The 57,291-nt window shown below is 66.6% G+C and carries 49 protein-coding genes and 1 pseudogene (1 of these 50 only partly in view); 22 read left to right on the top strand and 28 right to left on the bottom strand.

What is annotated here, in order from left to right:
• From VFG40_RS03180 to VFG40_RS03220, 9 genes and pseudogenes are all read right to left on the bottom strand, one after another.
• Nucleotides 1-720, bottom strand: a 720-nt coding sequence (locus tag VFG40_RS03180) for an SDR family NAD(P)-dependent oxidoreductase (RefSeq protein WP_324894825.1), incomplete at its 3' end; no start/stop codon positions are given.
• Nucleotides 721-815: 95 nt separating this feature from the next.
• A complete protein-coding gene (locus VFG40_RS03185; RefSeq protein ID WP_324894827.1) occupies nt 816-1,388 on the bottom strand; it encodes a GNAT family N-acetyltransferase in 573 nt (190 codons plus the stop codon).
• Nucleotides 1,385-1,864: a GNAT family N-acetyltransferase gene (locus VFG40_RS03190; RefSeq protein ID WP_324894829.1), complete on the bottom strand. Its 480-nt coding sequence runs from the start codon at nt 1,862-1,864 to the stop codon at nt 1,385-1,387. Before VFG40_RS03190 ends, VFG40_RS03185 begins: the two co-directional genes overlap by 4 nt.
• On the bottom strand, nt 1,861-2,457 hold the full coding sequence (locus VFG40_RS03195; protein WP_324894831.1) for a YdeI/OmpD-associated family protein: 597 nt from the start codon (nt 2,455-2,457) through the stop codon (nt 1,861-1,863). The genes VFG40_RS03190 and VFG40_RS03195 overlap by 4 nt, the downstream gene beginning before the upstream one ends.
• 12 nt (nt 2,458-2,469) lie before the next feature.
• Complete coding sequence (locus VFG40_RS03200) at nt 2,470-2,967, bottom strand: GNAT family N-acetyltransferase (protein WP_324894833.1); 498 nt, start codon at nt 2,965-2,967, stop codon at nt 2,470-2,472.
• A complete protein-coding gene (locus VFG40_RS03205; protein WP_414649237.1) occupies nt 2,964-4,301 on the bottom strand; it encodes a metal-dependent hydrolase family protein in 1,338 nt (445 codons plus the stop codon). The genes VFG40_RS03200 and VFG40_RS03205 overlap by 4 nt, the downstream gene beginning before the upstream one ends.
• 104 nt (nt 4,302-4,405) lie before the next feature.
• The gene (locus VFG40_RS03210; RefSeq protein WP_324894835.1) at nt 4,406-5,305 is read right to left on the bottom strand and encodes a hydroxymethylglutaryl-CoA lyase; all 900 of its coding nucleotides are present in this window, start codon (nt 5,303-5,305) and stop codon (nt 4,406-4,408) included.
• Between the two features lie 129 nt (nt 5,306-5,434).
• A pseudogene (locus VFG40_RS03215) lies at nt 5,435-7,425 on the bottom strand (acetyl/propionyl/methylcrotonyl-CoA carboxylase subunit alpha).
• Between the two features lie 148 nt (nt 7,426-7,573).
• Nucleotides 7,574-8,365 carry an enoyl-CoA hydratase/isomerase family protein gene (locus tag VFG40_RS03220; protein WP_324894837.1) on the bottom strand — a complete coding sequence of 264 codons (792 nt, stop codon included), beginning with the start codon at nt 8,363-8,365 and terminating at the stop codon, nt 7,574-7,576.
• 118 nt (nt 8,366-8,483) lie between these two features.
• Between VFG40_RS03220 and VFG40_RS03225 the strand changes: the two genes are divergently transcribed.
• From VFG40_RS03225 to VFG40_RS03250, 6 genes are all read left to right on the top strand, one after another.
• Nucleotides 8,484-8,729, top strand: coding sequence for a FeoA family protein (locus tag VFG40_RS03225; RefSeq protein WP_324894838.1), 246 nt, complete (start codon nt 8,484-8,486; stop codon nt 8,727-8,729).
• Entirely contained in the window at nt 8,726-10,570 is a 1,845-nt protein-coding gene (gene feoB, locus VFG40_RS03230; RefSeq protein ID WP_324894840.1) for a ferrous iron transporter B, read from the top strand. The genes VFG40_RS03225 and feoB overlap by 4 nt, the downstream gene beginning before the upstream one ends.
• Nucleotides 10,567-10,881, top strand: a complete 315-nt coding sequence (locus tag VFG40_RS03235) for a DUF6587 family protein (protein WP_324894842.1) — start codon at nt 10,567-10,569, stop codon at nt 10,879-10,881. The genes feoB and VFG40_RS03235 overlap by 4 nt, the downstream gene beginning before the upstream one ends.
• Nucleotides 10,882-11,008: 127 nt before the next feature.
• The gene (locus tag VFG40_RS03240; RefSeq protein ID WP_324894844.1) at nt 11,009-11,557 is read left to right on the top strand and encodes a cupredoxin domain-containing protein; all 549 of its coding nucleotides are present in this window, start codon (nt 11,009-11,011) and stop codon (nt 11,555-11,557) included.
• Nucleotides 11,558-11,561: 4 nt separating this feature from the next.
• Nucleotides 11,562-12,425, top strand: coding sequence for an FTR1 family iron permease (locus tag VFG40_RS03245; RefSeq protein ID WP_324894846.1), 864 nt, complete (start codon nt 11,562-11,564; stop codon nt 12,423-12,425).
• 115 nt (nt 12,426-12,540) lie between these two features.
• Nucleotides 12,541-13,308 (top strand): hypothetical protein, encoded by a 768-nt coding sequence (locus VFG40_RS03250; RefSeq protein WP_324894848.1) that lies wholly within the window; start codon nt 12,541-12,543, stop codon nt 13,306-13,308.
• Nucleotides 13,309-13,347: 39 nt separating this feature from the next.
• Here VFG40_RS03250 and VFG40_RS03255 read toward each other — a convergent pair whose 3' ends face one another.
• Complete coding sequence (locus tag VFG40_RS03255) at nt 13,348-14,955, bottom strand: carboxyl transferase domain-containing protein (RefSeq protein ID WP_324894850.1); 1,608 nt, start codon at nt 14,953-14,955, stop codon at nt 13,348-13,350.
• A gap of 257 nt (nt 14,956-15,212) precedes the next feature.
• Here VFG40_RS03255 and VFG40_RS03260 point away from each other — a divergent pair, with 257 nt between their 5' ends.
• Complete coding sequence (locus tag VFG40_RS03260) at nt 15,213-17,237, top strand: tetratricopeptide repeat-containing sulfotransferase family protein (RefSeq protein ID WP_324894852.1); 2,025 nt, start codon at nt 15,213-15,215, stop codon at nt 17,235-17,237.
• A gap of 104 nt (nt 17,238-17,341) precedes the next feature.
• On the top strand, nt 17,342-19,768 hold the full coding sequence (locus VFG40_RS03265) for a TonB-dependent receptor (protein ID WP_324894854.1): 2,427 nt from the start codon (nt 17,342-17,344) through the stop codon (nt 19,766-19,768).
• A 167-nt stretch (nt 19,769-19,935) separates the two neighbouring features.
• Here the strand turns inward: VFG40_RS03265 and VFG40_RS03270 are convergent, their stop codons facing one another.
• A complete protein-coding gene (locus tag VFG40_RS03270; protein ID WP_324894856.1) occupies nt 19,936-20,343 on the bottom strand; it encodes a hypothetical protein in 408 nt (135 codons plus the stop codon).
• A 162-nt stretch (nt 20,344-20,505) separates the two neighbouring features.
• Complete coding sequence (locus VFG40_RS03275) at nt 20,506-21,690, bottom strand: thiolase family protein (RefSeq protein WP_324894858.1); 1,185 nt, start codon at nt 21,688-21,690, stop codon at nt 20,506-20,508.
• A 216-nt stretch (nt 21,691-21,906) separates the two neighbouring features.
• On the opposite strand from VFG40_RS03275, the gene VFG40_RS03280 reads away from it, so the two are divergent.
• Complete coding sequence (locus VFG40_RS03280; RefSeq protein ID WP_324894860.1) at nt 21,907-24,705, top strand: S8 family serine peptidase; 2,799 nt, start codon at nt 21,907-21,909, stop codon at nt 24,703-24,705.
• Between the two features lie 82 nt (nt 24,706-24,787).
• Here the strand turns inward: VFG40_RS03280 and VFG40_RS03285 are convergent, their stop codons facing one another.
• From VFG40_RS03285 to VFG40_RS03305, 5 genes are all read right to left on the bottom strand, one after another.
• Nucleotides 24,788-25,945: an isovaleryl-CoA dehydrogenase gene (locus VFG40_RS03285; RefSeq protein WP_324894862.1), complete on the bottom strand. Its 1,158-nt coding sequence runs from the start codon at nt 25,943-25,945 to the stop codon at nt 24,788-24,790.
• A 94-nt stretch (nt 25,946-26,039) separates the two neighbouring features.
• The gene (gene yccS, locus VFG40_RS03290) at nt 26,040-28,256 is read right to left on the bottom strand and encodes a YccS family putative transporter (RefSeq protein WP_324894864.1); all 2,217 of its coding nucleotides are present in this window, start codon (nt 28,254-28,256) and stop codon (nt 26,040-26,042) included.
• A 94-nt stretch (nt 28,257-28,350) separates the two neighbouring features.
• A complete protein-coding gene (locus tag VFG40_RS03295) occupies nt 28,351-29,454 on the bottom strand; it encodes a Glu/Leu/Phe/Val dehydrogenase dimerization domain-containing protein (RefSeq protein WP_324894866.1) in 1,104 nt (367 codons plus the stop codon).
• Nucleotides 29,455-29,654: 200 nt separating this feature from the next.
• Entirely contained in the window at nt 29,655-29,987 is a 333-nt protein-coding gene (locus VFG40_RS03300) for a hypothetical protein (protein ID WP_324894868.1), read from the bottom strand.
• 139 nt (nt 29,988-30,126) lie between these two features.
• The gene (locus VFG40_RS03305) at nt 30,127-30,924 is read right to left on the bottom strand and encodes a M48 family metallopeptidase (RefSeq protein ID WP_324894871.1); all 798 of its coding nucleotides are present in this window, start codon (nt 30,922-30,924) and stop codon (nt 30,127-30,129) included.
• A 107-nt stretch (nt 30,925-31,031) separates the two neighbouring features.
• On the opposite strand from VFG40_RS03305, the gene VFG40_RS03310 reads away from it, so the two are divergent.
• The 6 genes from VFG40_RS03310 to VFG40_RS03335 all read left to right on the top strand — a co-directional run bounded on the left by VFG40_RS03310 (nt 31,032) and on the right by VFG40_RS03335 (nt 39,931).
• A complete protein-coding gene (locus VFG40_RS03310) occupies nt 31,032-31,634 on the top strand; it encodes a TetR/AcrR family transcriptional regulator (protein WP_324894873.1) in 603 nt (200 codons plus the stop codon).
• A 10-nt stretch (nt 31,635-31,644) separates the two neighbouring features.
• Complete coding sequence (locus VFG40_RS03315) at nt 31,645-32,574, top strand: alpha/beta hydrolase (protein ID WP_324894875.1); 930 nt, start codon at nt 31,645-31,647, stop codon at nt 32,572-32,574.
• A 156-nt stretch (nt 32,575-32,730) separates the two neighbouring features.
• Entirely contained in the window at nt 32,731-36,213 is a 3,483-nt protein-coding gene (locus tag VFG40_RS03320; RefSeq protein WP_324894877.1) for a methylmalonyl-CoA mutase family protein, read from the top strand.
• Between the two features lie 11 nt (nt 36,214-36,224).
• On the top strand, nt 36,225-37,037 hold the full coding sequence (locus VFG40_RS03325) for a hypothetical protein (protein WP_324894879.1): 813 nt from the start codon (nt 36,225-36,227) through the stop codon (nt 37,035-37,037).
• On the top strand, nt 37,034-39,364 hold the full coding sequence (locus VFG40_RS03330) for a UvrD-helicase domain-containing protein (protein WP_324894881.1): 2,331 nt from the start codon (nt 37,034-37,036) through the stop codon (nt 39,362-39,364). Before VFG40_RS03325 ends, VFG40_RS03330 begins: the two co-directional genes overlap by 4 nt.
• A 297-nt stretch (nt 39,365-39,661) precedes the next feature.
• Entirely contained in the window at nt 39,662-39,931 is a 270-nt protein-coding gene (locus VFG40_RS03335; protein WP_324894884.1) for a hypothetical protein, read from the top strand.
• Nucleotides 39,932-39,944: 13 nt separating this feature from the next.
• Here VFG40_RS03335 and VFG40_RS03340 read toward each other — a convergent pair whose 3' ends face one another.
• From VFG40_RS03340 to VFG40_RS03350, 3 genes are all read right to left on the bottom strand, one after another.
• Nucleotides 39,945-40,766 carry a restriction endonuclease gene (locus tag VFG40_RS03340; RefSeq protein WP_324894886.1) on the bottom strand — a complete coding sequence of 274 codons (822 nt, stop codon included), beginning with the start codon at nt 40,764-40,766 and terminating at the stop codon, nt 39,945-39,947.
• A gap of 45 nt (nt 40,767-40,811) precedes the next feature.
• Nucleotides 40,812-41,747: an HNH endonuclease gene (locus tag VFG40_RS03345; protein ID WP_324894888.1), complete on the bottom strand. Its 936-nt coding sequence runs from the start codon at nt 41,745-41,747 to the stop codon at nt 40,812-40,814.
• Between the two features lie 112 nt (nt 41,748-41,859).
• Nucleotides 41,860-42,048 carry a hypothetical protein gene (locus tag VFG40_RS03350; RefSeq protein ID WP_324894890.1) on the bottom strand — a complete coding sequence of 63 codons (189 nt, stop codon included), beginning with the start codon at nt 42,046-42,048 and terminating at the stop codon, nt 41,860-41,862.
• 237 nt (nt 42,049-42,285) lie between these two features.
• On the opposite strand from VFG40_RS03350, the gene VFG40_RS03355 reads away from it, so the two are divergent.
• The 4 genes from VFG40_RS03355 (at nt 42,286) to VFG40_RS03370 (ending at nt 47,784) form a co-directional block, all read left to right on the top strand.
• A complete protein-coding gene (locus VFG40_RS03355) occupies nt 42,286-43,302 on the top strand; it encodes an IS110 family RNA-guided transposase (protein ID WP_324894892.1) in 1,017 nt (338 codons plus the stop codon).
• 490 nt (nt 43,303-43,792) lie between these two features.
• Nucleotides 43,793-44,878 (top strand): M23 family metallopeptidase, encoded by a 1,086-nt coding sequence (locus VFG40_RS03360; RefSeq protein WP_324894894.1) that lies wholly within the window; start codon nt 43,793-43,795, stop codon nt 44,876-44,878.
• 473 nt (nt 44,879-45,351) lie between these two features.
• Nucleotides 45,352-46,296, top strand: coding sequence for a CPBP family intramembrane glutamic endopeptidase (locus VFG40_RS03365; RefSeq protein WP_324894896.1), 945 nt, complete (start codon nt 45,352-45,354; stop codon nt 46,294-46,296).
• Between the two features lie 330 nt (nt 46,297-46,626).
• On the top strand, nt 46,627-47,784 hold the full coding sequence (locus tag VFG40_RS03370; protein WP_324894898.1) for a lactonase family protein: 1,158 nt from the start codon (nt 46,627-46,629) through the stop codon (nt 47,782-47,784).
• 282 nt (nt 47,785-48,066) lie between these two features.
• Here the strand turns inward: VFG40_RS03370 and VFG40_RS03375 are convergent, their stop codons facing one another.
• On the bottom strand, nt 48,067-48,564 hold the full coding sequence (locus tag VFG40_RS03375) for a hypothetical protein (RefSeq protein WP_324894901.1): 498 nt from the start codon (nt 48,562-48,564) through the stop codon (nt 48,067-48,069).
• 427 nt (nt 48,565-48,991) lie between these two features.
• Here VFG40_RS03375 and VFG40_RS03380 point away from each other — a divergent pair, with 427 nt between their 5' ends.
• The gene (locus VFG40_RS03380; RefSeq protein WP_324894903.1) at nt 48,992-49,258 is read left to right on the top strand and encodes a DUF4160 domain-containing protein; all 267 of its coding nucleotides are present in this window, start codon (nt 48,992-48,994) and stop codon (nt 49,256-49,258) included.
• Nucleotides 49,251-49,520: a DUF2442 domain-containing protein gene (locus tag VFG40_RS03385; protein WP_324894905.1), complete on the top strand. Its 270-nt coding sequence runs from the start codon at nt 49,251-49,253 to the stop codon at nt 49,518-49,520. Before VFG40_RS03380 ends, VFG40_RS03385 begins: the two co-directional genes overlap by 8 nt.
• Nucleotides 49,521-49,577: 57 nt before the next feature.
• Here the strand turns inward: VFG40_RS03385 and VFG40_RS03390 are convergent, their stop codons facing one another.
• From VFG40_RS03390 to VFG40_RS03405, 4 genes are all read right to left on the bottom strand, one after another.
• A complete protein-coding gene (locus VFG40_RS03390) occupies nt 49,578-51,125 on the bottom strand; it encodes an XVIPCD domain-containing protein (RefSeq protein WP_324894907.1) in 1,548 nt (515 codons plus the stop codon).
• Nucleotides 51,126-51,155: 30 nt separating this feature from the next.
• Nucleotides 51,156-51,605 (bottom strand): lysozyme inhibitor LprI family protein, encoded by a 450-nt coding sequence (locus tag VFG40_RS03395; protein ID WP_324894909.1) that lies wholly within the window; start codon nt 51,603-51,605, stop codon nt 51,156-51,158.
• Nucleotides 51,606-52,079: 474 nt separating this feature from the next.
• On the bottom strand, nt 52,080-53,099 hold the full coding sequence (locus tag VFG40_RS03400) for a hypothetical protein (protein WP_324894911.1): 1,020 nt from the start codon (nt 53,097-53,099) through the stop codon (nt 52,080-52,082).
• Nucleotides 53,100-53,147: 48 nt separating this feature from the next.
• Complete coding sequence (locus VFG40_RS03405; RefSeq protein WP_324894913.1) at nt 53,148-53,474, bottom strand: hypothetical protein; 327 nt, start codon at nt 53,472-53,474, stop codon at nt 53,148-53,150.
• Between the two features lie 184 nt (nt 53,475-53,658).
• On the opposite strand from VFG40_RS03405, the gene VFG40_RS03410 reads away from it, so the two are divergent.
• Entirely contained in the window at nt 53,659-55,632 is a 1,974-nt protein-coding gene (locus VFG40_RS03410) for a winged helix-turn-helix domain-containing protein (protein ID WP_324894915.1), read from the top strand.
• Between the two features lie 91 nt (nt 55,633-55,723).
• Here VFG40_RS03410 and VFG40_RS03415 read toward each other — a convergent pair whose 3' ends face one another.
• The 3 genes from VFG40_RS03415 to VFG40_RS03425 form a co-directional block, all read right to left on the bottom strand.
• The gene (locus VFG40_RS03415) at nt 55,724-56,131 is read right to left on the bottom strand and encodes a DUF1801 domain-containing protein (RefSeq protein WP_324894917.1); all 408 of its coding nucleotides are present in this window, start codon (nt 56,129-56,131) and stop codon (nt 55,724-55,726) included.
• A gap of 363 nt (nt 56,132-56,494) precedes the next feature.
• Nucleotides 56,495-56,845: a hypothetical protein gene (locus tag VFG40_RS03420; RefSeq protein ID WP_324894919.1), complete on the bottom strand. Its 351-nt coding sequence runs from the start codon at nt 56,843-56,845 to the stop codon at nt 56,495-56,497.
• Between the two features lie 38 nt (nt 56,846-56,883).
• Nucleotides 56,884-57,291: the end of an aspartyl protease family protein gene (locus tag VFG40_RS03425; RefSeq protein ID WP_324894921.1), read on the bottom strand. Its footprint extends 1,359 nt past the window's final position; the window shows 408 of its 1,767 coding nt (coding positions 1,360-1,767); its start codon lies off the right edge, out of view; the stop codon is at nt 56,884-56,886.

Below are 57,291 nucleotides of genomic sequence, written 5' to 3' on the forward strand. Positions count from 1 at the left end.
GTTGATGTAGCGGTTGGTAAGGATGAACGCGGCCGTGGCGGCGAACTCCTCCGGCTTGCCCAGGCGCGAGGGGAACGGGATCGACGCGCCCAGCGATTCCTGCACCGCCGGCGGCATGGAATCCACCATCGGCGTCCAGAAAATGCCCGGGGCGATCGTCGCCACGCGGATGCCGAAGCGCGACAGCTCGCGTGCCATTGGCAGCGTCATGCCGACCACGCCACCCTTGGAGGCGGAGTAGGCGGCCTGGCCGATCTGCCCTTCGTAGGCGGCCACGCTGGCGGTGTTGATGATCACGCCGCGCTCGCCGTCCTCGCCCGCCTCGTTGCCCTGCATCAGCGCGGCGCCGGCCTTGGCCACGTTGAAGCTGCCGACCAGGTTCACCATCACGGTGGTCTGGAACTGCGACAGCGCCATCGGGCCTTCCTTGCCCAGCACGCGGCCGGCGCCGAGGATGCCCGCGCAGTTGATCACCACGTTCAGCCCGCCCATCGCCTCGCGCGCAGCGGCGACGTTGGCGCTCACGCCCTCTTCGGAGGTGACGTCGGTGCGGTAAAAGCGGGCGGCCTGACCGAGGCTGGCAACGGCGGCCTGGCCCTTCTCCTCGTTGACGTCGAACAGTGCCACCGAGGCGCCTTGCGCTACGAGGTGCTGAGCGACGGCGTGGCCGAGTCCGGAGGCGCCGCCGGTGATGACGGCCTTGACCTGAGCAAGCTGCATGGAGAGTTCCCGAAGCGTGGAAAACCGCGATTTTAGCGGACCGCGAACCGGCACGCCCACGCGCGTTGCCGCGGCGTGCGGCGGCAGCGGGATGATCAGTCGTGGTCTTGGAGCCGTGCCCGCCACGCCGGCTGCTGTCGCAGCTGTGCGAAGGGGATCACCGCGGCGGGCGGGTTGGCCGGTTCACTCAGCGTCTTCTGCCACACGCCCACATGCCACCACTGACCGAGCTTGTAGCCCGCCTGGCGCCACACGCCCGCCGGCTCGAAGCCCATTGCCTCGTGCGCGGCCACGCTGATGGGCCCCGGGAGCGTGATGACGCCGACCGCCTGATGCAGCCCCTGCAGACGCAGCGAATCCAGCAGCGTGCCGTAGAGGCGACGCGCGATGCCGCGGCGCTGCGCCTCGGGGCGCACGTAGATCGACGTCTCGGCGATCCAGTCGTACGCGGCGCGTTCGCGGAAGCGGCTCGCGTAGGCGTAGGCCAGCACCTCGCCGGCCTGTTCCCAGACCAGCCAGGGGTACTGCTCCAGCCGGGCCAGCACGCGTTCGCGCATCACCGCCACGCCCGGTGGCACGGTCTCGAAGGTGGCAACCCCTTCCAGCACGTGCGGCAGATAGATGGCGTGGAAGGCCGCGGCGTCATCGGCGGTCGCGACGCGGATCATGCCAGCACCTTTTCCATGCACACGCTGCGCGGGTTGGCATGATGCCCGCCAAACGGCAGGCAGCGGCGGTAACCGGCGCGCTCGTACAGCTCGAGGGCCTCGTTCTGCGCCGTACCCGCTTCCAGCTTCACCAGCCGGCCACCGCGGCTGCGCACGTGTGCTTCCATTGCCTCGAGCAGCTGCTTGCCCAGGCCCAGCCCGCGGCAGGCCGGCAGCACGTACATGCGCTTGATCTCGACGTAGTCGCCCTCGTCGATGCAGGCGCCGCAGGCGACCGGGGCGCCGTCCACGCGGGCGGTGAGCAGGGTGACCTGCGGACGTTGCAGCGCGGCCAGCGATACCGGCTCGATGTTGCCGGTGGGATGCAGTTCGGCGAGATAGCCGTCGGTGGGTTCGATCAGCGCACGCAGCTCGGGCAGTGCGGGATCGTCGACGCGAAATTCGAGGTGGGGCGGGGACTCGGTGGGTTCGATCACGACAGGTATTTCCAGTTGCGTGGCTTGCCTTCGGCCAGCCACTCGAGCGTGCTGGCGAGTCGCTTGCTGCGGGTGGCGGCGGTCTTCGCCTCGGCGATCCACTCGATGTACTCGCGCTGTGCGCTGGCGCTGAAGGCGTTGAAGTGGCGACTGGCCGCGGCGTGCTCGCCGCGCGCAAGGGCGGCGGCGAGATCGTCCGGCATCGCCGGCATTGGCCTGGCACGGGCTGCAGCGCGCGCGCGTGGCGAGGGCGCGCCTGCATCGATTCGCTGCATCGCGGCCTTCACCGCCGCGATCAGCTCGCGGCGTGGCGGCAGCTCGCCCACGGCGGTGAGCTTGCCGTACTGGCCCATGCCGTCGGTCTCACCGGTCTTCGCTTCCGGTTGCCAGAAACCGAAACCGCAGTGCTGCTTGAACGCGGCCATCATGCACAGCGGCCGCCCGCGGTATTCGAAGAACGGCATCCGCCACTTCAGCGTTTCAGTGCACTCGGGGCAGCCAGCGTGCACCACGGCGCGCAGATGCTCCAGCAGCGGGCGCGCGAAGGGCGCCGCGGCAGCGATGTAGTCGTCCACGCGAGGGTCGGTGCTCATGACGCGCCTCCATCACAGGTCCAGCAGGAAAAACCGATCACAACTGAAGTGGCCGGTGCCGCCCATCGGTGCACACAGTGGCTTGAAGCCCGTGCGCAGGTAAAGCGCCTGGGCCTGGTCCATGCCGGTGAGGGTCTCCAGGTAGCAGCGGGCGAAGCCGTGGGCGCGGGCGGCGTCGAGGCAGCGCTGCATCATCGCGGTGCCCGCGCCGATGCCGCGGGCCTCCGGCAGGAAGTACATCTTGCGCAGCTCGCACACGTCCGGCTCGGCGTTCTGCAGCGGGGCCACGCCCGCGCCGCCGACCACGCGGTCGTCCCGCTCCACCACGAAGTAGCTGCAGCGCGGTTGCGCATAGGCTGCGGTCATGTGGTCGACCTCGGAGTCGTGGATCGCGAAGCCGGGGCCGTCGGCGCCGAAGCTCGGCATCACGGTGCGGATGACGCGGGCGACGTCTGCGTCGTCGCGTGCCTCGATGGGGCGGATGGTGAAGGCGGTGGTGCGTTCGGTCATGGCGTGGTCGGGGAGGCGGGAGGGAGGTCGGGGGATCGATAGACGGTGCCGTTTTTCATCACGAATACCGGATGGCGAAGCGCCTGCACGTCGCGGCTGGGGTCGCCGGCGAATGCGGCCAGGTCGGCGAACTGGCCCGGCGCGATGCGGCCGAAATGGTCCTGCTCGCGCAGCACGCGCGCGGCGACGTCGGTGGCTGCATGCAGCGCCTGCACCGGCGTCATGCCGTCGGCGACCATCAGCGCCGGCTCGCGCCAGTTCTCGCCGTGCGCGAACACGCCCACGTCGCTGCCGTTGCCGATGGTCACGCCGACTTTCAGCGCGGTGCGGAAGGCGTGCGCGGCCTCTTTCATTGCGGGCGTCGGTTCGGACTGGCCAGGCACATAGTGCTGGAAGTATTCCGAGGTGGCCTCCACCGCGGTAAGCGTGGGCTCGTAGGCAACGCCCTTCTGCTTCATCAGGCGGAAGGTGGCCTCACTGGTGCCGTAGCCGTGCTCGATGGTGTCCACGCCCGCCTCCACCGCGTTACGCACGCCGGCCTCGCTGGCCGCGTGCGCGGCGACCGGGCGGCCGATCTGGTGGGCGGCGTCGACGATCGCCTTGATCTCGGCCGGCGACAGCGTCGGCATCGTCTCGCCGTGGTCGCCCACGCGGTAGTCGGCGTAGAGCTTGATCCAGTCCGCGCCCCGCGCGGCCTGCTCGCGCACGGCGGCCACGGCGGCGTCCACGCCGGTCACCGGCTGCGCGCCCTGCGGCAGGTCCAGGTCGGGGCGGAAGCCGCGCGGCCCCGGGCCGTAGCTGGCGGTGGCGACGATGGCGCGGGTGGCGACGAACATGCGCGGGCCGGGGATCAGGCCGTTGTCGATGGCGCGCTTGATCGACACATCGGCGAAGCCGGCGCCCTCGGTGCCCAGATCGCGCAGCGCGGTGAAGCCGGCCATCAGGGTGGCCTTCGCGTGCGCGGCGGCTTCCAGCGTGCGGTAGTCCTGCGGTTCGGTGAGCACCTGGTCGTTCCAGAGCGCTTCGTTGTACGGATGCAGGAACAGGTGCGAATGCAGGTCGATCAGGCCGGGCGTGAGCGTGGTGCCGGGCAGGGTGATGCGCTCGGCATCGGCGGGCGCCTTGATGGATGCCGCTGGGCCGACAGCGGCGACCTTGCCCTCGTGCACCAGCACGACCCAGCCGGCGTGCGCGGCGTCGCCGTCGGCGGTCCACACGCGATCGGGCAGGAGCAGGCTGTCGCGGGTCGGCGCGTCCGTCGCCGTGGCGACCATCGGCGCCAGCGCCAGCAGCATGGCCAGGCCCAGCCGGCGTGAGGTGAGTCGTGCGCGCATCGGATTCCCCTGCATCGTGGTCCACGGGAGCGGGCACAGCGCGCGGATCGGCTGGCCGCAAGCCCTCGATTCTAGCGGCGCGGGTCGGCGTGTCGCGATGCGACCTAGGTCGCCGTGCGCGCCCGCGTCACCCGGCTGGCGGTTTCCTTGTGCAGCTGGGCGGCAAGCCAGGCGCCCGTGGCGACCAGCAGGTCGAGATCCACGCCCGTGTGCATGCCCATGCCGTGCAGCATGTAGACCACGTCCTCGCTGGCCACATTCCCCGTCGCGCCCTTCGCGTACGGACAGCCGCCGGTGCCGGAGACGGCGCTGTCGACCACGCGCACGCCTTCCTCCAGACACGCCAGGATGTTGGCGAGCGCCTGGCCGTAGGTGTCGTGGAAATGCACGGCCAGCGCGGCCATCGGCACCTCGGCGGCGACCGCCCGCAGCATGGCGCGCGCCTTCGCCGGCGTGCCGACGCCGATGGTGTCGCCCAGCGACACCTCGTAGCAGCCCGCCGCGTGCAGCTGCTGCGCCACGCGCACCACGTCGGCGACGGGCACCTCGCCCTGGTAGGGGCAGCCGAGCACGGTGGAAACGTAGCCGCGCACCTTCACGCCGTCGGCCTTGGCCCTTTCCAGCACGGGCAGGAAGCGCTCGATCGATTCGTCGATCGAGGCGTTGATGTTCTTGCGGTTGAACGCCTCGCTGGCGGCACTGAACACCGCCACCTCGGTGGCGCCCACGGAGCGGGCGCGCTCGTAGCCCTGCAGGTTCGGCACCAGCACCGGATAGCTCACCCCCGGCACCTTGCGGATGCCGGCGAACACCTCGGCCGCATCGGCCAGCTGCGGCACCCACTTCGGGCTGACGAAGCTGGTCGCCTCGATAGTGTTGAGGCCGGTGGATGACAGCCGGTCGATCAGCGCGATCTTCACCTCGGCCGGCAGCAGGGTCTTCTCGTTCTGCAGGCCGTCGCGGGCGCCGACTTCGACGATGCGGACGTGGTTGGTATCAGTCATGGCGTTCTCCGTGGCAGCTCAGTCCATCACTGTAGGAGCCCGCTCGCGGGCGATGCGTTTCGCTCTGAATCCACGTTTTTTTAAAGCGGAAAGCATCGCCCGCGAGCGGGCTCCTGCAGGGGTGGCGTTTCACTCGGTGGCGAAGCGCACCAGCAGGGCGTCGGCTTCAACGAAATCGCCCTGGGCGGCGCTGAGGCTTTCGATGGTGCCGGCGCGGGGGGCCTTCAAGGCGAGCTCCATCTTCATCGCTTCCATCACGATCAGCTCCTGGCCCTCGGCAACCTCGTCGCCGACGGCGGCTTTCACCAGCACGATGCGGCCCGGCATCGGCGCCGTCAGCTGGTGGCCGCCGGCGGCATCGCTGCTTTCCCAGGCATAAGCTGCGGCGCGGGCGAGGTGGTGGCGCTGGCCGTCGACGTCGTGCAGCAGCACCCGGCTGCCGTCGGCGCGAACCGCCAGGCGCAGCGCGTCGCCGTCGAAGCGGGCGCTCAGGGTTTCGCCGTCGTGGCGGGCGCCGCGAACCTCGCAGTGGTCGTCGCCGTGGCGCATGCGGTAGTGCCCGCCGTGGCCGTAGGCCTCCACTTCGTAGCGGTAGCCGTGGCGTTCCAGCGCCACCAGCCGGCGGCCTTCGTGGCCGATGCGCCAGGCATCGGCCCGGGCCCAGGGCGAGAACGGATCGCTGCTGCCGCGCGTGCCCGCCATCGCAGCGCATTCGTCGTGCAGCAGGGCGGCGGTGGCGGCGGCGAACAGCACGTAGTCCGGCGGCGCCACGTCGCCGACGAGAAACTCGTCCAGGTGACGGTCGAGGTAGCCCGTGTCGATGCGGCCCTCGACCACCACCGGATGGCGCGCAAGCCGCTCGAGGAAGGCGATGTTGGATTTCGGCCCGGCAATCTCGCACTCGGCGAGCGCTTCGCGCAGGCGCAGCAGGGCACGTGGGCGATCGGCGTCGAACACGATGAGCTTGGCGATCATCGGATCGTAGAAGATGGTGACCGTGTCGCCCTCGATCACGCCGCCGTCCAGCCGCACGTGTTCGGACGGCGCAGGCAGGCGCAGGCGCAGCAGCTTGCCCGAGCCGGGCAGGAAGTTCTGGTCGGGGTCTTCGGCGTACAGGCGCACTTCGATGGCGTGGCCGTGTGCGCTGATCTGATCCTGCGCGAGCGGCAGCGGCTCGCCCGCGGCGACGCGCAGCTGCCACTCCACCAGGTCCAGCCCCAGCGTGAGCTCGGTGACCGGGTGCTCCACCTGCAGGCGGGTGTTCATCTCCATGAAGAAGAACTCGCCGCTCTGGGCGACGATGAACTCCACGGTTCCGGCGCCGACGTAGTTCACCGCCTTGGCCGCGGCGACCGCGGCCTCGCCCATGGCCGCGCGGCGCGCCTCGTCGAGGAACGGCGAGGGCGTTTCCTCCAGCACCTTCTGGTAGCGGCGCTGCGCCGAGCACTCGCGCTCGTTGAGGTGGATGACGTGGCCCTGCGTGTCGCCGAACACCTGGAATTCGATGTGCCGCGGGTGTTCGACGTAGCGCTCGAGGATGACCCGCGTATCGCCGAACGAACTGGCCGATTCGCGTTGCGCCGAGGCCAGGGCGTCGGCGAATTCGGCCTCGCTGCGCACGATGCGCATGCCCTTGCCGCCGCCGCCTTGATCATCAGCGGGAAACCGGTGGTGCGGGCCTGCTCGGCGAGGAAGTCGGCATCCTGGTTGTCGCCGTGGTAGCCCGGCACCAGCGGTACCGCATGGCTTTCCATCAGCGCCTTGGCCGCGGCCTTGGAGCCCATGGCGTCGATGCTTTCGGGCTTCGGGCCGATGAAGACGATGCCGGCGTCGGCGCAGGCGCGCGCAAAGGCGGTGTTCTCGGACAGGAAGCCGTAGCCGGGATGGATGGCCTGGGCGCCGGCCTGCTTCGCCACGGCGAGGATGGCGTCGCCGCGCAAGTAGGAGTCGGCCGGTCGCGGGCCGCCGATCGGAAACGCCTCGTCAGCCAGCCGCACGTGCTGGGCGTCGGCATCCGCCTCGGAGTAGACCGCGATGGTGCGGATACCCAGTCGCCGGCAGGTGCGGATCACACGGCAGGCGATCTCGCCGCGGTTGGCAATCAGTACGCGTTCGAACATGCGAAGTCCCTTGATGGCGTGCGCCGCGTTGCAAAGCCCGAAACGGTAACAGAACGACTGTTTTCAGCCGATGCGCAGCGCAGCAAGTGCGCCGCTGCGCGCGCCACGGTGGCGACCGCTGTGGTCGCGGTGAGCGAGGCGTGGCGACTCAGTCGCCGATCCAGGCGGGTGCCCGTTTGGCGAGGAATGCCCCGAGGCCTTCCTGGCCCTCGGCAGATACCCGCAGCCGCGCGATCAGGGCCGCGTTTTTCTCATCCAACTGTTCGGCCCCGGCCTGGTCGAGTCCGGCCGTGTCCAGCGCCAGCGTCTTGGCTTCGGACTGCGCCACCGGACCGGCCTTGGCAAGGAAGCCGAGCACACGCTCCACCGCGGCATCGAGCTGCGCGGCAGGAACGGCTTCGTGCAGCAGGCCGATCCGTGCGGCGGTGGTGGCATCGAAGAACTCGCCGGTGAGAAACAGCCGGCGCGCCTGGCGCAAGCCGATCGCGGCGATCACGTAGGGCGAAATCACGGCCGGCACCAGCCCGAGCTTGACCTCGGTGAGTCCGAATTTGCTGCCGTCCACGCCGATGGCGATGTCGCAACAGGCGATCAGCCCGACCCCACCGCCGAAGGCAGCCCCGTTGACGCGCGCGATGGTCGGCTTGGGGCAGAACTGCAGTCGCCGCATCAGTTGCGCCAGGCGCAGCGAGTCCTCGCGATTTTCCCGCTCGCCGGCCTGCGCCATCGAGCGCATCCAGTGCAGGTCGGCACCGGCGGAAAAGCTCTCGCCTTCGCCGGTGAGCACCACGGCCCGCACCTGTTCGCTGCGGCCGGCTTCATCGATCGCGGAGGTCAGCTCTGCGATCAGCGCGTCATCGAACGCGTTGTGCACCTCGGGACGGTTCAGCGCGATACGACGAACGCGGTCCTGGTCGGTGATCGAGAGGCGGCTCGTCATGGCGAAGTCCCTTGGCAAAGACCCGGGATGATAAACGCCGCGCGTGCCGCACGGGCTTGAATGCGGCCCCGCGGGGAACGATATACAATGCGAACCATTCCTATTTAGGCCCAGCCCCGTGCGCCTGTCCGATTTGCCCAAGGGTTCGCCCGCCGTGGTGGACCGCGTCGATGACGCCCACCTCGATGACGCCATCGCGCAACGCCTGCGCGACCTGGGCTTCGTCGCGGGCGAGCCGGTGCGCCTGGTGGCGCGTGGGCCGCTGGGATCCGATCCGCTGCTGATCCTGATCGGCTCCACCCGGTTTGCCCTTCGCCGCACCGAAGCGGCGCGCATCACCGTGCGCCTGCAGGAGGCTGCGTGAGCGCCAGTACCTTGCGCATCGCCCTGGTCGGCAACCCGAACTGCGGCAAGACGGCTCTGTTCAACCAGCTCACCGGCGGCCGGCAGAAGGTAGCCAACTACGCCGGCGTGACGGTGGAGCGCAAGGAGGGCCGCTTTACCGCGCCGTCCGGACGCGTGCTGCAGGTGCTTGACCTGCCCGGCACCTACAGCCTCGATGCGACCAGCCCCGACGAGCAGATCACCCGCGACGTCTGTGCCGGTGCATACCCCGGCGAGGCCGCCCCGGACCTGATCGTTTGCGTGGCCGACGCCACCAACCTGCGCCTGCACCTGCGCTTCGTGCTGGAGGTGAAGCGGCTGGGGCGGCCCATGGTGCTGGCGCTGAACATGATGGACGCGGCCCGGCGCCGCGGCGTGGTGATCGACGTGGCCGAGCTGTCCCGACGGCTCGGCATGCCGGTGGTGGAAACTGTGGCAGTGCGCCGCGATGGCGTGAAAGCCCTGGTCGAGCGCGTCGACGGTGTCATGCCCGAGCCGGCACCGGTGCAGCCGGACGATCCGGCCAGCCGCGCCGACCTGCACGCCGAAGTGCGCGAACTGCTGACTGCCGCGGTCACCATGCCGCGCGCCACCGATGCGGTGGACGACGCGCTGGACCGCTGGGCGCTGCACCCGGTGTTCGGGCTGGCGATCCTGGCGCTGGTGATGTTCCTGGTGTTCCAGGCGGTTTACTCGGTGGGCAAGCCGATGACCGACGCGATAGCCGACGGCTTCGACTGGATGGGCGCGCACGTGGCGGCGTGGATGCCGGCCGGGCCGCTGCAGAGCCTCGTCACCGACGGCATCTTCGGGGGCATCGGCACGGTGCTCGGCTTCCTGCCCGAGATCCTGGTGCTGTTCGTGTTCATCCTCACGCTGGAGGAGTCCGGCTACTTGCCGCGTGCGGCGTTCCTGCTGGACCGGATGATGGTGTCCGTGGGCCTCACCGGGCGCTCGTTCATCCCGCTGTTGTCGAGTTTCGCCTGCGCCATCCCCGGCATCATGGGCACGCGCTCGATCACCGATCCGCGCGACCGGCTGGCCACGATCCTGGTGGCGCCGCTGATGACCTGCTCGGCGCGGCTGCCGGTGTATGCGCTGCTGATCGGCGCGTTCATTCCCTCGCGCCGCGTGCTGGGCGTGTTCAACCTGCAGGGCATGGTGCTGTTCGCGCTGTATGCCATAGGCATCCTCGGCGCGATGCTGGTGGGCTGGGTGATGAAGCGCATCCGCCGCGACAAGAGCGAGCACGCGCTGCTGATGGAGCTGCCGTCCTACCGCCTGCCCAAGCTGCGCGACGTGTCGATCGGCCTGTGGGAGCGGGGCATGATCTTCATCAAGCGGCTCACCGGGGTGATCCTGGCGCTGACCGTGATCATGTGGTTCATCTCCACGTTTCCCGGCCCGCCGGAGGGCGCGACGCGCCCGGCGATCGAATATTCCATCGCCGGTTACCTCGGCCGCGGCCTGCAGCACATCTTTGCGCCGATCGGCTTCAACTGGCAGATCAGCCTGTCGCTGATCCCCGCGTTTGCCGCGCGCGAAACGGCGGTGGCCGCGCTGGCCACGGTGTACGCGGTGAGCGGCGACGCCGTCGGCGGCGGCGGTCTCGGCCAGGCGCTGGCGGTGAACTTTCCGCTGGCCAGTGCGCTGTCGCTGCTGGTGTGGTTCGCCTTCGCGCCGCAGTGCATGTCCACGCTGGCGGTGATCCGCCGCGAGACCGACTCCTGGCGCAATGTGGCCATCTCGTTCGGCTACATGTTCGCGCTGGCTTATGTGGCCTCGTTCATCACCTACCACGTGGCGGTGTGGCTCTCGTGAGTACCGGCTTGCTCGTGCAGTACGTGGTGATCGGGCTGATCGTGCTGGTCAGCGTGGCCGTGGTGGTGCGCAAGCTGGCGCCCAAGCCGACCGCGCGCTGGCTCGCCGCCGTGGCGCTGCGGCTGGATCGTCCGGATGCCGCGAGCTGGAAGCGCCGGCTCGCCCATGCCATGCAGCCGAAGCAGACCACCGGCAACTGCAGCGACGGCTGCGACACCTGCGGCGCCTGTGGCCCGAAGCCTCCCGCTGCCGCGCATCCGCCCGCGGCAGCGGAGCCGATGCCGCTCAACTTCCGCCCACGCGGGAAGTAGCTCCGCGGTCGCTGCCGCTGCCGATCACGCCGAAGAGGTCCGCGGCTGCGGGAGCCCGCTTCAGCTCGCCCCACAGCGCCTGTTCTGAGTGCCTGTTCTGGGACCGGGTGTTGCCCCGGCCTCACGCATGGTGGTGCAGCTTGCCGCGGTAGTGACACGGGTCCCGCAGCGGCCAGGCCCGGTCAGGCAGGTCAGTTTCGGACCCGTCTGGTGCCTGTGCTTCGCCGAGCGAGCGCTGCGCCCGCGCTGTTTCGCCTCACCCTCAACCAAGGTGGAGGCAGCGGCGGAAATTGCCACTTTAAATAAGAACTATTATCATCCAGCAACTTTCTTCACCTGGAATGACGCCGTGACCCGTCTCGTCGTTACCGCCGCCTTGCTGCTCGCGAGCCTTGCCGCGCAGGCCGCCGATGTCCCCGAATTTCGCCTCGTGATCCAGAATCACACGTTTCAGCCTTCGGAACTGAAGGTGCCCTCGGGTGCCAAGGTCAAATTGCTGGTCGAGAACCGCGATGCCGCTCCGGAAGAGTTCGAGAGCACCGAGCTCGGCCGGGAGAAGATCGTGCTGCCCAACAGCACCGCCAGCGTCTACGTGGGGCCGCTCAAGCCGGGCAGCTACCGGTTTTTCGGCGACTTCCACCAGGACACGGCCCAGGGCCGGCTGATCGCGGAGTGATGCCATGCCCGGCGTAGCGCTGCTGGTTTTTCGCGAGGTGATGGAGGCGGCGCTGATCGTCTCCATCGTCTGTGCCGCCACGCGCGGCGTCGATCGGCGCGGGCTGTACGTGGCCGGCGGCATAGGGCTGGGCCTGTTCGGCGCGGTGCTGGTGGCGCTGGGCGCCGGGGCCATCGCGCAGCTGGCGCGCGGGGTCGGCCAGGAGCTGATGAACGCCGGGGTGCTGCTCGCGGCAGTGGTGATGATCGGCTGGCACGTGGTGTGGATGGCGCGCCATTCACGCGAGCTGGCGCAGCACATGGGCGCGGTGGGGCAGGCGGTGAAGGCCGGCTCCAGCTCGCTCACCCTGCTGCTGGCGGTGGTGGGGCTGGCGGTGCTGCGCGAAGGGTCCGAGGTGGTGCTGTTCGTCTATTCGATGGCGATGGGCGGCATCGGCGTCGCCAGCCTTGCCGGCGGCATCGCGCTGGGCGTGGCCAGCGGCGCGTTGCTCGGCTACGGGCTATACGTGGGCCTGCTGCGCATTCCGATGAAGCATTTCTTCCGCGCCACCAACGTGATGCTGGTGCTGCTCGCGGCGGGGCTGGCTTCCACGGCGGCGCGCTTCCTGGTGCAGGCCAGCTGGCTTCCGGCCTGGGGCGAGCAGCTGTGGGACAGCTCGTGGCTGCTTTCGAACGGCTCGCTGGCCGGCAAGACGCTGAGCGAACTGGTGGGCTACGACGCCTCGCCCGCCGGCATCCAGCTGGTGTTCTACGCGGTCACGGCGATCGCCCTGTTCGCTGGCATGCGTTGGCTGCGCGCACCGCCGGCGCCGACCGGGTCGCGCGCCGCACCGGGCGCTTCAGCCGGCACGCCGCAGCCGCAGCACTGATCGATTTGTTGCCTGACTGTACCGCGCGGCGGGCCCGCGCGGGGGAGGCGCGCGCCCAGATGCGGTCGCGCCCACGAACGTTGTCACCGTCATTCGTCTTCGAGGAAACCCACGCATGTCTCCCCATTTCACCCGCCACCTCCCATCCGGCCACCGGCCGGTCGCATCGCATCGGGCCGCAGCCGTGCTCGCCCTGCTGCTCACCGCCACGGCAGGCGTCGCGCACGCCGACGATTTCATTGTCTACTCGCCGCGGGTGATGGCGACCCAGACCGAGATCGAGCTGCGCGGCTACGGCTACAGCGACGGTCGCTCCGACATCGGTGGCGAGCGCGCGGCCGAGCTGTCGGTGGCACATGCGTTCAACGGCTGGTGGAAGCCGGAGCTCTACCTGGCCGAGTACGAGAAGGAGCCGGGCGCGGGCGGCAAGCTGGTCGGCTACGAATTCGAGAACACCTTCCAGTTCACCGAGACCGGCCGCTACTGGGCAGACGTGGGCCTGCTCGCCTCCTACGGCCATCCCAAGGGCGGTGGCCCGGGCGAACTCGAGGTGGGGCCGCTGATCGAGAAGACCGTCGGCCGCTTCGATCACCGCGTCAACCTGATCTGGGAGCGCGAGGTGGGCGCCGGCGCGTCGTCGAAAACCGAATTCCGCTACAGCTACGCCGGCACCTACACGGTGACCAAGGCGTTCCGTCCCGGCATTGAAGCCTACGGCCGCCCTGACGACGACGCCTACCAGGCTGGCCCGGTGGTCACCGGCGAATGGCACGTGCCCGGCACGCGCGGCAACCTGGAATACCGCGTCGGCGTGGTGCTGGGCATCAACGCCGCCGCGCCGCGACGCACCGTGCTCGCGCAGCTGGAATACGAGTTCTTCTGATCGCGGTGCGCGCGGCCCGCCGAGGCGAGCCGCGCGCCATCACATGCGGAACACGCCGTAGCGCTGCGGCTCGATCGGCGCGTTCATCGATGCGGAGATCGCCAGGCCCAACACGCGGCGGGTGTCGGCCGGATCGATGATGCCGTCGTCCCACAGCCGCGCGCTGGCGTAGTAGGGGTGGCCCTGGCGCTCGTACTGGTCGCGAATCGGCGCCTTGAACGCCTCCTCGTCCTCGGCGCTCCAGTCCTTGCCGGTGGCTTCCAGCCCGTCACGCTTTACTGTCGCCAACACCGATGCCGCCTGCTCGCCGCCCATCACCGAGATGCGCGCGTTCGGCCACATCCACAGGAACCTTGCTCCATAAGCCCTGCCGCACATCGCATAGTTTCCGGCGCCGAAGCTGCCACCGATCACCACGGTGAACTTCGGCACGTGCGAGCAGGCCACGGCGGTCACCATCTTGGCGCCGTCCTTGGCGATGCCGGCCTGCTCGTACTTCTTGCCGACCATGAAGCCGGTGATGTTCTGCAGGAACACCAGCGGCACGTTGCGCTGGTTGCACAGCTCGATGAAGTGCGCGCCCTTGAGCGCGCTCTCGGCGAACAGGATGCCGTTGTTGGCGACGATGCCCACCGGGTAGCCGTGGATGTGCGCGAAGCCGCATACCAGCGTCTTGCCGTAGCGTGCCTTGAACTCGTGGAATTCCGAGCCGTCGACGATGCGCGCGATCACCTCGCGGATGTCGAACGGGCGGCGGGTGTCCTGAGGAATCACGCCGTACAGCTCCTCGGCCGGGTACTTCGGTTCCACCGGCGCACGCAGGGCGAGCGGCATCTCCTTGGTGCGGTTGAGATGGCCCACGATGTCGCGGGCAATGCTCAGCGCGTGCGCATCGTTCTCGGCATAGTGATCGGCCACGCCGGAGATGGACGTATGGACGTCCGCGCCACCCAGCGTCTCGGCGTCCACTACCTCGCCGGTGGCGGCCTTCACCAGCGGCGGGCCGCCGAGGAAGATCGTGCCCTGCTCGCGCACGATGATGGTCTCGTCGCTCATCGCCGGCACATAGGCGCCGCCGGCGGTGCAGCTGCCCATCACCACCGCGATCTGCGGGATGTTGAGCGAGGACATCCGCGCCTGGTTGTAGAAGATCCGGCCGAAGTGCTCCTTGTCCGGAAACACCTCGTCCTGCAGCGGCAGGAAAGCGCCGCCGGAGTCGACCAGGTAGACGCAGGGCAGGCGGTTTTCCAGCGCCACTTCCTGCGCGCGCAGGTGCTTCTTCACCGTCATCGGGAAGTAGGTGCCGCCCTTCACGGTGGCGTCGTTCGCCACCACCACCACCTCGATGCCGTTGACCCGGCCGATGCCGGTGATCAGGCCGGCCGCGGGCGCGGCGTTGTCGTACATGCCGTGTGCGGCCAGCGCGGAGAGCTCCAGGAACGGCGAGCCGGGATCGAGCAGGGCGCGGATGCGCTCGCGCGGCAGCAGCTTGCCGCGTGCGGTGTGCTTGTCCCGGGCCTTCTCGCCACCGCCTTCGGCCGCGCTCGTCAGCTCCCGCTGCAGGTCGTCCACCGCCGTGCGCAGCTGCGCCGCATTGGCCTGGAAGTCGGGCGACCGGGGGTCGATCTGCGAGGCGATCACGCTCATGGATGGGCCTGCCTTGGTTAGGGGAACGGCGATGATAGCGGCCGCCCCGGTGCGGCCCAAACGCACCGCCGCATTGAGCGGCCCCGAGCGCGGCCGATGGTGCCCGGCATGCGTTCCGTCACCCGGTGCCGACGCGGCGCTATGCGGCGGCACAAAAGCTGGTTAGATTTCGGTGAACACGCCGGGATCCCGCCCATGCCCTACCGCACCGCCGCCACGCGCACCGCCCGGCCCTATCGGGCTGCGGAGCGCGTCGCATGAGCGGCACGGCCGTGGCCGGACCCGTCGCGGAGCAGGCGCTGGTGCGCGCCGCGGAGCTGCTGCAGACCGACCCGGCCCAGGCCGAGCAGGTGCTGCATGAGCTGCTGGCGACGGGCCATCCGGAAGCGCGTCGGCTGCAGGCGGCGGCTCGCGCTGCCCGGGGCGATGATGCGGGCGCACTGATGTTGTTGCAGTCGCTGGCGATGTCCCACCCCCAGTGGGGTGCGCTGCACTGCGAGCTGGGGCTGACTCTGGGGCGGCTGCAGCGGCATGGCGAGGCGGTTGCCGCGTTTCGCCGTGCGCTGGCGTTGGCGCCGGCGCTGCCACAAGCCTGGCGGCTGCTGGCGGATGCCTGCCTTGCCGCCGGGGATGCCGACGGCGCGGACGCGGCCTTTGTCGGTCACGTGGCGCACGCGGCCGCCGATCCGGCGCTGCTGGCGGCGGGCAACGCGCTGGCGGCTGGTCGCCTGCCCGAGGCCGAGCGGCTGCTGCGTGCGCGCTTGCGCGAGGCGCCCACCGACGTGGCCGCGATCCGCATGTTCGCCGAGCTGGCGATGCGCTTGGGCCGCAACGACGACGCCCTGAACCTGCTGGCGCGCTGCCTCGACCTGGCCCCCGGCTTTCATGCGGCGAGGCAGAACTACGCGCTGGCGCTGCATCGCGCCAATCAGCCGGCGCTCGCGCTGGCGCAGATCGATCTGCTGCTTGCGGCCGAGCCGGCCCACCCGGCACATCGCAATCTGAAGGCGGTGGTGCTGTGCCGGGTCGGCGACTACGAGCCGGCGATCGCGCTGTACGCCGATCTGCTGGCGGAGTACCCGGACAACGCCCAGGTCTGGATGAGCTACGGCCACGCGCTGAAGACGGCCGGGCACGCGACGCGGGCGATCGAAGCCTACCGGCACGCCGTGGCGCAGGTGCCATCGTTCGGCGAGGTGTGGTGGAGCCTGGCGAACCTGAAGACCTTCCGCTTCGACGACGACGACCTTGCCAGCATGCGCGCGCAGCTGGCACGCGACGACCTGAGCGACGACGACCGCCTGCATCTCGACTTCGCCATCGGCAAGGCGCTGGAGGATCGTGCCGAGTACGCCGGCTCGTTTGCCCACTACGCGTCGGCCAATGCGCGCCGTCGGGCGCAGCTGCGTTATGACCCTGACGAGACGCATGCGCGGGTCGAGCACATCCGGCGCCAATACACCGCGCGTTTCTTCGCCGAGCGGGCCGGCAGCGGCAGCACCGCCCGCGACCCGATCTTCATCGTCGGACTGCCGCGCTCGGGCTCGACGCTGATCGAGCAGATCCTCTCCAGCCACAGCCAGGTGGAGGGCACGATGGAGCTGCCCGAAATCACCTCGATCACCAAGCTGTTGCGCGAGCAGGCCGACGGCGAGGCGGCGATGCCGTACCACGACACGCTGGCTCGGCTCGATGCCGGCGCACTGCGCGACCTGGGCGAGCGCTATCTTGCCCACACGCGGATCCAGCGCAAGACGTCGGCACCGCTGTTCATCGACAAGATGCCGAACAACTTCATGCACATCGGGCTGATCCACCTGATGCTCCCCAACGCGATCATCATCGACGCGCGGCGGCACCCGATGGCGTGCTGTTTTTCGGGGTTCAAGCAGCATTTCGCGCGCGGGCAGAGCTTCAGCTACCGGCTGGAGGACCTGGGGCGCTACTACCGCGACTATGTCGCACTGATGGCGCACTACGACGATGTGCTGCCAGGTCGCGTGTATCGGGTGACTTACGAGCGCATGGTGGATGACACCGAGGGCGAGGTGCGCCGGCTGCTCGAGCACTGCCGGCTGCCGTTCGAGTCGGCATGCCTGCGCTTCTTCGAAAACGCGCGTCCGGTGCGCACCGCCAGCTCCGAGCAGGTGCGACAGCCGATCTTTCGCGACGGAGTCGATCAGTGGCGGCACTACGCGCCCTGGCTCGAGCCGCTGGAACAGAGTCTGGGGGAAGTGCTGCGGGCGTACCCCGCGGTACCGCAAGACGGGGAAGACCGGTAACAGCGAAGTGCACATCACGTTGTCTCTTTGAGGGAGGGGAACCGATGCATCGAAATCGATCCACCAGGGGCGGGGCCGAAGGCGCCCGAAGGCGCCCGTCGCGGATGCCGCTGGCTGGCGCCATCTGCCTGGCCATCGCGGCGCCTGCCGCGTTTGCCCAGGACACCGGCCAGGCATCCACCAGCACGACGCCGGCGAAGGACCAGAAGATCGCCGAGCTCGGCGCCGTCACGGTGACCGCACAGAAGCGCACCGAAAACCTGCAGAAGGTGCCGGTCAGCATCCAGGTGCTGGGCACCGAGCGGTTGCAGGAGCTGCACGTCAAGAGCTTCGACGACTACGTGAAGTACCTTCCGAGCGTCTCCTACCAGACCTTCGGCCCGGGCTTTGCGCAGATCTACATGCGCGGCGTGGCGTCCGGTGGCGACGGCAACCATTCCGGCTCGCTGCCCAGCGTGGGCGTGTACCTGGACGAGGAGCCGGTGACCACCATCCAGGGCCCGCTCGACATCCACATGTACGACATTGCGCGGGTAGAGGCGTTGTCCGGTCCGCAAGGCACGCTCTACGGCGCCAGCGCCGAGGCCGGCGCGTTGCGCATCATCACCAACAAACCCGACCCCAGCGGCTTTGCCGCCAACTACAGCCTGGGCACCAGCACCGTGAAGAACGGCGGGCTTGGTTATACCGGCGAGGGCATGATCAACATCCCGCTGTCCGCCGGCGCAGCGGTGCGCGTGGTGGGGTGGCACGAGCACGACGCCGGTTTCATCGACAACACCCCGGGCTCGCGCACCTTCCCCGTCTCCGGCATCACCGTCAGCAACGACCGCTGCACGTCGACGCCGACACTCGTCTGCACCGGCCGCGCCAAAAACTCCTACAACGACGTGGACACCACCGGCGCGCGCGCCGCGTTGAAGGTCGACCTCAGTGACGAGTGGACGATCAGCCCCACGCTGATGGGCCAGCAGACCAAGTCCAACGGCGCGTTCGCGGTTGATCCGCAGGTTGGCGATCTGGCGGTAACGCACTTCTATCCGGAGCGCGCAAACGATCGCTGGTGGCAGGCGGCGATGACGGTCGAAGGCAAGGTCGGCAACTTCGACATCACCTACGCCTTCGCCCACCTCAAGCGCCACACCGAGGAGGACAGCGACTACAGCGACTACTCGTTCTGGTACGACACCCTGGCCGGCTACGGCGCGTACATCTATGACAACAGCGGCGCCCTGATCAACCCGTCGCAGTACATCCAGGCCCGCGACCGCTACGCCAAGACCAGCCACGAGCTGCGTATCGCCTCGCCCAGCGACGAGCGCCTGCGTCTGGTGGCCGGCGTGTTCTGGCAGCGCCAGACCCACGATATCCAGCAGCGCTACAAGATCGACAATCTGGCCGACTCGCTCGATACCCCGGGCTGGCCCGACACGCTGTGGCTGACTAAACAGACCCGCGTCGACAAGGACGAGGCGGTGTTCGGCGAGCTGTCCTATGACTTTATCCCCGACACGCTCACCGGCACCCTCGGCGGACGTTACTTCCGCGCCGACAACAGCCTGGGCGGCTACTTCGGCTTCAGCTCGGGCTTCTTCCCGGGATCGAGCTACGGCGAGGCCGGCTGCATCTCGCCACAGCCCTACCACGGCGCGCCCTGCCTGGACTTCGACAAGCGCGTGCGCGAGACGGGGTCGCTGAGCAAGGCGAACCTCACCTGGAACATCACGCCGACCAAGATGGTTTACGTCACGCGGTCGGAAGGCTATCGGCCCGGCGGCATCAACCGGCGCGGCACGCTCCCGCCGTACAAGGCCGACTACCTCACCAACTACGAGGCGGGCTGGAAGACAACCTGGTTCAACAACCGCCTCTCGTGGAACGGCTCGGTGTTCCGCCAGACCTGGAAGGATTTCCAGTTCTCGATCCTGGGCGCCAACGGCCTCACCGAGATCAAGAACGCCAACCAGGCGCGCATCGACGGGCTGGAATCCGAACTGAACTGGGCGGCGACCTACAACCTGCAGCTCACCGCGGGCGTGGCGCTGTACGACGCCAAACTCACGGCGAACTATTGCGGGTTCACCGACGCGAACGGCACGCCGGTGACCGACTGTCCCGGCGCGGAAGAAGCGCCCAAGGGCACGCAGTTGCCGATCACGCCGCGCTTCAAGGGCAACCTCGGCGCCCGCTACACCTTCGACGTGGGCGAGAACGAGGGGTTCCTGCAGGCGGCGGTGGTACACGTGGGGGAGCGCACGTCGGACCTCCGGCTGGTCGAGCGGTCGCTGCTGGGCAAGCTGTCGGCGTACAACACGCTGGACCTGTCCGCCGGCTACCGCAGGAACGGCTGGTCGATCGACGTTTACATAAACAACGTGTTCGACAAGCGCGCCGAGATTGCCAAGTACGCCGAATGCGCGGAAGCGGTCTGCGCGGCCCACGACGTGGTGCCGGACTATCCGAACGGCCAGGTATATACGGTCACCAACCAGCCGCGTCTGCTTGGGGTGCGATTTACCCAGGACTTCTAGCAGTTCATGCCTGCATCAGTGTCACAGGAGCCCCGGCGCAAGCCGGGGCTTCTTGTTTGTCCGGGATTTTCAGGCATCGCAGGTTCAGTGACTGGCGGATTTCCACGCACAAAAAAAACCGGCCACCCGAAGGTGGCCGGTTTCGTGCGTCTAAAACGCGTGGACGATTACTTGTCCTTGGCGTCTTCAGCAGCGTCCTTCGCGTTGTCGGCAGCGTCCTTGGCAGCGTCGGCAGCCTTGTCGGCCTGGTCAGCAGCGTTGTCGGCGGCGTCCTGCGCGCGATTGGTCATGGCCGAATCAACCATGCCATCACCGGCGGACGTGGCCTTGGCAGCAGCCTGCTGGGCCTGATCGGCAGCCATGCTGGCCGTGTTTGCCTGCATCTTGGCCTGCTCAGCTGCCTGCTCTGCACCCGTGGTCGGGGCAGTTGCCGCGGCCTGCTGGGCCTTTTCAGAAGCCTGCTGAGCCTGGTCAGCGGACTGCTGGGCATCCTGCGCGGAATCCTGCGCGCCGTTGCTGCAAGCCGCCAGCAGCGCGACGAGCGCGGAGGCGAGTAGGGTACGCGTGAACTTCATAGTGGATCTCCTTTGCCGTGGAATGCCGTTTGGCCGCGTATTAATAGCGCGTTCCCGTTAAAGGCGCTACCGCTTTCGCGAAGTAGTTGAAGCGCTATTAATGCGGCCGTTAAGCGTTTTATCTGAAACGCGTGGGGATTGTTGATCTGCCCGTGTGACGATTCAGTCGACGCGCTCCACCGCAATGGCAGTGGCTTCGCCGCCGCCGATGCACAGTGCCGCCACGCCACGCTTCAGGCCACGCACCTTCAGAGCGTTGAGCAGGGTCACCACCAGCCGCGCGCCACTGGCACCGATCGGATGGCCAAGTGCGCAGGCGCCGCCGTTGACGTTCACCTTGTCGTGCGAGATGCCCAGTTCGCGGATCGGCGCCATGGCCACCACGGCGAACGCCTCATTGATCTCGAACAGGTCCACGTCTTCCACCTTCCAGCCGGCCTTGTCGAGCACCTTCTGGATCGCACCGACCGGCGCGGTGGTGAACCACTCCGGCTCCTGCGAGTGGGTGGCGTGGGCGACGATGCGGGCAAGCGGAGCCAGCCCGCGTGCCTTCGCGTCGTCAGCGGACAGCAGCACCACCGCAGCCGCACCGTCGGAGATGCTCGACGAGCTGGCGGCGGTGATGGTGCCGTTCTCTTTCTTGAACGCCGGGCGCAGCGTGGGGATCTTGCTGGTGTCCGAGCGGCCGGGCTGCTCATCGGTATCCACCACCACGTCGCCCTTGCGGCCGGACACGGTCACCGGCGTGATCTCGCCGGCGAACGCGCCGTTCTTCTGCGCATCCAGCGCGCGGTTCACCGAGGCGGTGGCAAAAGCGTCCTGCTCCTCGCGGGTGAAGTGGTACTTGTCGGCGCACAGTTCGCCGAACACGCCCATGGCCTTGCCGTCGTAGGGATTGGTGAGGCCGTCCCACGCCATGTGGTCGACCAGCTGACCGTCGCCGTAGCGGATGCCGGTGCGGGCGTTGACCATGTGCGGCGCGTTGGTCATCGACTCCATGCCGCCGGCCACCACCACGCCGACCGAACCGGCCTTGATCAGGTCGTGACCGAGCATGATCGCCTTCATGCCCGAGCCGCACACCTTGTTGATGGTGGTGCAGCCGGCCGACAGCGGCAGCCCGGCGCCGATCGATGCCTGCCGCGCCGGGGCCTGGCCGAGGTTGGCCGGCAGCACGCAGCCCATGATGACCTCGCCGACGTCCGCGGCAGCGACGCCGGACTGCTCGATCGCCGCCTTGATGGCGGTAGCGCCGAGCTTGGGCGTGGGCACGCCGGTGAACTGGCCGAGAAAGGAACCGATGGCGGTGCGCTTGGCACCGACGATGACAACACTGACGTCAGACATGGGATTCTCCGGGGAAGCCTGGGCGCGATGGCGCGATAGGCACCGGCCGATTATCGCAGCCCCTCCGGAGGGCGGCAAACCGCGCCATGCGGCGTTCCGGCGCACGAAAATGCAGGCGGAACTGTGCTCCGGGTTGTGCCAATATCGGCGCCGGAGCGCGCAGGGCATGGAGCCGCCGCGGTACTCCCTTTCCAACCGGTTTCAGGGGAAACAAAGATGAGCAAGCAAGGACTGACGCTGATGCAGCGTCGCATGCCGTTGGTGATCGCCGCGGCCCTCGGACTGGCTGGCTGCGGTGGCGGTGGCGGCAATGTCCGTTCGCCTGCTCCGCCCCCCGCGCCGCCGCCGCCCGCGCCCACCGATCAGCCGGCGATCGACGCGCACCTCACCGTGACCAACGCCAATGCAGCGCACGCGGCCGGCTTCACCGGCGCCGGCGTCACCATCGGCATCGTCGACACCGGCATCAACCCGGACCATCCCGCGCTGAAAGGCCGGGTGAAGGCGCTGTTGCTGTACGTCGACCCGGCCAAGAACGACACCACCAAGGGCGACGTCGTCGGACACGGCACCTGGACCAGCCAGATCGCTGCGGGCAAGCCCTTCGGCCAGTGGCCTGGCGGCATCGCGCCCGATGCCGAGCTGGTTTCGGCGCGCATCATCAGCGACACGCCGCCGAAGGACGACGGCAGCGGCCAGGGCAACAAGGTCGAGCCTGCCGATGCGGACTTTTTCGGGCAGTACCTGCTGCCGGACCTGATCAACAACGGCGTGGAGATCATGAACAACTCCTGGGGCGGGCTGTATTTCGACCCGTCCAATGCCGCCCAGGTCGGCACCGCGTTCGGCGACGCGTTCCGCCCGTTCGTGGTCGACCACGACGGCCTGGTGGTGTTCGCTACCGGCAACGAGGGGCAGGCACAGCCGTCCGACACGGCGGCCATCCCCTACTACGCGCCAGATCTCGAGCGCGGCTGGCTGGCGGTGGCGGCCTATGATTCGATCAACCCGGAAAAGCAGCAGCTGGCGTCCTATTCCAACGCCTGCGGCAAGGCCATGAACTACTGCCTGGTGGCACCGGGCGACGTGGTCATCACCGGCGCCGACGATACGGCCGGCAATCCCACCTATTACGTGGTGCAGGGCACCTCGTTCTCCACTCCCGCGGTGGCCGGTGCGGCGGCGGACGTGTGGCAGGCATTCCCGTACTTCAACAACGATCTGGTGCGGCAGACCCTGCTGGGCACCGCCAAGGATCTGGGCACCCCCGGCGTCGACGCGACCTTCGGCTACGGCTTGCTCGACGTGGGCAAGGCGGTCAAGGGGCCGGCGCAGTTCAACTGGGGCAACGTCACCGTCAACTTCACCGGCGAGTCGAGCTGGGACAACCCGATTTCCGGTGCCGGCAGCCTGATCAAGCAGGGCACCGGCACGCTGTCGCTCAGTCAGCCATCCAGCTACACCGGCACCACCCAGGTGCAGGGCGGTGGCCTGATCGCGGATTCGCTCGCCGGCAGCGTCACCATTGCCGCCAACGCGGGTTTTGGTGCCAACCACGTGGGCGGCAACATCACCAACGCGGGCACGCTGGACCTGGGCAATGCAGGCGGTACCACGCTCGACGGCAAGTACGTGCAGCAGGTGGGCGGCCGGCTGGCGCTGTCGCTGGGCTCGATCCTCACCGTGTCCGGCAAGGCCACGATCAACGGTGGCGACCTCTACGTCTATGACAAGAACAGCAACTACACCGTCAACTCGCACACCGACGTGCTGGACGCTGCCGGCGGCCTGACCGGCACCTTCAGCGCGCTCACCACGCCGACCAACGTGCTGCTCACCGCAACACTCAACTACGACGCCACCAGCGCCTGGCTGAACGTTCAGCAGGTCAACGTCACCCAGGTTTCCGGCACCAGTTACACGGCGGCATCGTTCGGCGCGGCGCAGCGCGTGCAGGGAGCGTTCGAGCAGCTCAACAGCGCGCTGGGTTCGGGCGCAGCGCCAAGTGGCCAGTTCCTGGCCGGTGCGGCGAGCCTGCAGCATGTGGCCAGCACGGAGGCACTGCAGCAGTCGCTGCAGAGCCTGTCGGGCCAGCTGCACGCCGCCAGCGCAGCGATGACCTTCGAAGCGATCGACGCGGGCACCCGCGCGCTGTCCGATCACGTCGACCAGCTGCTCGACGCGCCGCAGCCCAGCGCGTGGAGCCAGAACCTCGGCTATCACGGCTCGATGTCGCGCGCCGGCTACGGCAACGTGGGCGTGGATCTCAGCGGCTGGATGACCGGCGCCGATCGCCGCCTTGGTGCCAACGGCTTTGCCGGCTACGCGATCAGCCAGGCCGACGGCCTGGGCCGCCTCGCCGAGTCCGCCGATCAGGGCCGCAGCCACGCGATGGAGGCGATGCTCTACGGCGGCGTGGTGAAGAACGCGTGGTACGCGGTGGGCCGTTTCGGCGCGGGCCACTACCGCGAGACGATGCGCCGCGCGGTGCAGCTGGGCAGCTTCGGCAGCGGCGTGGCCAGCAACACCAACGGCCGCTACGGCGTGGCCTACGGCGAGAGCGGTTACCGCTTCGGCGTCGGCGGCATGCATCTCACGCCGTACGCGAACCTGCAGTACGCGCAGATCCGCCGCGACGCCTTCAGCGAAACCGGTGGCAGCGGCTTCGGCCTGAAGACGCCCTCGCAGACCATCGCGCGCTGGCAGGCCGGCGTGGGCCTGCGCGCCAGCCAGGGCTGGACCCTGGGCAACGGCTCGCGCCTGGAGTGGACCGGCCACCTGCAGTGGCAGCGCGCGTTCGGCCTGCGCGGCGACGTGTTCGAAGCCAGCTTCACCGGGGTGGACCAGTGGGCGCCGGTGGGCGGTATCGGCGTGGCGCGCTACGGCGGCGTGGTCGGTACCGGGCTGGACTGGACGCTCTCCGAGCGCAGCAGCCTGGCGCTCGGAGTGGACCAGTACCTCGGCCAGCGCGATCGCGCGCGCATGGCCACGGCGAGTTACCGGCTCGCGTTCTAGGTCGGCAGTCGGCACGTCGTGGTAACGAAAACGGCCCGCATTGCGCGGGCCGTTTTCATTCGAGCATCGGTGGCGAAGCGGATCAGCTCTTGCCGTGAAACAGCTCGCGTCCGATCAGCATGCGGCGGATCTCGTTGGTGCCGGCACCGATCTCGTACAGCTTGGCATCGCGCAGCAGGCGGCCGGCCGGGTACTCGTTGATGTAGCCGTTGCCGCCCAGCGCCTGGATCGCCTCCAGCGCCACCTTCACCGCATTGGACGAGGCATTGAGCAGGCAGGCGGCCGGATCGATGCGCGACTTGTGCCCGGCATCGAGCTGCTGCGCCACCATGTAGGCAAAGCCGCGCGAGGACTGCAGCGCCGTGTACATGTCGGCCACCTTCGCCTGCATCATGCCGAAGGTGCCGATCGGCGCGTTGAACTGCTTGCGCTCGCGCACGTAGGGCAGGGTGAGATCCAGCGCCGCCTGCATCAGGCCGAGCGGGCCGCCGGAGAGCACCAGCCGCTCGGTGTCCAGGCCGCTCATCAGCACGCGCACACCTTCGTTGACTTCGCCGACGATGTTCTCGGCCGGGATCTCGCAATCCTCGAACACCAGCTCGCAGGTGTTCGAGCCGCGCATGCCGAGCTTGTCGAGCTTCTGCGCCGTGGTGAACCCCTTCATGCCCTTCTCGATGATGAAGGCGGTCATGCAGCGGCTGCCGGCAGCGCGCGGCGCGGTGCGCATGTACACCAGCAGCACGTCGGCGTCGGGGCCGTTGGTGATCCACATCTTGGTGCCGTTGGCGACCCACACGTCGCCCTTCAACTCGGCGCGGCAGCTCATCGAGCCGACCACGTCGGAGCCGGCGCCCGGCTCGCTCATCGCCAGCGCGCCTACGTACTCGCCCGAGCACAGCTTGGGGATGTACTTCTGGCGCTGCGCCTCGTTGCCGTTGTGGAAGATGTTCTGCACGGCGAGGTTGGAGTGCGCGCCATAGGACAGCCCCACCGACCCGGACGCGCGGGAGATCTCCTCCATCGCCACCGTGTGCGCCAGAAAGCCCATGCCGCTGCCGCCGTACTCCACCGGAATGGTGATGCCGAGCAGGCCCAGCTCGCCGAACTTGCGCCACAGGTCGGAGGGGAACGCGTTGTTGCGGTCCACCTGGTCGGCGCGCGGGGCGATCTCCTTCTCCGCAAACGCGTGCACGGTTTCACGCAGCAGGTCGATGTCTTCGCCGAGGGGGAACGGACGCATGCGGTGCAACTCCTTAAGGTTCAAAGCCGGTCAATGGTAACGCGCCGGCCTGGCGTGGCCTTGGCGCGTCGCACAACGTGTACCGCGTGGCCGCTCAGCTCGCCGCCGGTTCCCGCGCCAGCGCGGTCAGCCGGTCATGCGTATCGCGCATCAGCATGAGCTGCCCGAGCACCAGCCGCGCCAGCTCATCGCTGGCCGGCGCACCGTCGCTCCGTTGGTCGTCGGTCGGCGTCTCGTCGACCAGCGTCTCGTCGGCCTTTGCCGCCGCGGCGTGGGCCTCGTCGGGTGCCAACGCGCGAGCGCCGGCATCCGCCAGGCGGTCGGCCAGATGATCCAGCCGTTCGTGCATTCCGCTACCGGCATGCGTCACCGCGTCCCGCGCGGCCGGATCGGTGATCTGCCGGCGATGCACGCCCAGCGAAGACAGGTGCCCGAGCAGTGCGTGCGCCGCCATCAGGGATCGCAGCAGTCGCTCCCGGTCACGCGGCGCCCGCGACGGTTCGCGCAGCATGCCGGCGATCAACGCGCCCAATGCGGCCATGGCGTTGTGCGCGTCGCGCCGCGCGATGCGATAAGGCAGGTCGTCGCGGCGGCCGCTGGCGTACTGGCCGATGATCTGCGCCAGGTACGCCGCATCGGCGCGCACCGCCTCGGCCAGCACCGTATCGAGCCGGCGGCCACGCCATTCCGGCAGCACCAGGTGGATGGCCAGCGCCGCCAGCGCCGCGCCGACAAGCGTGTCCAGCAGGCGGGCCCACATCACGGCATAGCCGCTGCCGATCTGGTTGAAGCACAGCAGCACGAACAGCGTGATGAACGCCGTCGCCAGCGTGTACCTTCGCTGTCGCGCGGCGAAGAAGCCCACCCCGGTCAGCACGACGAGCAGCATCTGCAGGGCGCCGTCGGGCACCAGCTGCAGGCTGGCCCAGCCAGCCATCAGCCCGAGCACGGTGCCGGCGATACGCTGCCACAGCAGGCGCCGCGTGGCGCCGTAGCTGGGCTGGGATACCAGCAGCGTGGTCAGCAAAATCCAGTACCCGTGCTGGGGGTGCGCCAGCGCGATGATCGCGTAGCCGGCGGCCAGCGCCAGCGACAGGCGCAGCGCATGACGAAAATGCAGGGAGCCCGGCGTCAGCTGGATACGCACGCGCTGCCACGCCTCACCCGGTGTCTGCGGTGTCGGATCCTGCAGCAGGTTGTCCTGTTCTTGCGGCGGCGCGAGCGCCGGCGTGTTCTGGTCCAGCAGCGCCTGGATCGCGCCCAGGTTGCGCACCAGCGCCCGCACGGCGTTCAGCAGGTGCTCCGGCAGCGGCGTGGATTGCGCGGTGCGCGCCAGCGCCTCTTGCAGATCTTGCGCGGCCGCGTGCGCGGCCCCACCCGCCGGCGCGGGCGGTGCATCCAGCCGCAGCGCGTCGGCCCGCGTATGGCACTGCGCCGCCTGCAGGCGCAGCAGGTGCTCGCAGCGAAACAGCACGTCGCTATGGAACAGCGCCTGCGCCAGCGCGTCGTACGGGTAATGCGCCGAGCTCACCCGCTCGTGGATGTCCTGCGCCATAAAATACAGCTGCAACCGCGCAGCGGTGTCGCCCCGCGGCCGGCGCGATCCGATGCGATCGATCAGCAGCAGGCGCGTGTCGTTGAGTGCCTGCACTACCCGCGCATTGCCCGTGGCGACGGCCAGCTGCAGGGCCTCCCGATCCACGCCGTGCACTGGCGCGAACAGCGCCGCCCGGGCCTCGAGGTAAGCCGCCAGCGCGTCGAACAGTCGCGCCAGCGCCAGGCGCAGCGCCTGCTGCGGCGCCACCGCACTCCACAGCAGCGACAGCAGGCCGTACCACGCCGCGCCGGCAAGCAGTCGCAGCGTCTCGTGCAGCAGGCCCGCCGCGCCGCTGCCGCGCGCGGCATCCACGCCGATCATGGTGTACACCGCGAGGATCAGCGTCGCGCCGGCGATGGTGGCGTAGCGCCCGCTGATCGCGCCGAGCATCACCAGCACGAAACTCATCACCGGCAGCGCCAGCACGAATGCCCACGGCCACGGCAGCAGCCATTCCACCGCCAGCGCCATCGCCGCGAAGCAGGCGAGCGTGACCAGCACGGTGCCGAGCCGGGTACGCCAGTGCTCTTCGGTTTCGGCCAGCGCACAGGCGATCGCGCCGAGCAGCGCCGGGATCACCGCGGCCACCGCGCCAGCGACCAAGCAATAGCCGACGATGCCGCCCATCGCCAGCAGCACGCGCAGGCATTCGCCGAAGCGATCGGAGCCGCGGATACGTCGCCAATACAGCGCGGGGTCGAGGACTTGTTGCATCGCAACAGCATACGACGCGGCGGGCGGACCACCGCAGCGGAAAAGGAAACGCCGGCTCAGGGCCGGCGTTTCCTGCGATCACTCGGGGCGAACCTTACTGACCGCGCATGCGGCCCTGGAAGCGGGTGCCGCCGTTGCCCATGTGCGGCAGCTTGATCTTGCCGATCAGCGCGATGCGCTCCTCGGCGAGGCGATCGGCCGCCAGGTAGGTCGGCACGCCCTCGGTCTTGCTGATCTCGAAGATGCGGCCCAGGTTGTAGTAGATCTGCCGCATCATGCGCATCGCGCGCTCGCGGTTGTAGCCGTCGATCTCCAGCGAGATGTTCATCACGCCGCCGGCGTTCACCGCGTAGTCCGGCGCATACAGCACGCCGCGACGGGTCAGCTCGTCGCCAATCGCGTCGGTGGCAAGCTGGTTGTTGGCCGCGCCGCAGATGATCTTGGCCTTGATGCGGTCGATGGTCTGGTCGTTGACGGTGCCGCCCAGCGCGCACGGCGAATAGACGTCTGCTTCCACGTCGTAGATCTCGTCCAGGCCCACCGCCTCGCAGCCCAGCTCGTCGACGCAGCGCTGCACCAGCTCCTTGTTGATGTCGGTGACGAACACCTTGGCGCCCTGCTCGCGCAGCAGCTTGATGAACTCCATGCCGACGTGGCCGGCGCCCTGCACGGCGTAGCTGTACTTGCCCACGTCCTCGTTGCCGTGCTTGAACTGCAGCGCGGCCATCAGGCCCTGCAGCGTGCCGTAGGCGGTGAACGGCGACGGGTCGCCCGAGCCGCCGTGCACCTGGTGCACGCCGGTCACGTACTCGGTCTCGCGGAACACGTACTCCATGTCGTTGACGTCGATGCCGACGTCCTCGGCGGTGATGTAGCGGCCGTTCAACGAGTTGACGAAGCGGCCGAACGCGCGGAACAGCGCCTCGGACTTGTCCTTGCTCGGGTCACCGATGATCACTGCCTTGCCGCCGCCCAGGTTCAGGCCGGCCACCGCGTTCTTGTACGTCATGCCGCGCGACAGGCGCAGCACGTCGTTGATCGCCTCCTGCTCGGTCTTGTAGGGCCACATGCGCAGGCCGCCCAGCGACGGGCCCAGCACCGTGTTGTGGATCGCGACGATGGCCTTCAGGCCGGCGTCCTTGTTCTGGCAGAACACGACTTCTTCGTGGCCGGTGTTGGCGATGGTTTCAAAGATCATTCGAGCGGTGACTCCAGGTTTGGCGGTGCCGGGGAGGGCGTCCGCGCGGTGTGGGACAGCGCCGCGGCATGCGGCAAGGCTTGCGGTGAAGATGTCGTAAAAGCTTGAAAATCAAAGCCCCAGCGGGGGCTGGGGCTTTGATTGGGGCCGGCAGTTTAGTACTTCCCCCGACCGCTTGCTGACGCGCCGCAGCACGCTGCTCATCGCACCCAGTGGCCGCGCGCCAAGTGCCAGTGCCGGCCGCGGTGCTCCCAGCGCTCGGGCACGTAGCGGTAGCCCGGACGCGCGCGCACCCAGTAGCCGCCCACCCAGACGTGCCGATGCGCGCCCGGGTTCCAGCGCCAGTAGCCGGGCGCCCACACGTAGCCCACCCGGGGTGGCGGCACGCGCACGTACCGCGGTGCCGGCGGTGGCACGCCCACTTCCACGCCAACCGATACCTGTGCGGCGGCGGCCGGCCGCGCGCCGCCGAGGCCGGCCAGGGCCAGCGCCACGCCGGCGAGCAGGGTGAGCTTGGGAACGATGCGAGTCATGCGGATCTCCTTGGGGCGCCGCGAGCCTGCGGACGCGTCAGGAAAACGGCGCAAGGCGAGGCCTGTTGACCCCACCGCGCCGGCCGGTTCAGTTGCCGGTGGGCAAACGCGGCGCCGCGCCCGCGGACTCATCGCGAACTCAAAGCGAGCAATGCGGCTTGTGGCCGTTGGCCTGCGCCTGCTGGTACAGCGGCATCAGCTGCTGCGCCTGGCGCTCGAGCGTTTGCGCGCGGTTGCCGGGCGCCGGGTGGGTAGACAGGAACACCGGCGGCTTCGCGCCGCCCTTGGCGTCCATCTTCTGCCACAGCGCCACCGCCGCACGCGGATCAAACCCGGCCTGCGCCATGTAGCGCTGGCCCAGCGTGTCGGCCTCGCTCTCCTGGGTGCGCGAGAACGGCAGCAGGATGCCGACCTCGGCGCCCAGCCCCAGCGCAGCGGCCGCGTAGCCGGCGTCGGTGCCGCGGGTGCCGGCGTAGATGGTGCCGGCCGCCACCGCCGCCTGGGCGGCGTAGTTGTCCGACACGCGCTCGGCGCCGTGGCGCGACACCACGTGCGACAGCTCGTGACCCAGCACCACCGCGAGCTGGTCCTGGTTGCTGGCGACCTTGAACATGCCCTGGTTCACGCCGATGCGCCCGCCGGGCAGGGCGAACGCGTTGGCGCTGTCGTCGTCGACGATCTGCACCTCCCACTGGTTGGCGTTCCACGGCGGCGGCAGCACCGCGATCAGCGCATTGGCTACGCAGGTGGCGTAGGCGCGCTGGCGCGGCGCGTCAACGAACTTGCCCTGCTTGCGCAAGTCGTTGAACGCGCTGATGCCCATCTGGCTCATCTGGCTGTCCGACACGATCATCAACTGCGAGCGGCCGGTGGGCGAGGTGGCGCAGCCGGCGAGGACAGTGGCGGCCAGTGCCGCGGCGAGCAGGGCGATGCGCATGGAGATCCTCCTTGGTGAACGATGCGCCAGAGCATAGCCGCGCCCGCCGTTGCCGCCGCGTGGAAGGGTGTGGAAAAAGAACGAACGGTCGTGCTATTTTCCGCCCCATGCCTGTCACCAGCCCTCCCCGCAAAAGCGCGCTCACGCGCAACCTGATCCTCGAGCACGCCTACGCGCTGGCCACCCGCGACGGCCTGGAAGGCTTGTCCATCGGTCACCTCGCGGCCGATGTCGGCATGTCCAAGAGCGGCGTGTTCGCCCACTTCGGCTCGCGCGAAGATCTGCAACTGGCCGTGCTTGATGCCGGCGCCCGGCGTTTTGCCAGCCAGGTGATGCAGCCGGCCCTGCGCGAGCCGCGCGGCCTGCCGCGCCTGCGGGCGATCGTGCGGCGCTGGTTCGAGTGGGCCTGCGCGCACCAGAACGGCTGCGTGCTGCTGTCGGCGGTGAGCGAGTACGACGGCCGCGACGGCGCGCTGCGCGACGGCGTGGTGCGCCAGCAATCGCAGTGGCGCGAGGCCCTGGCCAAGGCGGCCGGTTATGCGATCGAGGCCGGCCACCTGCGCGCCGATGCCGACCCGCAGCAGATCGCCTTCGAGATCTACGCGCTCATTCTCGGCCTGCACCACGACGCGGGCCTGTTCGGTTTCGCTCCCGCCAGCGCGCGGGCCGATGCCGCCTTCGAGCGCCTGTGGCGCAGCTGGCAAGCCTGAGGACGCACCGATGAACCACGCTCCCACCGTGTTGCCGCGCAGCGGCGCCACCGCCCGCCTGATGTTGTCGCTGGTGCGCGCGGGCTTCGTGCTCGGCGGCCGCGTGATGCCGCAGCGCACCGCCGTGCGCGCTGCGCGCCTGTTCGCCACGCCGTTCGCCAGCAGCCGCGCGCGTGCCCGTGCCGAGCCCGGCGATGCCGGCATGCGCCGCGGCAGCCTGCGCGTGGCGAGCGAAACCGTCGCCACCTACACCTGGGGCGATGCGGCCACCCAGCCGTACGTGCTGATGTCGCACGGCTGGTCCAGCTTCGGCCTGCGTTTCCTGCCGTGGGTGCGCGAGCTGCAGGCGCAGGGATACGCAGTGGTGGCATTCGACCAGCCCGGCCACGGTCACAGCAGCGGTCGCTACAGCACGCTGCCGGAATTCGTCGACACCGTGCTCGCCGTCGGCCGCCATTACGGCCCGGCCGCCCTCGCGGTGGGTCATTCGCTCGGCGCCGCCGCGCTGGCGCTGGCGCAGGGCGAGCAGTGGCACGCGAACAAACTGGTGCTGGTGGCGCCGCCGGTGGACATGCGCGCCGCGGTCGGTCGGTTCTTTCGCCTGGTGCGGGTGGGCGAGCATCTGCGGGCGCCGTTCTACGCCTGGCTCCAAGGGCGCACCGGCGTCAGCGTGGACGCGCTGGACCTGCGCCGCCATCTGCCCGCGCTCGGCCAGCCGGCGCTGATCGTGCACGACCTGGACGACGCCGACGTGCCGTGGGCGGAAGGCGAGCGCTATGCCGTGTGCTGGCGCGGTGCCCGCCTGCTCACCACGCAAGGCCTCGGCCATCGCCGCGTGTTGTCGGAGCCGGCGGTGATCGCCGCCGCGCTCGCGTTCGCCCGCGGCGAGGCGGTGGGCGAGCGGGTGATCGGCAGCGTCAATCTGGCGCACGACCTCTAGCACCACGTCTCATCGCAGGGCAGCGACCGCAGCCGGCGTGGCTTTGCAGCGCGTGCCGTTGCACCTCCGTACGCCGTGGTACGTGCGCCGCGGCAAGCGCCTGCACGCGAACCCCTCTAGAATTGGGCGGTTCAAGCACAGCCGTCTGGAGTTGCCATGAGTTCGCCCGCCAAGCACGTTCCCGCCAGCGATTCGCAGCACGCGCACACCCCGCACGAGTCCACCCCGCTGCGCTTCGTCACCGCCGCCAGCCTGTTCGACGGCCACGATGCGGCGATCAACATCATGCGCCGGATCATCCAGGCGCAAGGCGCCGAAGTGATCCACCTCGGCCACAACCGCTCGGTGGAAGACGTGGTGCGCGCCGCACTGCAGGAAGACGCGGACGCCATCGCGCTGTCGTCCTACCAGGGCGGCCATGTCGAATACTTCAAGTACATGGTGGACATGCTCAAGGAGCGCGGCGCCGGCCACATCCGCGTGTTCGGCGGCGGTGGCGGCACCATCACGCCGGAGGAGATCAAGGAGCTGCAGGCCTACGGCGTGGAGCGCATCTACCACCCCAACGACGGCATGAAGCTCGGCCTCACCGAGATGATCGAAGACGTGATGGCCCGCGCCGGCAAGGCCGCCAGCGAGCACGCGCGTGGTCACGCTGCCGGCGTGCCCAACGTGCACATCGACAACGAGATCAGCATCGGCCACATGCTCTCGGCGATCGAGGAGGGCGGCCTGTCCGAGGCCGACCTCAGCCGCCTGCGCAAGGAGTGGCAGCTTGCTGGCAAGCAGACTCCGGTGCTCGGCCTTACCGGCACCGGCGGCGCCGGCAAGTCCAGCGTGGTGGACGAACTGCTGCTGCGCTTCCTGCAGGCCTTCCCCGAGATGCGTATTGCCGTGCTGGCGGTGGACCCGACCCGCCGCCGCTCCGGTGGCGCGCTGCTGGGCGACCGCATCCGCATGAACTCGCTGCGCTCGCACCGCGTCTACAGGCGCTCGATGGCCACGCGCCGCCAGCACGCGGCCACCAGCGTGGTGCTGCACGACTGCATCGACTTCCTCAAGAGCCAGCCCTACGACCTGGTGATCGTCGAAACCGCCGGCATCGGCCAGAGCGATTCGGAAATCGTCGACCTGGTCGACTTCCCGGTCTACGTGATGACCAGCGAATACGGCGCCGCCAGCCAGCTGGAGAAGATCGACATGATCGACTTCGCCGAGCTCGTGGTGCTCAACAAGTACGACAAGCGCGGCGCCGAAGACGCCCTGCGCGATGTGCGCAAGCAGTGGAAGCGCAACCGCACCGCCTTTGCGCTGAAGGACGAGGAGGTGCCGGTCTACCCGACCATCGCCAGCCAGTTCAACGATCCCGGCGTCACCTGGATGTTCTCCAACCTGTGCCGCCTGATGCGCGAGAAGCTCTCGCTGGAAGGCGCCCAGTGGACGCCGCAGCTGGACACCTCGCTGAAGGAGCCGCGCGCCACCGTGCTGATCCCCGGCAACCGCGTGCGCTACCTCGCCGAGATCGCCGAGCAGGGCCGCGGCATCAACGCCTCCATCGCCAGGCAGACCGAGCAGGCCAGCAAGGCGCAGCACTGCTACGAGGCGCTGAAAGAACTGGGTGACGAGCTGCTGCCCAAGCCGCTGGATCTCTACGCCAGCGACGCGCTGCAGGCAGGCGAGGGCGCCGACCGCTCGCTGCTGCTGCTGCGCCAGCGCTACAACGCCGCGCTCGGCGAGCTGAGCAAGGAATCCCTGGAACTCCTGCGCAACTGGCCCGCCCTGCGCGATTCGGTCACCGCCGAGGTCAACGAGTACCAGGTGCGCGGCAAGACCATCCGCGTGGAGAACTACCGCGAGTCGCTCAGCCACCAGAAGATCCCCAAGGTGTCGCCGCCCAAGACCCGCAGCTGGGGCGACCAGCTGCTGTTCCTGGGCAAGGAGAACCTGCCCGGCCACTACCCCTACACCGGCGGCGTGTACCCGTACCGCCGCAGCGGCGAAGACCCCACCCGCATGTTCGCCGGCGAAGGCACGCCCGAGCGCACCAACCGACGGTTCCATTACCTCAGCCAGGGCGGCGCCGCCACGCGCCTGTCCACCGCGTTCGACTCCGTCACCCTGTACGGCGAAGACCCGGCCCCGCGCCCGGACATCTACGGCAAGATCGGCAACTCCGGCGTCAACATCGCCACGCTCGACGACATGAAGAAGCTGTACTCCGGCTTCGACCTGTCCGCGCCCACCAGCTCGGTCTCCATGACCATCAACGGCCCGGCGCCGATCATCCTCGCGATGTTCATGAACACCGCGATCGACCAGAACGTGGAGAAGTACCTCAAGGCCGACGCCGCGCGCTGGGCCGAGGCGGAAAAGAAAATCGCCAAGCTGTTCGAAGGCCGCGAGCGCCCGCGCTACGCCGGTGAATTACCGGCCGGCAACGACGGCCTGGGCCTCGGCCTGCTCGGCGTCACCGGCAACCAGCTGGTGGACGCCGACACCTACGCGAAGATCAAGGCCGAGACGCTGGCGGCCGTGCGCGGCACCGTGCAGGCGGACATCCTGAAAGAGGACCAGGCGCAGAACACCTGCATCTTCTCCACCGAGTTCGCGCTGCGCATGATGGGCGACATCCAGCAGTACTTCGTCGACCACAAGGTGCGCAACTTCTACTCGGTGTCGATCTCCGGCTATCACATCGCCGAGGCCGGCGCGAACCCGATCAGCCAGCTCGCCTTTACGCTGAGCAACGGCTTCACCATCGTCGAGTACTACCTCGCGCGCGGGATGAACATCGACGACTTCGCGCCCAACCTATCGTTCTTCTTCTCCAACGGCATGGACCCGGAGTACACCGTGATCGGCCGCGTCGCCCGCCGCATCTGGGCCCGCGCCATGCGCGAGCGCTACGGCGCCAGCGCCCGCAGCCAGATGATGAAGTACCACATCCAGACCTCCGGCCGGTCCCTGCATGCGCAGGAGATCCAGTTCAACGACATCCGCACCACGTTGCAGGCGCTGTACGCGCTGTTCGACAACTGCAACTCCCTGCACACCAACGCCTACGACGAGGCCATCACGACGCCCACCGAAGAGAGCGTGCGCCGCGCCGTGGCGATCCAGATGATCATCAACAAGGAACTCGGCCTAAATTTCAACGAGAACCCCTGGCAGGGCAGCTTCATCGTCGAAGAGCTCACCGACATCGTCGAAGAAGCCGTCTACAAGGAGTTCGAATCAATCAGCGAGCGCGGCGGCGTGCTCGGCGCCATGGACACCATGTACCAGCGCGGCAAGATCCAGGAAGAGTCGATGTACTACGAGCACAAGAAGCATGATGGGTCGCTGCCGCTGATCGGGGTGAATACGTTTCTGCCGAAGGACCACGGCGGCGAGATCGCCACTGAGATCGAGCTCATCCGCTCGACGGAAGAAGAAAAGGGCGCGCAAATTGCCAACGTGAAGGGCTATGGTGAGGCGCGGAATGCGCTGGCGCCGGAGAGCCTGAAACGGTTGCAGCAGACGGCGCGGGAGCGTAGGAATGTGTTCGAGCAGTTGGTCGAGGCGGTGAAGTACAACTCGTTGGGGCAGATTAGCCACGCGTTGTATGAGGTGGGTGGGGAGTATCGGCGGAATATGTAGGACGCACGCCATTGAAACTCGGAAATCCGACTAAAGGGCGGCTCGAACAGGGAACTATTTTTTCCTGTTGTGCGGTTGACGGCTATCCCCGCAGCATGGGCTGGGGCGTTGTGATTACGGCCAGATGTGATTTGGCCAACTTCAAGGCGCCGATATTGAATTATTTGCCGATTGTAAAGTTGGAAGACTGGCTCACGAATGACGGGCTTGGGGTAATTCAGTCGCGCTGTATAGCGGAGGCAGACGCAGAAGTCGAAAAGCTACTGTTCGACCTCGGTGCTCCGAAAACGGTCCTGCTCGGGACGCCCGTCGAGACAGCATTGGAGACGCTTGTCGCTCTTTTGGACGAGAAGAAGCAACGGCAATTCATAGCTCGTAAAGATAAGGTGGTCGGTAAGTGGCGGGAGGCGCACTCTGGAACTGCAGAATCTCTACGGACCACCTTTCCAAAAACATACTCTGGCGCTGTACGCGAATTGATGACGCATCGCCTCAGTGGTTATTACTACCTCTGTCGCATGGAACCAGACGAGTCCGATTCTTGCTACGTGGTCCTGCTGCGTCAGATCGGTGCAATGCCTCATGACTTAGCAGGTGCCCTTCCTGAAGGGATGCGAAAGGTCGACGCGGAAGCAAGGTCGCCGCGCTACGAGAGCTTCTTCCGATACTCCTCATCCGATGACGTCGCTATCCCTCTAGGTGTTATTCCCTCGCCTCACGTTGAACATCTCCTCCAGGCCTTTTCGTTGTTATTCGGAAGAATCGGGCTGCCCAATACCGACCCCGCCCATATAGACAGGTTCGCCAACCCGGAGGTCCAATGACCAAGTTCATCGCGTGGGACGATAAGGCAGTCGAAGAAATGGTCTCCGGCAGGTCGTTCCAATCGACCGATTTCGGCTTCGGTAATGAGCTGGCGGCGTTTCTAAAGGGGCGTGTCGTTCCCGAACAAATTGGCCCTCTCCGCACCTACCAAGAGGCGGGCGGAGTGTTCGTAGTTTCTGCTGAATCCGAACGAAATTCCGCACGGTTTATTGTTCTGGATCTTGAGCAGTCGAAAATGTTTCTCGGCCTTAGCGATTCGGATTCGTTGTTTGCCTTCCAGAAAATTATGCGTTTTGCTCGTAAGTGGTGGGCTGGCGGCCAGGGATTGACCTACGCGGAAAAGATCATTTCCGGAACGTCTAAGGCTGTGGTCTTTCCATTTCGATACCAACCTCAACCTTATCGCGCGGTAATAGAACGCGAGCCGTGGAAAGAAAGGCTTGGCAAAAGAGGCCTGTCCGGGCGCTTTCTTTTGGTATATAAGGCTGGTTATTCCGGTGGTGACTCAGCAGGTGAGGAGCCGGAGAACACCAATTTCAAGAAGGTGATCGAGAGCTATGAGAGTGTGCTCCAACAAGAAGCAGTCCGTTCTCGATCGGTAGAGCGCGAAAGTGAAGCCCAGCTACAAGTTACTGATCTTTCGCGCGGTCTACGGTCTGGGGTCGGCTCGTTGTTCAGGTCATTCAATGAGTGGATGCCGGCTCTAACGAAACAGCAGTCGGACTTTGTTCTCAGCCCATTGGCTGGACCACACCGGATTGAAGGTGCGGCCGGCACGGGCAAGACTCTAAGTCTCGTATTGAAGGCAGTAGCGGCACTGAGACAAGCGGAAGATGAAGGTGTTCAACGAAATATCGTATTTATAACTCATAGTGACGCGACGAGAGCCTCGATTTCCGAGGTGTTGTCTGTCATTGATGCAGAGAAAGATTATCAAAATCGCATTCTTGGTTTAAGCCAGCAGTCCCTTACGGTTACCACATTGACACAGTTGTGCGCGGAAAAATTGCGCCATGCTATTAGTGAGTCAGAGTTCATAGACCGAGATGCAATGGAGTCAAAGGGGCTGCAGCGCTTGTATATTGCAGAGGCGATTGAAGAGGCGATAGATAAGGACTTACCCGCCCACTCGCGCTTCATGACGCCTGAATTTGTTGAGCTTATGAAGACGGAGTCGAGCTGGAATCTGTCGCAGATTTTTCAACACGAAATCAGCGTGCTTATAAAGGGGCGGGCCGCAGAAAGGTTTGAGATTTACCGCGACGCTAGGTGTATTCGTTATGGGCTTCCTGCGCAAACATCGGCCGACAAGGCCTTCGCGTTCGCTGTGTTTAAACGCTACAGGGACAAGCTTGCTATTGGTGGGCAGTTTGATACAGACGACGTCGTATTAACTGCTATTGGTCAGTTGGATACACCGATATGGAAGAGGCGGAGGAGTAAGGAGGGCTTCGATGCCATTTTTATTGACGAGACTCATTTGTTCAATATCAATGAGCTGCATTTGTTTCACTATTTCACCCGCGGCGATAGCCAATTCCCAATAATCTACTCGATCGACAAATCCCAAGCCGTAGGTGATCCCGGCTGGACCACCCAGGAAATGGAGAATGCGGTAGCTAATCCGGCGGCGATCGCGAATATGGATGCAAGCCCGGGGGAAGGCGAAAGCGTCAAGGTGGGTACCATATTCCGCTCATCTCCCGAAATCGTCGATCTCGCGTTTTGCGTCGTCTCTTCGGGTGCAACTCTGTTTACTAACTTTGAAAACCCGATGGTGAACGCAAGCTCGGCATTTACTACTGCTGAGGAGAGCTTGGCGCAACCGCCTATGTACTCGGAGGCCCCAAACGAGGAGGCTCTAATTGAGCTGGCGTTCCAGAGGGCCGACGCGTTACAGGCGGAGCTCAGCATACGGCGAGCCGATGTGCTTATCTGCACGCTTGACGACGCCTTGCTAGGTCGGCTGTCTGAATATGCTAGCGGATTGAAGCGTCCGGTAAAGATTCTGGCGAGGCGCGGCGACGTACAGGCCATCGACCAAGCTGTAGCCGGGGGTATGTACGTCGTCGGGCACGCGGATTACGTTGGCGGACTTGAGTTTGGCGCTGTGGTTTTAGTTGGAGTTGACGACGGTAGAGTTCCTCCGGTTCAGGGCGCAGAGGCTGACGCTGCCCGCCACTTCTTGAACTATTCGGCCCACAATCGCCTGTATGTGGCCATCACGAGGGCGAAGTACAGGGTTGAAATTCTGGGTGAAGCGGCCAGAGGTGTCAGTAAGATATTGGAGCCCGCTATAGCCAACGGACTTCTAAAGCAGCGCTAGCATAGTGGCAGCTTAACCGGCCGGCGTCGGAAAGGTCAGGTCATTTCCCGGCTGAAGGAGGGTGGTTTGATATGGACTTGATCGAAACTGAGCTCGAGGTTGAGGTAACAGAAGAGCGTTATTTTTCAGCTCACCATCTACTATTGCGTGCAGCTAGTGCGTCCGTCATGGAGGCACAAAGGGCCGTTGTTAGAGGGCGGGAGTTCCACGTTCTAACCGCAATGGTGATGAGCGCTCTCGCAGTTGAGGCCCTTTGTAACGCAATCGGTTATCGGGTTTTGCCTGGCTGGAAGGATTTTGAGCAGATTTGCAGCGTGGGCAAAAATAAGGCTAATCTGCACTGCGCTTGGTATTGATTACGATAAGGGTGAGGCGCCTTGGCAGCAGCTACAAACTCTACTGACCTTCAGGAATGCGATTGCTCATGGCAAACCAGAGAAAATAGTGGCAAAGCAAAGGTTGAGAAAAAGCGCCTATGAAAAGTTGGTGGTTAACCGGGTTAAGGAGCCGCTGTCGAAGTTCGAGCGAGTTCTGACCGTTGAGAACGCAAGGGCCTCCTTGGCCTGAGTCAAAACCCGGGTCAGAGTGCACTTTCAGCTAGCTGGCGGGTGCCGCGGCAGCTCGGGTAAGACGTGCAGCCCCAGAATCGTTCGTTGGTTCGGCGGTTGGCACGTAGCTGCATCTCCTTTCCGCACTTCGGGCAAGGCGGATTTTTCTCGGGCGCGGCGGGCGCGCTCGCCTGATGCACCGGGTTGGCGGGAGCGGTCTGCACACTGCGGACCATCTCGAGCAGGGTGTCGCCTGTGATCAGTTCAATAGGCTTTCCTGCGGCGAAGCGCTGCGCGTCGGCGGTGTAGGTACCCACCGCGATGATCTTTACCTCCGAAGCCTGATGGTGGGCGAGCAGCCCGAACATTTCGCGGACGACCTTGACGTCCACGCGCTGGGTTTTCCAGCGCTTGCACTGCACGATCGTCAGCTTGCCATCCTTGCGGAGCACCAGGTCGATGCCACCGTCCGCACCTCCCTGTCCGGTTTCCTCCACGGCATAGCCCCGTCGCCGGAATGCCTCGCCCACCAGCAGCTCGATCTGGCGCCAGCTCAGCGCGCGCAGGCTGTCCAGGCCGTTCTGCGTTTCGAGCAGGCGCCGGCGGCCTTTCCGGCCGATGTAAGAGACCAGGGCTGCGAGCCAGCAAAGGCCGAGTACGAGCCACGCAAACGGTGCGAAGGCATCGCTGGAAAATTGTCTGGCCAAGCCGGCGATGTAGATGTTCTGGCTGGAACCGAATAGCCAGCCGATGCCATAGCGGACGCCCACGAACCCAATGATCCCGAGTGCCAGGGGCACTGGCCAGCGCATTGATGCGAGGAGCTCAAAGCCACCTTCCTTGCGTTTTGCCATGCCACTTTTCCCTTAAACGTGTTAGTACGGCCGGGTTCCGACGTGCTAGGCCCTGGTGCTGAAAACCTCGTAGCGCATGGCGAGACGGTCGCGGTCGGGGCGGTCCTGCGCTCTCGGAGGCAAGCGGATGATTTGCTTATCGAGCTGCTTTATCGCCTCAAGCATCGGTCCGTCCTTTTGATCCAACAGCCGTGCGGACACGTGGATTTTAAAGTCGGGGTCTATGCCGATTAGATGTGCATCGAAGGCGGCGTGGTGGATCTTCGACAATGGGATGCCGTTGGGAACTACTGGCTGGCCAAGAACCTCGTGCTTGTCGGAGACGATGTGCGCCGCATCGAGCAGTAGTGGTTCGGGCAAGCCGGACAGCGCGCATCGGCTGTCATATGCCGTTATCACTGCCTGACGGAAGGATGCCTGGTGTAGCCGTTGCTGCACTGTTCGGAGTGCGTAGCGGCGGGCGGGCTCCGTGTCGGGAAAGCGTGACTCGTCATAGGCGCTCGGATCACCAAAGCCAATGGACGCCTTGAGTGTTTCTCGATTCCAGCCGCCTACATAGCTGGGCACGATCGCCGTGAACCGGCCGGGCGCAATGCCGATGAAATAGATGATAGGAACACGGTTCTCGAATGCCTCGCGCAGCCATCTGTTGTCCGCTGCCTCGGGATCCGTGCCCATGAAGGCGTAGTCAACGAAGTCTTTGCTCTCGTAAAGCTGACTGTGCACGTGTCGCTGGTCGTCGTACCAAACCTTCGCTCCTGGTCGGGGGAATACCGTCCGGATCGACAACAAGTAGCGCATCTGCCGCGGTTTGAAGATGCCGCGCTGAGGGTTCACAAGGGGGATTCGCGCCCCATCGAAAATGAAACCCTGAGCCAGTTCGTCAGAGGTGAGATGGTCGCGGGTGGCGCTCAACAGACGAACGTGCTGGAACGCAGCTTCCCTCATGCGCCCGTCGAGAAGTTCATCGCTGCTGCTCATGCCTGGCGCCCTGCCTGTCGTGCATCGCCAGGTTAGGGCAAAACCCAGGTTAGAGCGCACTTTCCTGACAAGGCGGCGCCCGGTTGTCCGACAGCCTTGGCGGGGGGGATGGTCAAAGCAGGGCGCTTTCGGCAAGGAGGCGCTCATGCCACGGCAGCCACGGCTGGATATCCCGGGTATTTTCCAGCACGTCGTGCAGCGGGGGAACGACAGGCAGCCGTGTTTCTTCCGTGAGGAGGACTATCTCAGATACCTGCAAGAGCTGACGGAGCTTGTTCTGCGTCGGCAGTGCGCGGTGCATGAAAAACTGGGGTCAGGTTCGTCTTTCCGCTCGTAAAAGCCGGAGCTTCTTTTCGGTCATGGCTTGCCGCCCAGCTGAGCTCGCACGCGGGGCACATCTTCTGAGGAAACAAAAGGTGGGGTCAGAGTCGACATTTCGAGAAAGTGCACTCTGAAAACTCATGTCGCCGCCTCCTGAGCTCGGCGGTACGTTGGAACTACCACGGTTTCAACGTTCGCCCAGCGACAGGAGGCAGCCATGTCACTTTACGCAGCCATCGATCTGCATTCCAGCAACAGCGTGTTGGCCGTTATGGACGGCCAAGGCCAGCCGCTGCTGCAGTGTCGACTCCCTAACGACCTTCCGCGTCTGCTGGCTGATCTGGCGCCGTTTCGTGACGAGCTGGTCGGCGTGGCGGTGGAATCCACCTACAACTGGTACTGGCTGGTCGATGGCCTGATGGATCATGGCTACGCCGTGCGTCTGGTCAACACCACGGCGGTTCCGCAGTACGACGGCCTCAAGCACGGCGACGATCATTCCGATGCCCTTCACCCGGCGCAGCTGATGCGGCTGGGCCTGCTGCCGGAAGGCTACATCTACCCGCGCGAGCAACGCGCCACCCGTGACCTGTTGCGCCGCCGCTTTGCCTTGGTCCGGCAGGCCGTGCGGCTGATGCTCTCGATCCAGTCCAGTTTCAGTCGTACCACCGGCAAGCAACTGTCGAGCCATGCGCTGCGGCAGCTGACGCCGACGCAGTTGGTCGAGCTGTTCCCGGATCTGGCCACGCGCTACGGCGTGCTGATCCAGTTCAAGCTGTGGCTCACGCTGCAGGATCAGATCTCGGCGCTGGAGCAGTGGATTGGCAAGGACATCGCGCAGCCGGATCTGCTGGCGCGGCTGCGCAGCGTACCGGGCATCGGGCCGATCCTGGGCATGACGATCCTGCTGGAAAGCGGCGACATCGGACGATTCGCCTCGGTGGGCGACTACGCCTCGTACTGCCGGATGGTCGAGAGCGTGCGGCTGTCCAACGGCAAGCGGAAGGGCCACGGCAACCGCAAGTGCGGCAACCGCTATCTGTGCTGGGCATACGTCGAGGCGGCCAACCACGCCATCCGCTTCGATCCGTTGATCCGACGCTGGTACGACCGCAAGCGCGCCCGCAAGCACCGCGTGGTCGCGATCAAGGCGGTGGCGCACAAGCTGGCACGCGCCTGTTACCACATGCTGCGCGAGGGCACGCCGTTCGATCCAACGCGCGCCTTCGGTTGATCACGCTGGCGGTCGCAGGCCGGAATCTGGGGTTGGACACGAGCCAGCACTCTGAAAGGTCGCGACCGCCGGCACCCGTGTTGCACGCAGGACCGCACGCGGACCGAGCCATCGAAGGGTGGGCTTCAAGCCCGAGACTCTGTGCGACGCACGACGCGCACCTGGACGGTATCCGCGATGACCGATGAGTGTTTGGCAAACGACAAGGGTCGCTAGCGCGGCCCTAACCAGAACGGTGACTGGCGCGATCCTGGCGCCGCATGAAACACAGCGGCTGGTGGTCGGCGGCAAGACGGGCATTTACTCCTTGGCAACGCCGGGGAAGGACAGCTATGTGCCTGTTGACCCCGGCGGCGAAATGGTGACTCCTGTTTTGCAGGCGTCGCGATGCGCCGGCGGACGAAAACGTTGCAGTGCCCGGCGACACATGCCGATGGGGCCGCGACCCCCTACCTTGGTCGCGTCCCTTTCGACCCGGTCCGGTGAACCCATGAAGTACGCCCTACTCCTGCTCGCCCTCCTGCCGGCCTTGGCCATGGCTGGCGAGGTCGACCTGGCTCAGCTACCTGCCCAGCCCCTGATCGAGGTGAGGGCGAACCAGCAAATCGTGAATTTCGACGTGCTGCTGACCAACAACACGGCCGAGGAACTCGAGGTCAGTCGTTACCAGCTGACTGTGCTCGGCCCCAAGGGCGAGATGGTGGCCCAGCGCCGGCTCGACACCAACGGCATGGGCATTCTGACGTTGCCCAACCGCGTGGTGAAGCCGGGCGAAAAGGTGGTCCTGTTCAACCCCCTGTACAGCTGGGGCAAGGATGTTCCGCTAGGAACCATGCGCCTGGACATCGCCCTCGACGCCGGCGAGACCTCGGAGAAAGTCCTCGCCACGCTCGATTTGCACCCGCGGCGCTACGAAAACCACGCGAAGCTGATCCTGCCCGTCACCGGTCGTACCTTTATCCATGACGGTCACGACTATGTTTCGCACCACCGGCGCCTCGACGTCACCGGAGGGATGGCCACCGCACTGGGCATCGACACCAACATGACCCGCTACGCCTACGACTTCGTGATCGTTGACGAGAAGGGGCGCATGTACCGCGGCGATGGCGAGAAGAACGAGGACTGGTACGGTTTCGGGACCCCGGTGGTAGCGCCCGCCGATGGCGTGGTGGTGGCGATGTCCGACGGTCAGCCCGACAACACCAAGTCGCACAAGGCGCTGAAGCTGTCGATGGAGGCCTTCATGGCCAACCACAACCTGCCGTTGGGCAACTTCGTGATCCTCGACCACGGCCACGGTGAGTTCAGTACCTTCGCCCACTTCAAGAACGGCAGCGTGGCGGTCAAGAAGGGCGAGCACGTGCGCCAGGGCCAGCAGATCGGCCAGATGGGCTTCTCGGGCGACGCCTTCCTGGTGCACCTGCATTACCAGCTGCAGCGTGACGCCAACTGGGGCGAAGGTCTGCCGTCCTACTTCTCCGACGTGGAGCGCTTCGACGGCAGCCGCTTCGTGCCGGTGGCGGACGGGCAGATCGACAGCGGGGATGTGGTGCGGTCGACGCGCAGGCCCTGACGCCTCGCACCATCCGAAGCCGGTCAGATGGAAGAAGAGGGGGCTCTGACTCCTTGTCGTCCAAGCAATTTGCTCGGCATGGTCGGAAGCAGTGGCCAGGTTCGCCTTTCGAAGGCGGGATCCGGTTCCCTCGTCGGCACACTGTCGCGGTTGCTGCATACCGTCGCGCGCAACTTCGTCGGTTTGTTCGCAACCGTTGCGAATCGACTAAGTGCGCCTTGTAGAGCCATTCCCACAGGGCGCCGGTATGTCCGTGCCGACCATGGGTCGAGGGTTTGACTGACCCCTGGTTGACTTGCCGATCCGCCCGCTCGCCTGGCGGCCCGTAGCGGTCGCGGTGCCGCGCGGATCGCCAGGTCCCTACGCAGTAGGCCGGCGACACCATCGTGACCATAGGCAGGGAGTGACTGATGCCACTGTGTCCTTGCTGCCGCGGTCGCCAGACTGCCGTCGTCCACTCTTCGGGAATCCTCATGTTCGTTTCTGACCGTCAGGTCGCTTTCGTCGCACCCGTCCATGCGCCCGCGTGGAAGCGCTGGTTGGTCCTGTCACCGCTGGCCAGGCTGGTGATCTTCCTGTTGGTCTTCCTGCCGATGGTCAAGCTGGTAACCATCTCCATGCATGCCCTGGGCTGGACGCACGGCGGCACGCCGCTGCAGGTGGGCCTGGGTCAGCTGGTTGGGCGCGTTGTGCCGGCGCTGGCGGCCTATCTGGTGCTGACCTTGCTGATCGAGCGCCGCACTCCGCAGGAACTGCTTTCGCGCACGGCGCTGCCGCGCTTGCTGGCTGGCCTGGCGGCAGGCGTGCTGCTGTTCAGCGCGATCATCGGGGTGCTTTGGCTGCTGGGCGCGTACCGCGTTGTCGGCGTGAACCCGCACGCACAGTGGGTGAGCGCGCTACTCATGGTGGGTATCGGCGCGGGCGTGGGCGAGGAGATCATGTTCCGTGGCGTGCTGTACCGCCTCGTGGAGGAAGGTCTTGGCAGCTGGGCGGCGCTGATCGTTTCGGGCCTGTTTTTCGGTGCCGCGCATATCGGCAACCCCGGCGCCACGCTGTGGGCGGGGCTGGCCATTGCCATCGAGGCTGGGATCCTGTTCGGGCTGGTCTTCCTCCTGACGCGCTCACTGTGGATCTGCATCGGGCTGCACGCGGCGTGGAACTTCACGCAGGGCACGGTGTACGGCGTTCCTGTGTCCGGCTTCGCGGCGGATGGCTGGCTGGTCTCGGTGCGCAATGGTCCGGCCTGGCTGACCGGCGGCGCGTTCGGCGCGGAAGCGTCGGTAGTGGCTTTGTGCCTGTGCTTGCTGGTCTCGGTCGTGCTGTTGAGGGTGGCGTTGCGCCACCACTTGCTGGTGCCACCGGCCTGGCGGCGGTCCGCGCGTCCGGAGGCGCCTCTTGTGGTTGCGACGCCAGCCTGACCCGGCCCTTGCGTCGGCCCCTGCCGACGCGGGGCGGGACGTGGTGGTTGCGATCGAAGCGGGTGCCCGCCGTCAGGTAGGGACGAATAGGGGCAAAGGGGGACGTGGCCAAAGTCCCGGGTTCCAAAACTGGGGGGCGGAGTGCACTTTCTCGGTTCTTCGCTTGGGAAAGTCGGCTCTGAGCCCTCCTTCTTTTGTTGACCCGGACGCGGGCTTGGCGCGGGCCAGGCATCAGTTGCCGCTGCGGCGCGTCGGTCGGTTAATCTCCATCGCTCATTCAAGCCCGCCCAGGCAGTCGCGATGCGCCTGCAGGTTTTGAGGAGATTCCCCATGCTGTTTTTGTTCCGGCTGATGGTGCTGGCCGCAAGCGCGCTGCCGTTTGTCGCCTCGGCGGCCACGGTCGATCTGCTGGTGGGCTCTTACACCACGGGCGAGCAGCCCGGCTTGTATGCGTTTCGGTTTGATACGGACAGCGGCAAGCTGGACGCCAAGCCGTGGCAGCAGCTGCGGCTGGACAACCCCTCCTGGCTGGTGCTTTCCGCGGATCAGCAGCGGGTTTATGTGGTGAACGAAAATGGGCCGGGCGCGCGCGATGCGGTGGGCCGCGCCACGGCGCTGGTGCTTGACGCACAGCACCGGCTCACGGTGCAGAACCAGGTCGCCACGCTCGGTGATGAGCCTACTTTCGCCAGCCTGTCCCCCGATGGCTGCTATCTGCTGGTGGCCAATTATTCGGTCCACACCGATCCCGGCGGCAGTCTGGCCGTGCTGCCGATTGCCAGCGACGGGTCGCTGCGCCCGGTGACCCAGCTTTCCACGTATCAGGCGAGCCACGTCGACAAGGTTCGGCAGCAGTCGTCGCACATCCATGCGGTGAACTTCGCGCCGAACGGCAAGTTTGCCTATGTGGCCGATCTCGGCGGGGATCGTGTGTATGCGTACCGCTACCTCCCCGCAGGCCATGCCGAACATCCGCTGCAGCCCGCGGCCACCGCATTCCTGTCACTGCCGCCGGGCAGCGGCCCGCGTCACCTGGTTTTCGACAAGGCCGGCAAGCACGCGTATCTGACCCTGGAAATGGCGGGGCAGGTTGCGGTGCTGGACGTGGGGGCCGATGGCGCGCTGACGCTGCGTCATGTGGTGAACCTCTTCGCGCCGGGCTTCAGTGGAAACCAGGGAGCTGGCGCCATCCATCTGTCTGCGGACGGCCGGTTCCTGTATGCCGTCAACCGCGGTACGGACAACCACATTGCCGTGTTCGCGGTGGGCAGCGATGGCGCATTGTCGCTGCTTCAACGGCGCTCCGCCGAAGGCCGCCAGGCCCGCGAATTCTCCATCGATCCCAGCGGGAAGTTCCTGCTGGTGGCCGTGCAGGGGGAGGATCACATTGCAGTGATCGCCCGCGACCCGGCCACCGGGCGCCTGGGCAAAACGCTGCAAACCGTCCCTCTTCGCGCGCCGTCGGATATCAAATTCCTGAGGCCATAGGCTCCCTGGCAGATAGGCGCGGAGATCAGCAAATGGGGTTGCAATGCAATGTCCTGCCACCGGGCAAAGACTGGGTGTCAGAGTGCACTGGCTCGGCCCTATCGCTTGGGATTTTCGACTCGCGCCGTTGCTTCTGTGCTGTTTCTGTCTGCTAACGCGGTCATCTTTCCGCCGTGGATAGGCGCGCTCTCCCTTCATGGCTTCGGGCGCAACGTCGAGCTGCCGGCCTAGCGACGTTGACGGGTTCGGACGAGCCTGGCCCCGTCGTGCCGCCCACGGGATTCAATCGCCGCTGTTGCCATCCGGCATCAGCAGCACCAGTGGTTCGCAGGCCGTCTCCGCACAGCCGAACCTGCGCAGAGTCTTGCCGCTTGTCCAGGTTGCGGTCGCCGCGGCGTTGATCTCGTACGTCCAAATCCTGCCCTCGGCCCGCAGTTCGCCGCTGATCGTGCACGGCAGCGAGTAGAACGCGTCTCCAAAGCCGTCGGGATATTCGCGACTAGCAGCGAAGAAGCGAGCCACCTGGTGGCGGTCCAGTACCCATGCCCGGCAGGAAGCGGCCATCGCCGGATCACCCGTCTTCCCAAGCGCTGGGACGTAGACCGGCGCGCCAACGCTCTCGACAACGATGTCTGTCGCGGCCGCCTCGTTGTGGCCGCCCGCGCTAGCGGGTCGGGCCTGTGGGTTGCTGCACGCGACCAGCAGCGGTATCAGGCAGGCACAGACCGTAATCCTGGCCCTGCGTTTTGTACGAGATGGTGTCGTGCTTGCAGATGTCATGGTCGTCGAGCCCGTATTCGCACTGCAGGATGCCGACCAGCTTTTTGATCGACGCAGTCTGTTCGGGGGTGGGTGCGTCCCATGTTTTTCCTGGTCGTGTCTTTCAAAAGTATGCGAACCGGCGGCTGTCATCGAATCCGGCCTTCCAGCACCGCCGCGCGTGCGGCGGTTTCATCTGACTGGCACTGATTGGCATCCAGAGTCGACTCTGCCCCCTGCTTCTTTGAAGGAGGCGGTCAAGACGCATAGCGTGGGGCAGATCAGCCATGCGTTGTATGACGTGGGTGGGGAGTACCGCAGGAACATGTAACGCCTACAAGGGCGCGAGCGCGATCCCTCTCCCGCGCGCGCGCGGGGAGAGGGCACGGTGAGGAAGGCAGCCGGCCGACATGGCCAGCAGGACGCCGCCTACCGCAAGGACCTCAACATGCCCGTCATCTCGACCTTCTTCGGCATCTATGTACGCAGGTACTTTGCCAATCATTCGCCGCCGCACATTCACGTCGAGTACCAAGGACACGAAGCTCTGGTCGCCATCGCCGATGGCGCGCTGATGGACGGTGAACTGCCTCGGCGCGCGCTGGCGCTGGTTCGCCAGTGGTGTCTCGACCATCGCCAGTCGCTGGAGCAGAATTGGACGAAAGCGCAGGCGTTGCAACCGCTCAGCCGCATCCCGGGAGCCGACCATGATTAAGCTCAAAGCTGTGGAACAAAAAGGCGACTATCGACTGCTGCTGCGCTTCTCCGACGGCACCGCAGGCACCTACGATTTCGCCCCGTTCATCGAAGCCAATACCCAGATGACGGCTCCCCTTCGCGACCCTCAGGCATTCGCGCAGTACTACATCGAGCTCGGCGCGTTGGCGTGGCCCAACGGGTTCGATCTCAGCGCCGTGTCGCTTCATCGGCGGCTGCAGGAAGCGGGTGATTTGCACAGGGATGCCGAGGCGGCCTGAGCAACTGATGGGTTCCTCAACTTTGCAGAAAGGCCCGGCATCGCCGGCCTTTCTCTCTTACCGCTGCATCGATGGCTGCGCTACCTGCGCATCCGCCGACTGCATCAACGGCGCGGGCGCCTGCACGTTCTGCATTCCTGGCACCTGAAACTGCGCCCAGTCCGTGCTGCTCTGCGCCAGTGGTGTGTTGACGCCGGTCACCACATCCACATCGGCGAACCGCCGCAGCGGCGAGTGAAGGTCGCCCTGCACGGCGATGGCGCGCGAGGCATCCTTGCTCAATAGCACCTGGTCGATCCGCTCCAGCCCTTCCTTGCGTGCCGCCACGGCCAGCGCGCCGGAGAGGTTGTAGCTGCGGAAGTCCGTGACGCGCCCTTGTACCTGGTCCAGCTGGCCCACGCCGGCCAGCGCCTGCTGGAACATCGGGTGGCCGGGGTGCTCGGATTGGTCGAGGGTGAGTGCGGTGAGGGCGGACTTTTGCAAGACGGCCTGCTTGAGGGCAGTGGCGGTGTCGTTGCCCACCTTGCCGTCGTGCTCGAGGCCGTGTCTGCGCTGGAAGTCTTCTACTGCGGCGCGGGTCGTTGGGCCGAAATCGCCGTCGTCCTTCAGCGGGCGGCCTTTGTGTTGATAGCCCAGTGCGGCCAGTTCGCGTTGCAGGGCGACGACCGCTTGGCCATGCGAACCCTGGTGCAGCACCGTATGGTGGTGGCTGCGATGCCCTTGCCCGATGGCCTTCAGCGCCTGCTCGATGTCCGGGTCGTTGGCCGACTTCAATGGGTTGAAGTTGGCGTCGCGCACCTTTGTATGTGCGCGGTCGATGGCGGCGGCCACTGTCGGGTTCTCGTGCGCCTCCTTGTACTGCTTGGCGATGGCCGCGGCCTTGGGTGCGTCGTACCAGTCGAGCCTGCGATGGATGTTGTTGGCGGTGGTGAGCACATCGCTGTAGTTGCCGCCGTCTTTGAGTACCTTCTCGTAGGTTTTCAACGCTCCCGGCATCTGGTTTGCCGTCTTTGCCAGGATGGCTATTGCCTCCAGACGGTGATCTTCCGGAATGTTCTTCCCGTGTTGGTCGAGCATGTCCATCGCGGTCTGCGTGGCGTTCTTAACTTGTGGGTAGTCAATGTTCTTGTGTATCCACTTTTCCCCCTCCTCGGACGATGCCCACGCATTGATGCTGTCGCGGGTGCCCGTGTCGATGAAGGCTAGGGTGCCGCGGTGCTTCTTGCCGTTGCCGTGGCTGAGTAGATCGGCGTGCAGCTGCGCATGGTCTTGGGTGAAGGGGAGGGCATGCGCTTTGGCATAGGCGGATGCCTGGCCAATGATCGCATCCACATACGTGCTCTCTCCCGGTTTGAGCGCGGCGTCATCGGTTGCGCCCAAGGCCCAGGTGCCGCGCTGGCCGAGATCCACCTGGATAGTTCCGATCGAATAGCCGGCGTTCGCCTTGATCCGGTCGGCGTGACCCCAGTTCGGATCGGACGTGCCGACGGTGATGCCGGCAATGCTCAAGCGGTAAGAGGCCGGGCCGCCTTCCGTTCCCCGACCCACCACAAAATAGGTGGCGCCGGACATGGCATCGACATCGTGCGTATCGAGGTTGGGCATGGTCTTCGTCCTTGAAGGCAGGGGAGGGGATTACTGCAGGTTCACCACAAACAGGTAGTCGTCCAGCGCATTGGCGCGCTCGCAGACGCGGAAGAGTGCATTTTCCGTAACTTGTAGGTTGCCGACGGCTTCGCTGCCGTAGACAGAACTCTCCAGCACGCCGTTGGCGTCCTGAAACTTCAGCCAGGCGCGTTCGGCTTGGATCAGTTGATCCTTGGCCTTGGGGTCGAGCTTGCTCAGGAGGGCCTTGTACGTAATGTTGAGGCGCTTGTCCTGGCGTGCTTGCTCGTCGGTCAGGCAATTGGCGGCAGCGTTCGTGTCGGAGTCGGCCTTGTCGACACAGGTATAGAAGGTGTCGGTGATGCCCGGCGGGGCATGGCGCTTGATGTCCTGGCTTCTGCTGTCCGTTGCGGTCGCGACGGTGGCCTGAGCCATAAGTACCAAGGCGAGCGGGAGGGTGAACGTTCTGATTGTCGGCATGCTGCGGCTCCTATCCTTGCGATCCTGACTTCCGAGGCGCAGGAGCCTATCATCGGGCGGCGGCCTGGAACGTGAGCGGGCTCGGGGATCGGCGTAAGGGAACGGCGCGAGGACGAACCGAGTGATCGAGACGACTTGGAAGGGCGCGGCGCTGGCGAGGAGGAATCAAGTCTTCCGAAGCGGCGGGTTAATTGGCCACGTCCCTTTTTTCGGCGCTGGAGAGTCTAAAGCGATTGCAGCAGACGGCGCCGGAGCGCCGGAACGTGTTCCAAAACGGGGTCAGGTTCCAAAACGGGGGCAGGTTCACTTACAGTCTTTTGAACAGCAACCGGCGATGAGTGGCGGGGAATTGGCTAATGAAATGCCTTTGCAGCCCCTTAACCCCGGTGGCCCCCGCGAAGGCAGTCACCAGGGGCGTCCAACTCGAGTGGCCACGCCCCCTTTTCTTGACGCTAGACGGTACTAACGCAAAGTTCAGTGCCCTCCGCCCCAGTGCAACTTGACGCGCCTGCTGACGTACACGTCACCCGGGTCGGCCGGCACCTGCGCAAAGTGCTTGCGACCGAAATACAGGCGGGTGCCGTCGGCGGACAGCGTGGCGCGGGTCTCCGCACCGTCCGTGGTGTTGACGGCGGGGTTGTCGATCGGGCCGCGCACCGTCCACGGCGAGTGGGTCGTCGGGCGCGTGGCGTACCAGATGTCCTGGTTGCGCGGATCGGCGCTGGCGCGGTTGCTGCTGAACACGATTTCGAGCCCGTCCCGGCGCACGTTCGGCATCAGGTCGGCGGCATCGCTGCTCAGCTCGGCCACGCGCACGCCAGGCCCGAAGCTGCCGTCGGCGCGCAGGCGGCTCATGTAGATGTCGTGGCTCTTGCTGTCGGGATAGCCGTCGCTGGAGAAGTACAGGAAGGTACCTTCGCGGGTGGTCACCACCGACGGGCTGTATTCCGACCCTTTGGTATTCGGCCCGCCGTCGGCATAACCGCCGAGGTTCACCGGCGTTGCCCAGCGGTGTTGACGATGCCACCACGGCCCATGCTCGTGCGCGTGGTGCTCGCGGGTCAGGAACAGGTCGCCGGCCGGCGGGCTGCCCGGAGGCGGCGGTGGCACCGCCTTGCACCCGACGCAGTCGTCGGCGTTCTGCCGCGAGCTGACAAACAGCAGCCACCCGCCGGGCAGCGGCGTCGGGCAATAGTCGGCGGCGGTGGGGGAGTTCACCGGTTCACCGAGGTTGGTGACGTTGTCCCAGTTGCGCATCAAGCCGTCCCACGTGGCACGCCATATATCCAGGCCGCCGTTGCGGGTGGACATGAAATACAGGTGCCGCCCGTTGGGTGACTCGATCGGGCAGCCTTCGGCCGCCGCGGTGTTGATGCCGGGTGCGGGCACCGGGTTGTCCCACGGCCCGTAATGGTGGCCGGGGTCATGGGCGGAAGCCGTGGCGGACAGGATGACGGCGAGGGCCATGGCGGACAGCGGGTACTTGCGGTTCATGCGTATCTCCTTGCGGGTGACGTGGGCTGACGCGGAAGGGGATGTCGCTCAGCGGGCTTGCTGCGCCACGGCGACAATGCGCGGCTCGCCTTGCGCAAGCGGATGCATCATCACCTGCACGCGATCGACGCCGCGCCGTTGGCAGGCGCGACCGATCCCGGCCATCAGCCGCTCGCGCGCGGCGTAGACCTGGCCGAAGTTGTGCAGCCCGGTCCACGCGCTGACCTGGCGTTGAGTGGGCAGGCGCGGGGCCGTGCAGTCGGCAACGAACTGGCTGACCCGCACCGACGGCAGCGTCGTCGCGCTTTCCTGGGCGAAGGCCGGTGCGTTGCAGGCCGCGAGCACGGCGGCTGCGAAGCGGATGCGGCGGTTCATGGTGAGCTCCCCGAGTGCATGCCGGCGGATGCCGGTGCGCTCAGGCTCGGGCAGGCGGCGTCGGGGGTCTTGATGCCGCCGTTGGAAAAACGCTGGACTTTGCTTGGAATCCTTGGGAAAACGTTGGGGCTGCCCTCAGCGCAAGGTTTCCCCGGGGGAGCGCTTCGCCCGCCACAGGACCGCCATGGATCCGTCCGCGCGCCGCCCGCTTGCCTTCGACGAGTCCACGATTGACTTCGCGGGCCAGCGGCTGCTGCGCAGCGGGGTCGAGCAGCCGCTGGAGCCCAAAGCCTTCGCCGTGCTGGCCCTGCTCGCCAGCGCGCCCGGCCGGGTCTTCACACGCGACGAGATCCTCGACGCGGTCTGGGGCCACCGCAGCATCACGCCTGGGGTGCTGAACCGGGTGATGACCCTGCTGCGGCATGCACTCGGCGAGGACGCACAGGCCGCGCGCTACCTGCATACCGTGCATGGCGTGGGCTACCGTTTCGACCTGCCCGGACCCGCGCCCGATGCACCGCCGCAAGCCGCGAAGGCGCCCGCGCCGGAAGCGCCGGCAGTGCCGGTGGAGCGGCCGATGCGTCGGCGTGCCAGCGATCGGCACACCATGGCGAGCACCGCGCTGTGGCTGCTTCCGCTGTTGGCAGTGCTCGCTTTCGCCGGCTGGGTCTGGTGGTCGCGCTCACTGTCCCTTTCGACACCGGCAGCGACACAGGCACCGGAACGCAGCATCGCCGTGCTGCCACTGGTCAACGCCAGCAACGATGCGCAGCAGCTGTACTTCTCTGACGGCCTGTCCGAGAACCTGATCGACGCGTTGTCCCGGTTCGGCGAGCTGAAGGTGATCGGCCGCACGTCGGCCTTCCGGTTTCGCGACAGCAAGGACGACAGCGCCACCATCGGCCGCAAGCTGGGTGTCTCCTACCTGCTGGCCGGCAGCGTGCAGCGCGCCGGCGACGTGGTGCGCGTGAATGCCTCGCTGACCAGGGCGTCCGACGGCAGCACGCTGTGGGCGGAGCATTACGATCGCCCGTACAAGAACCTGTTCGCCCTGCAGGACGAGATAGCTCAGGCCGTTGCCAATGCGTTGCAGGTGAAGCTGCTGTCGCCGGACACGGCCGTGCGGCCGAGTGACCGCCCGCCCAGCGGCAACATCGATGCCTACAACGCCTATCTGCGAGGCCTGAAGTACTGGCACGATCAGGACTTCCCGCAGGCCGCCGAGTACATGACCCGGGCCGTGCAGCTCGACCCGGCCTACAGTGTGGCCTGGGCGCACCTTTCCGGCTCATGGAGCACGGCGGCCGCTTTCGCTGACGAAGACCCCGCGGTGGCCAGCGAGCACATGCGTCAGGCGCGGGTGGCGGCAGACAGGGCGTTGCAGCTGGCGCCCGGGCTGGGCTCGGCGCATGCGGCACGCGCCTACCTTGCGTTCTACGGCTTTGATCACCGGGGTGCCTTGGCCGAGTGCCGCCGCGCCGTGCAACTGGCGCCGGCCGATGGCATGGTCCTCAACGGCTGCGGCTATGTGCTGGGCGGCATCGGGAAGCTGGACGAGGCGATCCACCTGCGCGAGCGTCTCGTGTCGATCGAGCCGCTGTTCGCGGTCAACTATTACCGATACGCCGAGTTGCTCGTGGCGACGGGTCAGCTGGACCAGGCGACCAAGTACCTGAATATCGCCAGGGGCTTGTCGCAGTCGACCTCATCGCTGCCACACGAGTTGATGTATGTCGCCATCGCGCGCGGCGATCTCCAGGCCGCGCAAGAGGTTGCCCGCAACCAGCCTGCGCCGTGGCGGGAGATGAACCTGGCGATTGCGATGCAGATGTCCACGGATCGAGCGGCGGCGGATGCCGCGCTGAGCAAGGTGCTCGCCGACAAGCTCTGGGAGAAAACCAGCCCGTACCTGATCGCACAGGCGTACGCGCTGCGCGGCGACGCGGAGCAGACCGTGGCATGGCTGCAGCGTGCGCCGGCCCGCGACGTGCTGTTCCTGCTGGCCGATCCGCTCATCCTGCGCCTGCGCGACGAGCCGCGCATGATCGCCTTCTGCCAGAAGGCCGGCCTGCCGCCGATGAGCGAAAGCGAGGCGTTGAGCATCGACCAGATCCGCGCCGCTGACGGCATCCGGATGAAAGGGGGCTTGCCAAGGTGAATCCGGCCCTGCTCGGGCGGCAGGCAGTCTGACTGACCTGGCTAGTCGCGAGCGCCATCGCAAAGCGTGGGAAGCGGCCTGCCTCGTGTCCTCACTTCTTGGTCGGCCGCTTCCCCACGCCCGGCTTCGCAGTGATCTGGCGCATCCACGCCACGGTCTGGTGTTCGTCCATGTCCTCGAGCGAGACCAGCTCCACGCCACGAGTGGCTTTGCCCATCGCCACGGGCGTCACCGGCGGCACCGGGTCCAGTGTGATGCCGTTGACGAACATCAGCTTCACGTGGCCGGCGAAGGCGCCACAGCTGAAGCACCAGCCGTCGCCCACGCCGTAGTACGCCATGCCCCATTTCACGCTGCGCTGCAGGCCGGGCAGGGCGTCGGCGGCGAGCTGGTCGATGCGTTCGGCGATGCCGCGCTGCGGTTGCGGCAGGCTGGCGATGTAGGCGAACACCGGCTTGTCGCCGACGGCTGCCCTGGCCTGGCTCGCTTTGCCGTTCATGGCTTCGGGGAGCGCTATGCCGGCAGGGGTACCTTGCGTGCCGGGTCCGCGCGCATTGGCGGCCGCCGACTGCGCAGGCTTTGCTGACTTTCGGGTCGCCATGGGTGCACTCCGGACGGCTAGTTTCTCGCTGTACGACGATCAGGCGCCGGCTGGATCGACACGCGTGAGAGGCCAGTGGCTGCCTTGTGCTGGTGCTGCCGGGGCGGCTTGTGATCGTGTGATCCAGATGCGACGAGCAGGCAGCTGGAGGCGACCATCCACCTGGAAGGAACGTGACCAGTCACATCCGCGACGTCGTCGCGCCCCGTCACCTGGGTGAAGCCGCGCCGCAAAGCGGCGTCGGCTTGAAAGTGCCAAGCCTCACCGCGCGGCCAGTTGCGCAACAAACGACCGCATGAGCTCGACCCCTTCGCTACCGCAGTACTCGCCGGACTGTTGCGGCGGAAACTCTCGCGGGAGCGCCGCACATCTTGCCCGGATCTTCTCCAGGGCTGGGTCGGCAATACGCCCGCCACAGATGAAATCATCCCATTCTCTGTGACTGCCGGTGCCCTCCACGAATGCGCGGATCGTGGAGGCCACGTCGCCTGGAGCGCGCCGACGGGGCTTCGCCACCAGACCCGCGACGGCAGCGCCAACGACGAGAAACGGCAGCAGCAGGAACGAAAGAATGGGGTGGTGCTCGCCGAAGGGCTGCTGACGAACTTTCATGTGAGGCCGTCCCCCTGATTTCTTGCCTGCTTGCGTGCCTAGGGCGCGGCCGCCGCCAGTCCATACTTCGCGGCCAGTGTCGCTATGTCCGGATCGAGCGCGCGGGCAGCCGCCAGATCCGCGCGGCCTGCTTCCGTCTGGCCACTGTGGATCTTCGCCAGGCCCAGGCCATAGCGTGACCACGCGGACTTCGGCTTTTGGGCGAGCGCCTGCTGGTACGCCTTGATGGCATCTGCATCGTGGCCGAGTCGCAACTGCACCAGGCCGAGACTGTCGAGGTAAGCCGGTTGTTCGCCGTCGCGACGAATCGCCTTGCGGCAATCCTTCAGTGCCGCGTCCAGCATCTGGTTGCTCAGGCCGCGCGCCCGGCAGCGCTCGCTGAGCGCCCAGCCCAGCATCGCATCACTCCTGTGCATGCGAATCCACTCGTCGAGAATGGGCAGGGC

This window comes from Dyella sp. (assembly GCF_035685805.1).
Classification (GTDB): Bacteria; Pseudomonadota; Gammaproteobacteria; order Xanthomonadales; family Rhodanobacteraceae; genus Dyella_A.

Coding starts and splice junctions, on each gene's coding strand:
- VFG40_RS03395 (WP_324894909.1), bottom strand. CDS start 51,605: ATGCCGACAATCAGAACGTTCACCCTCCCGCTCGCCTTGGTACTTATG.
- VFG40_RS03380 (WP_324894903.1), top strand. CDS start 48,992: ATGCCCGTCATCTCGACCTTCTTCGGCATCTATGTACGCAGGTACTTT.
- VFG40_RS03205 (WP_414649237.1), bottom strand. CDS start 4,301: ATGCGCGCACGACTCACCTCACGCCGGCTGGGCCTGGCCATGCTGCTG.
- VFG40_RS03390 (WP_324894907.1), bottom strand. CDS start 51,125: ATGCCCAACCTCGATACGCACGATGTCGATGCCATGTCCGGCGCCACC.
- VFG40_RS03200 (WP_324894833.1), bottom strand. CDS start 2,967: ATGACCGAACGCACCACCGCCTTCACCATCCGCCCCATCGAGGCACGC.
- VFG40_RS03255 (WP_324894850.1), bottom strand. CDS start 14,955: ATGAGCGTGATCGCCTCGCAGATCGACCCCCGGTCGCCCGACTTCCAG.
- VFG40_RS03300 (WP_324894868.1), bottom strand. CDS start 29,987: ATGACTCGCATCGTTCCCAAGCTCACCCTGCTCGCCGGCGTGGCGCTG.
- VFG40_RS03285 (WP_324894862.1), bottom strand. CDS start 25,945: ATGCGTCCGTTCCCCCTCGGCGAAGACATCGACCTGCTGCGTGAAACC.
- yccS (WP_324894864.1), bottom strand. CDS start 28,256: ATGCAACAAGTCCTCGACCCCGCGCTGTATTGGCGACGTATCCGCGGC.
- VFG40_RS03330 (WP_324894881.1), top strand. CDS start 37,034: ATGACCAAGTTCATCGCGTGGGACGATAAGGCAGTCGAAGAAATGGTC.
- VFG40_RS03370 (WP_324894898.1), top strand. CDS start 46,627: ATGCTGTTTTTGTTCCGGCTGATGGTGCTGGCCGCAAGCGCGCTGCCG.
- VFG40_RS03355 (WP_324894892.1), top strand. CDS start 42,286: ATGTCACTTTACGCAGCCATCGATCTGCATTCCAGCAACAGCGTGTTG.
- VFG40_RS03345 (WP_324894888.1), bottom strand. CDS start 41,747: ATGAGCAGCAGCGATGAACTTCTCGACGGGCGCATGAGGGAAGCTGCG.
- VFG40_RS03350 (WP_324894890.1), bottom strand. CDS start 42,048: ATGCACCGCGCACTGCCGACGCAGAACAAGCTCCGTCAGCTCTTGCAG.
- VFG40_RS03195 (WP_324894831.1), bottom strand. CDS start 2,457: ATGAGCACCGACCCTCGCGTGGACGACTACATCGCTGCCGCGGCGCCC.
- VFG40_RS03275 (WP_324894858.1), bottom strand. CDS start 21,690: ATGTCTGACGTCAGTGTTGTCATCGTCGGTGCCAAGCGCACCGCCATC.
- VFG40_RS03260 (WP_324894852.1), top strand. CDS start 15,213: ATGAGCGGCACGGCCGTGGCCGGACCCGTCGCGGAGCAGGCGCTGGTG.
- VFG40_RS03375 (WP_324894901.1), bottom strand. CDS start 48,564: ATGACATCTGCAAGCACGACACCATCTCGTACAAAACGCAGGGCCAGG.
- VFG40_RS03220 (WP_324894837.1), bottom strand. CDS start 8,365: ATGACGAGCCGCCTCTCGATCACCGACCAGGACCGCGTTCGTCGTATC.
- VFG40_RS03295 (WP_324894866.1), bottom strand. CDS start 29,454: ATGATCTTTGAAACCATCGCCAACACCGGCCACGAAGAAGTCGTGTTC.
- VFG40_RS03210 (WP_324894835.1), bottom strand. CDS start 5,305: ATGACTGATACCAACCACGTCCGCATCGTCGAAGTCGGCGCCCGCGAC.
- VFG40_RS03420 (WP_324894919.1), bottom strand. CDS start 56,845: ATGAAAGTTCGTCAGCAGCCCTTCGGCGAGCACCACCCCATTCTTTCG.
- VFG40_RS03385 (WP_324894905.1), top strand. CDS start 49,251: ATGATTAAGCTCAAAGCTGTGGAACAAAAAGGCGACTATCGACTGCTG.
- VFG40_RS03340 (WP_324894886.1), bottom strand. CDS start 40,766: ATGGCAAAACGCAAGGAAGGTGGCTTTGAGCTCCTCGCATCAATGCGC.
- VFG40_RS03185 (WP_324894827.1), bottom strand. CDS start 1,388: ATGATCCGCGTCGCGACCGCCGATGACGCCGCGGCCTTCCACGCCATC.
- VFG40_RS03305 (WP_324894871.1), bottom strand. CDS start 30,924: ATGCGCATCGCCCTGCTCGCCGCGGCACTGGCCGCCACTGTCCTCGCC.
- VFG40_RS03405 (WP_324894913.1), bottom strand. CDS start 53,474: ATGAACCGCCGCATCCGCTTCGCAGCCGCCGTGCTCGCGGCCTGCAAC.
- VFG40_RS03365 (WP_324894896.1), top strand. CDS start 45,352: ATGTTCGTTTCTGACCGTCAGGTCGCTTTCGTCGCACCCGTCCATGCG.
- VFG40_RS03360 (WP_324894894.1), top strand. CDS start 43,793: ATGAAGTACGCCCTACTCCTGCTCGCCCTCCTGCCGGCCTTGGCCATG.
- VFG40_RS03315 (WP_324894875.1), top strand. CDS start 31,645: ATGAACCACGCTCCCACCGTGTTGCCGCGCAGCGGCGCCACCGCCCGC.
- VFG40_RS03320 (WP_324894877.1), top strand. CDS start 32,731: ATGAGTTCGCCCGCCAAGCACGTTCCCGCCAGCGATTCGCAGCACGCG.
- VFG40_RS03410 (WP_324894915.1), top strand. CDS start 53,659: ATGGATCCGTCCGCGCGCCGCCCGCTTGCCTTCGACGAGTCCACGATT.
- VFG40_RS03415 (WP_324894917.1), bottom strand. CDS start 56,131: ATGAACGGCAAAGCGAGCCAGGCCAGGGCAGCCGTCGGCGACAAGCCG.
- VFG40_RS03310 (WP_324894873.1), top strand. CDS start 31,032: ATGCCTGTCACCAGCCCTCCCCGCAAAAGCGCGCTCACGCGCAACCTG.
- VFG40_RS03400 (WP_324894911.1), bottom strand. CDS start 53,099: ATGAACCGCAAGTACCCGCTGTCCGCCATGGCCCTCGCCGTCATCCTG.
- VFG40_RS03270 (WP_324894856.1), bottom strand. CDS start 20,343: ATGAAGTTCACGCGTACCCTACTCGCCTCCGCGCTCGTCGCGCTGCTG.
- VFG40_RS03245 (WP_324894846.1), top strand. CDS start 11,562: ATGCCCGGCGTAGCGCTGCTGGTTTTTCGCGAGGTGATGGAGGCGGCG.
- VFG40_RS03240 (WP_324894844.1), top strand. CDS start 11,009: ATGGTGGTGCAGCTTGCCGCGGTAGTGACACGGGTCCCGCAGCGGCCA.
- VFG40_RS03250 (WP_324894848.1), top strand. CDS start 12,541: ATGTCTCCCCATTTCACCCGCCACCTCCCATCCGGCCACCGGCCGGTC.
- VFG40_RS03265 (WP_324894854.1), top strand. CDS start 17,342: ATGCCGCTGGCTGGCGCCATCTGCCTGGCCATCGCGGCGCCTGCCGCG.
- VFG40_RS03280 (WP_324894860.1), top strand. CDS start 21,907: ATGAGCAAGCAAGGACTGACGCTGATGCAGCGTCGCATGCCGTTGGTG.